Source organism: Streptococcus sp. sy018 (assembly GCF_007859185.1).
Lineage (GTDB): Bacteria > Bacillota > Bacilli > Lactobacillales > Streptococcaceae > Streptococcus.
Map to the genome: position 1 here is coordinate 1 of NZ_VOHN01000003.1, position 57,671 is coordinate 57,671.

Annotated in this window: 57 protein-coding genes, 2 tRNA genes and 1 rRNA gene (1 of these 60 running past the window's edge); 32 read left to right on the forward strand and 28 right to left on the reverse strand. The window is 36.5% G+C overall.

Annotation, left to right across the window (positions count from 1 at the left end):
• The 18 genes from FRX52_RS03315 to FRX52_RS03400 form a co-directional block, all read right to left on the reverse strand.
• A 16S ribosomal RNA gene (locus FRX52_RS03315) occupies positions 1–79 on the reverse strand; the annotation flags it as partial.
• Positions 80–334: 255 nt separating this feature from the next.
• On the reverse strand, positions 335–1,720 hold the full coding sequence (locus FRX52_RS03320; RefSeq protein ID WP_146538486.1) for an amino acid permease: 1,386 nt from the start codon (positions 1,718–1,720) through the stop codon (positions 335–337).
• A gap of 105 nt (positions 1,721–1,825) precedes the next feature.
• Positions 1,826–3,784, reverse strand: a complete 1,959-nt coding sequence (gene ftsH / locus FRX52_RS03325; protein WP_146538487.1) for an ATP-dependent zinc metalloprotease FtsH — start codon at positions 3,782–3,784, stop codon at positions 1,826–1,828.
• 23 nt (positions 3,785–3,807) lie between these two features.
• Positions 3,808–4,353 carry a hypoxanthine phosphoribosyltransferase gene (gene hpt, locus FRX52_RS03330; protein ID WP_146496132.1) on the reverse strand — a complete coding sequence of 182 codons (546 nt, stop codon included), beginning with the start codon at positions 4,351–4,353 and terminating at the stop codon, positions 3,808–3,810.
• Positions 4,353–5,621 carry a tRNA lysidine(34) synthetase TilS gene (gene tilS / locus FRX52_RS03335; protein ID WP_146538488.1) on the reverse strand — a complete coding sequence of 423 codons (1,269 nt, stop codon included), beginning with the start codon at positions 5,619–5,621 and terminating at the stop codon, positions 4,353–4,355. Before tilS ends, hpt begins: the two co-directional genes overlap by 1 nt.
• Positions 5,618–6,904: a serine hydrolase gene (locus FRX52_RS03340; protein ID WP_146538489.1), complete on the reverse strand. Its 1,287-nt coding sequence runs from the start codon at positions 6,902–6,904 to the stop codon at positions 5,618–5,620. The genes tilS and FRX52_RS03340 overlap by 4 nt, the downstream gene beginning before the upstream one ends.
• A gap of 16 nt (positions 6,905–6,920) precedes the next feature.
• Positions 6,921–7,028 (reverse strand): SP_0009 family protein, encoded by a 108-nt coding sequence (locus tag FRX52_RS03345; RefSeq protein WP_146461425.1) that lies wholly within the window; start codon positions 7,026–7,028, stop codon positions 6,921–6,923.
• Positions 7,029–7,032: 4 nt separating this feature from the next.
• Positions 7,033–7,404 carry a septum formation initiator family protein gene (locus FRX52_RS03350; protein WP_146461423.1) on the reverse strand — a complete coding sequence of 124 codons (372 nt, stop codon included), beginning with the start codon at positions 7,402–7,404 and terminating at the stop codon, positions 7,033–7,035.
• Entirely contained in the window at positions 7,391–7,663 is a 273-nt protein-coding gene (locus FRX52_RS03355) for an RNA-binding S4 domain-containing protein (protein ID WP_146538490.1), read from the reverse strand. Before FRX52_RS03355 ends, FRX52_RS03350 begins: the two co-directional genes overlap by 14 nt.
• Positions 7,664–7,689: 26 nt before the next feature.
• Entirely contained in the window at positions 7,690–9,207 is a 1,518-nt protein-coding gene (locus FRX52_RS03360; RefSeq protein WP_146538491.1) for an oligosaccharide flippase family protein, read from the reverse strand.
• Entirely contained in the window at positions 9,161–12,673 is a 3,513-nt protein-coding gene (gene mfd / locus FRX52_RS03365) for a transcription-repair coupling factor (RefSeq protein WP_146538492.1), read from the reverse strand. The genes FRX52_RS03360 and mfd overlap by 47 nt, the downstream gene beginning before the upstream one ends.
• Positions 12,666–13,235 (reverse strand): aminoacyl-tRNA hydrolase, encoded by a 570-nt coding sequence (gene pth, locus FRX52_RS03370; protein ID WP_146496144.1) that lies wholly within the window; start codon positions 13,233–13,235, stop codon positions 12,666–12,668. Before pth ends, mfd begins: the two co-directional genes overlap by 8 nt.
• A gap of 81 nt (positions 13,236–13,316) precedes the next feature.
• Positions 13,317–14,432 carry a redox-regulated ATPase YchF gene (gene ychF / locus FRX52_RS03375; RefSeq protein ID WP_146538493.1) on the reverse strand — a complete coding sequence of 372 codons (1,116 nt, stop codon included), beginning with the start codon at positions 14,430–14,432 and terminating at the stop codon, positions 13,317–13,319.
• A 93-nt stretch (positions 14,433–14,525) separates the two neighbouring features.
• Entirely contained in the window at positions 14,526–14,720 is a 195-nt protein-coding gene (locus FRX52_RS03380; protein WP_146538494.1) for a DUF951 domain-containing protein, read from the reverse strand.
• Positions 14,721–14,793: 73 nt separating this feature from the next.
• Positions 14,794–15,930 carry a DNA polymerase III subunit beta gene (gene dnaN, locus FRX52_RS03385; RefSeq protein ID WP_146538495.1) on the reverse strand — a complete coding sequence of 379 codons (1,137 nt, stop codon included), beginning with the start codon at positions 15,928–15,930 and terminating at the stop codon, positions 14,794–14,796.
• 154 nt (positions 15,931–16,084) lie between these two features.
• On the reverse strand, positions 16,085–17,461 hold the full coding sequence (gene dnaA / locus FRX52_RS03390; RefSeq protein ID WP_146538496.1) for a chromosomal replication initiator protein DnaA: 1,377 nt from the start codon (positions 17,459–17,461) through the stop codon (positions 16,085–16,087).
• Between the two features lie 221 nt (positions 17,462–17,682).
• Positions 17,683–18,459: a ParB/RepB/Spo0J family partition protein gene (locus tag FRX52_RS03395; RefSeq protein ID WP_146496153.1), complete on the reverse strand. Its 777-nt coding sequence runs from the start codon at positions 18,457–18,459 to the stop codon at positions 17,683–17,685.
• 78 nt (positions 18,460–18,537) lie between these two features.
• The gene (locus FRX52_RS03400) at positions 18,538–19,749 is read right to left on the reverse strand and encodes a S1C family serine protease (protein WP_261379144.1); all 1,212 of its coding nucleotides are present in this window, start codon (positions 19,747–19,749) and stop codon (positions 18,538–18,540) included.
• A gap of 205 nt (positions 19,750–19,954) precedes the next feature.
• Here FRX52_RS03400 and rlmH point away from each other — a divergent pair, with 205 nt between their 5' ends.
• Both rlmH and FRX52_RS03410 read left to right on the forward strand, forming a co-directional pair.
• The gene (gene rlmH / locus FRX52_RS03405; RefSeq protein WP_146538497.1) at positions 19,955–20,434 is read left to right on the forward strand and encodes a 23S rRNA (pseudouridine(1915)-N(3))-methyltransferase RlmH; all 480 of its coding nucleotides are present in this window, start codon (positions 19,955–19,957) and stop codon (positions 20,432–20,434) included.
• Between the two features lie 25 nt (positions 20,435–20,459).
• Positions 20,460–21,128, forward strand: a complete 669-nt coding sequence (locus FRX52_RS03410; protein WP_146538498.1) for a YoaK family protein — start codon at positions 20,460–20,462, stop codon at positions 21,126–21,128.
• Positions 21,129–21,145: 17 nt separating this feature from the next.
• On the opposite strand, the gene FRX52_RS03415 is transcribed toward FRX52_RS03410, so the two are convergent.
• Positions 21,146–21,219: transfer RNA gene (locus FRX52_RS03415), tRNA-Arg, on the reverse strand.
• A gap of 153 nt (positions 21,220–21,372) precedes the next feature.
• Here FRX52_RS03415 and FRX52_RS03420 point away from each other — a divergent pair.
• Positions 21,373–21,444: transfer RNA gene (locus FRX52_RS03420), tRNA-Glu, on the forward strand.
• 73 nt (positions 21,445–21,517) lie between these two features.
• Here FRX52_RS03420 and FRX52_RS03425 read toward each other — a convergent pair.
• The 3 genes from FRX52_RS03425 to FRX52_RS03435 all read right to left on the reverse strand — a co-directional run bounded on the left by FRX52_RS03425 (position 21,518) and on the right by FRX52_RS03435 (position 26,715).
• Complete coding sequence (locus FRX52_RS03425) at positions 21,518–24,100, reverse strand: YfhO family protein (RefSeq protein ID WP_146538499.1); 2,583 nt, start codon at positions 24,098–24,100, stop codon at positions 21,518–21,520.
• Positions 24,101–24,162: 62 nt separating this feature from the next.
• On the reverse strand, positions 24,163–25,782 hold the full coding sequence (locus tag FRX52_RS03430; protein WP_146496162.1) for an ATP-binding cassette domain-containing protein: 1,620 nt from the start codon (positions 25,780–25,782) through the stop codon (positions 24,163–24,165).
• A 63-nt stretch (positions 25,783–25,845) separates the two neighbouring features.
• A complete protein-coding gene (locus FRX52_RS03435) occupies positions 25,846–26,715 on the reverse strand; it encodes a YitT family protein (RefSeq protein ID WP_146538500.1) in 870 nt (289 codons plus the stop codon).
• Positions 26,716–26,822: 107 nt separating this feature from the next.
• On the opposite strand from FRX52_RS03435, the gene trpS reads away from it, so the two are divergent.
• The 3 genes from trpS to FRX52_RS03450 all read left to right on the forward strand — a co-directional run bounded on the left by trpS (position 26,823) and on the right by FRX52_RS03450 (position 30,318).
• Entirely contained in the window at positions 26,823–27,842 is a 1,020-nt protein-coding gene (gene trpS / locus FRX52_RS03440; RefSeq protein WP_146538501.1) for a tryptophan--tRNA ligase, read from the forward strand.
• Positions 27,843–27,913: 71 nt separating this feature from the next.
• Positions 27,914–29,395 carry an IMP dehydrogenase gene (gene guaB / locus FRX52_RS03445; protein ID WP_146538502.1) on the forward strand — a complete coding sequence of 494 codons (1,482 nt, stop codon included), beginning with the start codon at positions 27,914–27,916 and terminating at the stop codon, positions 29,393–29,395.
• A gap of 50 nt (positions 29,396–29,445) precedes the next feature.
• Positions 29,446–30,318, forward strand: coding sequence for a GRP family sugar transporter (locus tag FRX52_RS03450; RefSeq protein WP_146538503.1), 873 nt, complete (start codon positions 29,446–29,448; stop codon positions 30,316–30,318).
• An 18-nt stretch (positions 30,319–30,336) separates the two neighbouring features.
• On the opposite strand, the gene recF is transcribed toward FRX52_RS03450, so the two are convergent.
• A complete protein-coding gene (gene recF / locus FRX52_RS03455) occupies positions 30,337–31,434 on the reverse strand; it encodes a DNA replication/repair protein RecF (RefSeq protein WP_146538504.1) in 1,098 nt (365 codons plus the stop codon).
• 1 nt (position 31,435) lies between these two features.
• A complete protein-coding gene (gene yaaA / locus FRX52_RS03460) occupies positions 31,436–31,810 on the reverse strand; it encodes a S4 domain-containing protein YaaA (protein ID WP_146538607.1) in 375 nt (124 codons plus the stop codon).
• Positions 31,811–31,919: 109 nt separating this feature from the next.
• Here yaaA and yfmF point away from each other — a divergent pair, with 109 nt between their 5' ends.
• The 9 genes from yfmF to FRX52_RS03505 all read left to right on the forward strand — a co-directional run bounded on the left by yfmF (position 31,920) and on the right by FRX52_RS03505 (position 39,998).
• A complete protein-coding gene (gene yfmF / locus FRX52_RS03465; protein WP_146496174.1) occupies positions 31,920–33,161 on the forward strand; it encodes an EF-P 5-aminopentanol modification-associated protein YfmF in 1,242 nt (413 codons plus the stop codon).
• Between the two features lie 3 nt (positions 33,162–33,164).
• Positions 33,165–34,451, forward strand: a complete 1,287-nt coding sequence (yfmH, locus tag FRX52_RS03470; protein ID WP_146538505.1) for an EF-P 5-aminopentanol modification-associated protein YfmH — start codon at positions 33,165–33,167, stop codon at positions 34,449–34,451.
• A gap of 57 nt (positions 34,452–34,508) precedes the next feature.
• The gene (locus tag FRX52_RS03475; RefSeq protein WP_146538506.1) at positions 34,509–35,426 is read left to right on the forward strand and encodes a helix-turn-helix transcriptional regulator; all 918 of its coding nucleotides are present in this window, start codon (positions 34,509–34,511) and stop codon (positions 35,424–35,426) included.
• A 9-nt stretch (positions 35,427–35,435) separates the two neighbouring features.
• Positions 35,436–35,981 carry a CDP-diacylglycerol--glycerol-3-phosphate 3-phosphatidyltransferase gene (gene pgsA, locus FRX52_RS03480; RefSeq protein ID WP_146496178.1) on the forward strand — a complete coding sequence of 182 codons (546 nt, stop codon included), beginning with the start codon at positions 35,436–35,438 and terminating at the stop codon, positions 35,979–35,981.
• Positions 35,978–36,823 (forward strand): energy-coupling factor ABC transporter ATP-binding protein, encoded by an 846-nt coding sequence (locus tag FRX52_RS03485; protein WP_186603334.1) that lies wholly within the window; start codon positions 35,978–35,980, stop codon positions 36,821–36,823. Before pgsA ends, FRX52_RS03485 begins: the two co-directional genes overlap by 4 nt.
• Positions 36,799–37,641 carry an energy-coupling factor transporter ATPase gene (locus FRX52_RS03490; protein WP_146496180.1) on the forward strand — a complete coding sequence of 281 codons (843 nt, stop codon included), beginning with the start codon at positions 36,799–36,801 and terminating at the stop codon, positions 37,639–37,641. Before FRX52_RS03485 ends, FRX52_RS03490 begins: the two co-directional genes overlap by 25 nt.
• A complete protein-coding gene (locus FRX52_RS03495; protein ID WP_146538507.1) occupies positions 37,634–38,431 on the forward strand; it encodes an energy-coupling factor transporter transmembrane protein EcfT in 798 nt (265 codons plus the stop codon). The genes FRX52_RS03490 and FRX52_RS03495 overlap by 8 nt, the downstream gene beginning before the upstream one ends.
• A 134-nt stretch (positions 38,432–38,565) precedes the next feature.
• Positions 38,566–39,096, forward strand: a complete 531-nt coding sequence (locus FRX52_RS03500; RefSeq protein ID WP_146538508.1) for a LysM peptidoglycan-binding domain-containing protein — start codon at positions 38,566–38,568, stop codon at positions 39,094–39,096.
• Positions 39,097–39,230: 134 nt separating this feature from the next.
• On the forward strand, positions 39,231–39,998 hold the full coding sequence (locus FRX52_RS03505) for a transglycosylase SLT domain-containing protein (protein ID WP_398586895.1): 768 nt from the start codon (positions 39,231–39,233) through the stop codon (positions 39,996–39,998).
• Positions 39,999–40,259: 261 nt separating this feature from the next.
• Here the strand turns inward: FRX52_RS03505 and FRX52_RS05530 are convergent, their stop codons facing one another.
• Complete coding sequence (locus tag FRX52_RS05530; protein ID WP_261379145.1) at positions 40,260–40,628, reverse strand: histidine phosphatase family protein; 369 nt, start codon at positions 40,626–40,628, stop codon at positions 40,260–40,262.
• Positions 40,629–40,697: 69 nt separating this feature from the next.
• Here FRX52_RS05530 and FRX52_RS03515 point away from each other — a divergent pair, with 69 nt between their 5' ends.
• From FRX52_RS03515 to rpsD, 9 genes are all read left to right on the forward strand, one after another.
• Positions 40,698–42,410 carry a hypothetical protein gene (locus FRX52_RS03515; protein ID WP_261379146.1) on the forward strand — a complete coding sequence of 571 codons (1,713 nt, stop codon included), beginning with the start codon at positions 40,698–40,700 and terminating at the stop codon, positions 42,408–42,410.
• Positions 42,411–42,520: 110 nt separating this feature from the next.
• Positions 42,521–43,642 (forward strand): tRNA 2-thiouridine(34) synthase MnmA, encoded by a 1,122-nt coding sequence (mnmA, locus tag FRX52_RS03520; protein ID WP_146538510.1) that lies wholly within the window; start codon positions 42,521–42,523, stop codon positions 43,640–43,642.
• A 188-nt stretch (positions 43,643–43,830) separates the two neighbouring features.
• On the forward strand, positions 43,831–44,286 hold the full coding sequence (locus tag FRX52_RS03525) for an NUDIX hydrolase (RefSeq protein WP_146538511.1): 456 nt from the start codon (positions 43,831–43,833) through the stop codon (positions 44,284–44,286).
• A 102-nt stretch (positions 44,287–44,388) separates the two neighbouring features.
• Entirely contained in the window at positions 44,389–46,284 is a 1,896-nt protein-coding gene (gene mnmG / locus FRX52_RS03530; RefSeq protein ID WP_146538512.1) for a tRNA uridine-5-carboxymethylaminomethyl(34) synthesis enzyme MnmG, read from the forward strand.
• Between the two features lie 61 nt (positions 46,285–46,345).
• Positions 46,346–48,304: a DHH family phosphoesterase gene (locus tag FRX52_RS03535; protein WP_146496197.1), complete on the forward strand. Its 1,959-nt coding sequence runs from the start codon at positions 46,346–46,348 to the stop codon at positions 48,302–48,304.
• Position 48,305: 1 nt separating this feature from the next.
• Positions 48,306–48,758 (forward strand): 50S ribosomal protein L9, encoded by a 453-nt coding sequence (gene rplI / locus FRX52_RS03540; RefSeq protein WP_146496199.1) that lies wholly within the window; start codon positions 48,306–48,308, stop codon positions 48,756–48,758.
• Between the two features lie 36 nt (positions 48,759–48,794).
• The gene (dnaB, locus tag FRX52_RS03545; protein WP_146538513.1) at positions 48,795–50,156 is read left to right on the forward strand and encodes a replicative DNA helicase; all 1,362 of its coding nucleotides are present in this window, start codon (positions 48,795–48,797) and stop codon (positions 50,154–50,156) included.
• A 9-nt stretch (positions 50,157–50,165) separates the two neighbouring features.
• Entirely contained in the window at positions 50,166–50,447 is a 282-nt protein-coding gene (locus FRX52_RS03550) for a Veg family protein (protein WP_146496203.1), read from the forward strand.
• A gap of 191 nt (positions 50,448–50,638) precedes the next feature.
• Complete coding sequence (gene rpsD, locus FRX52_RS03555) at positions 50,639–51,250, forward strand: 30S ribosomal protein S4 (protein ID WP_146461366.1); 612 nt, start codon at positions 50,639–50,641, stop codon at positions 51,248–51,250.
• Positions 51,251–51,404: 154 nt separating this feature from the next.
• On the opposite strand, the gene FRX52_RS03560 is transcribed toward rpsD, so the two are convergent.
• The 3 genes from FRX52_RS03560 to FRX52_RS03570 all read right to left on the reverse strand — a co-directional run bounded on the left by FRX52_RS03560 (position 51,405) and on the right by FRX52_RS03570 (position 54,322).
• Positions 51,405–52,568: a site-specific integrase gene (locus tag FRX52_RS03560; protein WP_146538514.1), complete on the reverse strand. Its 1,164-nt coding sequence runs from the start codon at positions 52,566–52,568 to the stop codon at positions 51,405–51,407.
• Positions 52,569–52,736: 168 nt separating this feature from the next.
• Positions 52,737–53,591: a DNA damage-inducible protein D gene (gene dinD / locus FRX52_RS03565; RefSeq protein ID WP_146538515.1), complete on the reverse strand. Its 855-nt coding sequence runs from the start codon at positions 53,589–53,591 to the stop codon at positions 52,737–52,739.
• 203 nt (positions 53,592–53,794) lie between these two features.
• The gene (locus FRX52_RS03570) at positions 53,795–54,322 is read right to left on the reverse strand and encodes a helix-turn-helix transcriptional regulator (protein ID WP_146538516.1); all 528 of its coding nucleotides are present in this window, start codon (positions 54,320–54,322) and stop codon (positions 53,795–53,797) included.
• A 220-nt stretch (positions 54,323–54,542) separates the two neighbouring features.
• Between FRX52_RS03570 and FRX52_RS03575 the strand changes: the two genes are divergently transcribed.
• From FRX52_RS03575 to FRX52_RS03610, 8 genes are all read left to right on the forward strand, one after another.
• Positions 54,543–54,740 carry a helix-turn-helix transcriptional regulator gene (locus FRX52_RS03575; protein WP_146538517.1) on the forward strand — a complete coding sequence of 66 codons (198 nt, stop codon included), beginning with the start codon at positions 54,543–54,545 and terminating at the stop codon, positions 54,738–54,740.
• Between the two features lie 15 nt (positions 54,741–54,755).
• Positions 54,756–55,259, forward strand: coding sequence for a hypothetical protein (locus tag FRX52_RS03580; RefSeq protein ID WP_146538518.1), 504 nt, complete (start codon positions 54,756–54,758; stop codon positions 55,257–55,259).
• Positions 55,260–55,506: 247 nt separating this feature from the next.
• Entirely contained in the window at positions 55,507–55,737 is a 231-nt protein-coding gene (locus tag FRX52_RS03585) for a hypothetical protein (protein WP_146538519.1), read from the forward strand.
• Positions 55,730–55,930 carry a hypothetical protein gene (locus tag FRX52_RS03590; RefSeq protein ID WP_146538520.1) on the forward strand — a complete coding sequence of 67 codons (201 nt, stop codon included), beginning with the start codon at positions 55,730–55,732 and terminating at the stop codon, positions 55,928–55,930. Before FRX52_RS03585 ends, FRX52_RS03590 begins: the two co-directional genes overlap by 8 nt.
• Positions 55,931–56,282: 352 nt before the next feature.
• Positions 56,283–56,549, forward strand: coding sequence for a MerR family transcriptional regulator (locus FRX52_RS03600; RefSeq protein ID WP_146538521.1), 267 nt, complete (start codon positions 56,283–56,285; stop codon positions 56,547–56,549).
• 10 nt (positions 56,550–56,559) lie between these two features.
• Complete coding sequence (locus FRX52_RS05485; protein WP_186603335.1) at positions 56,560–56,706, forward strand: hypothetical protein; 147 nt, start codon at positions 56,560–56,562, stop codon at positions 56,704–56,706.
• 1 nt (position 56,707) lies between these two features.
• On the forward strand, positions 56,708–57,574 hold the full coding sequence (locus tag FRX52_RS03605) for a primase alpha helix C-terminal domain-containing protein (RefSeq protein ID WP_146538522.1): 867 nt from the start codon (positions 56,708–56,710) through the stop codon (positions 57,572–57,574).
• 19 nt (positions 57,575–57,593) lie between these two features.
• A protein-coding gene (locus FRX52_RS03610) for a DNA primase family protein (protein ID WP_146538523.1) crosses the window boundary here: on the forward strand, positions 57,594–57,671 show its start. Its footprint extends 1,422 nt past the window's final position; the window shows 78 of its 1,500 coding nt (coding positions 1–78); its start codon is at positions 57,594–57,596; its stop codon lies off the right edge, out of view.

Consider the following 57,671-nt stretch of genomic DNA (forward strand, 5'->3'; position numbering starts at 1 on the left):
CTAAACCTCAGCGTTCTACTTGCATGTATTAGGCACGCCGCCAGCGTTCGTCCTGAGCCAGGATCAAACTCTCATTTAAATTTGATGCTCAGTTTTCACTGACTTATTGTTTTATTAACAGGTTATTCTCATAACCCGCACTTGGTTCGTCTTATTCAGTTCTCAAAGGTCTTAACGTCACCTCTCAGGCGACAACTATTACATTCTATCAAACTATACACACACTGTCAACTACTTTACAAAAAAAAATTAAGTTTTTTTTAAAAAGTTTTTGATACCTTGAATTCTAGTATCATAATGATAAAAACTCTTAGATATTCTAAGAGTTTTTGGACTATTTATTCAAACTAGAATGTTTATAACCATAAAAAGCATAAATCAAGACACCGATTAAAGTCGTGATGAAAAAGACTTTCCAAGTATCAGCATCCATTTGACCAATCATAAACAGACAGATTAATAAAGATAGAATAGAAATTACTGGTGCTGCAGGAACACCAAATTCTCCATTCTTAGGAGCTCCTTTTTCTTTTCTCAGTTTCATTAACCCAATTGGTAACATAGCCATACACATTAGCGTCACTAGACTGGTTAAGTTAGCCAAAAGATTTAATGGGAAGAAGCCAGCCATCAAGGCTGCAATAAAACCTGATAAAATAGTGGCATTAGCTGGGACTTGACTTTTTTCACTAACATTACTAAATGATTTTGGTAAAAGCCCATCTTGACTGAGAGAAAAAAGTAAACGTGTCAGAGCAAATAAAAGTGAAATACAAACTGTAATTAAGGTAAGAATCGCAACAGTTGCAACATAATTTGCTGCCCATCCCATACCAACTTGACGAAGAGCAAAAGCGACTGCATCACCAACATTTAATTGAGTATAGTTGACCAAACCTGATAAAATAAGAGTTACTGTAGCATAGATGACTGCCACACTAGCAACTGCAATCGCAATGGCTCTAGGCATATTTTTTTGTGGATCCTTGGTTTCATCAATAGCCATCGGCATTGCCTCAAAACCTAAAAAGGCATAAAACATAGCTGCTGCACCAACCATAATTCCTGTTTCTCCACCAACCAATTGACCAAAGCCAAAAGGAGCAAAATTAGACCAGTTTTCAGGGTTGATTTTGAAAATACCTACTCCAATAAATAAAGCTAATGCTGAAAACTTCAAGACAACTAAAATATTGTTAAAACGCAAAGATTTTCTTGAATCAAGTAAAACAAGACCTGTGATTAAAACAACAACCAAAAGAGCTGCCAAGTCAACATATTGACCTTCGGCTGGATTTACCCCACTAAGAGCAGTTGGTAAATTGATGCCAACTTCTGATAAAAGGCCTTTTAGATAACTTCCCCAACCTGACGATACACCTGCTACAGCCGTTAGGAATTCGATACCAACAAACCAAGCAGCCATCCAAGCAGGAAATTCACCTAAAGTTGCATAAATATAACTATAAGCACCACCACCTTGTGGCACACGTGAAGCAAATTCTGCATAAATGAACGCGGACAAACCTACAGCAATAGCCGCAATCAAAATAGAAATAATGAGTGCAGGACCTGAAGTAGCGATAGCTGCTCCTGAACGAGTAAAGATACCAGTACCAACCATGGTTCCAATACCTAATAAAATCAAACTACCTAGGCTCAAGTGACGTTGTAAACTACTTGGCTTGCTATCACTTGATTTTATCCTAAAAATAGACATATAAGCCTCCTTTTTTTGAAAAATTATCTTATTTTATCATGAAAAATATAGCTTTGTAAATAGAAAAAACTGAGAAAATTCTCAGTTTTTTTCAGTAAAATACAATTAATCTGTTTCAGTCATTTGTTGTTTAACTTCATCATAAGATAAAGCATGTGGCACTTCATCATCTTTATTTTCTAAATCTGGCATTTTACCTGTTTCATAAAGTGACTTAATTTGTGCAGCATCCAAAGTTTCATATTTAAGTAAAGCTTCAGCAATCAATTGATGTGTTTCACGATTATTATTGATAATATCAGCAGCTTTTTGTCTTGCTTCATTGAGCAAGTCACGAACTTCTTCATCAATCAATAAAGCAGTAGCTTGCGAGTAGGTTTTTTCTGGACTTAATTGACCTGTTCTGATGGCATGACTACCTTCATACTGAACTGGACCAAGTTTTTCACTCATGCCATATTCTGTTACCATAGCACGCGCCATCTGGCTAGCTTGTTCAAAGTCATTTGAAGCACCTGTTGTTTGAACATTGAAAATAATTTCTTCTGCTACACGCCCACCCATAAGACCTGCTAATTGCTCTTTCATTTCTTCCTTAGAGTGTAACATCTGATCTTCTTTTGGAAGAGAAATCATATAACCGCCTGCACGACCACGAGGAACAATAGTGACCTTATGAACATCACGCGCACTTGATAATACCAAGCCAACAATAGTATGACCTGCTTCATGATAAGCCACTAACTGACGTTCTTTTTCTGAAACTTTTTTATCTTTCTTAGATGGCCCTGCAATGACACGATCTTCTGCTTCATCAATATCACTAGCATCAATCTTAGATTTATTACGACGGGCAGCGACCAAAGCTGCTTCATTCAGCACATTTTCTAAATCAGCACCAACAAATCCAGGAGTTTGTTCAGCAACTACTTTTAGGTCAACATCTTCAGCCAATGGTTTATTTTTGGCGTGAACGCGTAAAATAGCTTCACGTCCTTTAACATCTGGATAACCAACCAAAACTTTACGGTCAAAACGGCCTGGACGTAATAATGCCGAATCAAGAACATCACTACGATTGGTTGCTGCGATAACAATAATGCTCTCATTGCCATCAAAACCATCCATTTCAATCAGGAGTTGGTTGAGTGTTTGCTCACGTTCATCATTTCCTCCGCCGATACCTGTCCCACGACGACGACCAACAGCATCAATCTCATCAATGAAAATAATGGCTTTTTCAACTTTTTTAGCATCTTCAAAAAGGGAACGAACACGACTAGCACCGACACCGACAAACATTTCAACAAAATCTGAACCAGAAATGCTAAAGAATGGCACACCAGCTTCTCCGGCTACTGCCTTGGCTAACAATGTTTTACCTGTCCCTGGAGGCCCTTCAAGAAGAATACCGGCTGGAATACGCGCACCTAAATCGCGATATTTTTTAGGATTGCGTAAGAAATCAACAACCTCTACTAATTCTTGTTTTTCTTCTTCAGCTCCTGCTACATCAGAAAAACGGACCTTGACATTGTCCTTACTTTGAGTTTTAGCTCGATTTCTTCCGAAAGCCATCGCACCATTAGCACCACCACCTTGACGCATCATCATCATGAAGAAACCAACCATAACTAGAATGGGCAAATAACTAGCAATGATAGAAACCCAAGTTCCTGCTGAGCTTTCTTGTTTTACTGTAATCTCTGTACCAGCCGCCTTAGCTGCTGTTTCAATCGCTTGAACAGAAACTTCACTTGGCAACACCAAAGAGGTAAATCGACTAACCTTACTTGTACTAGTCCCTAAAAAATTACTAGTCGTTTCAACAGTTTGGTCAGTTTTATACTGACCACTAATTTCAATCACTGCTCCACTTGGTTGATAACTTAGATTTTTGATTTCACCTGATTCAATTTTTTTAATCAAGGTCGAATAATTAATCTGTTGAGTTTGAACTGAGCTACCTCGTAAATAATATTGTCCTGCTGTGATTAAAACAATCATCAGTAGGATATAAACAAAGGCGTTTCTGACCAGTCCATTATTTTGATTATTTTTCATATATAAACTATCACAAACCTCTTCTATTTTTGGTTGTAAACTTCCTCTTTTAAGACACCGACATAAGGAAGATTACGATAATTTTCGGCATAGTCTAAGCCAAAACCGACGATAAATTCATTTGGAACATCATAACAGACATAATCAGCTTCAATTTCTACTTGACGACCTTCTGGTTTATCAAATAAAGTAACAATTTGAACTGATTTGGCTTGACGATATTTAAACATATCACGCAAATATTTTAGGGTGCGACCTGTATCAATAATATCTTCCACAAAAATAATGTCACGTCCCTCTACATTGGTATCGACATCTTTAAGAATTTTTACTTCGCCACTACTTGTTGTTCCACCATGATAGCTAGATACCACCATGAAATCTACTTCAATATGCGTATCAATGTGCTTCATCAATTCTGCCATAAAAGGAACTGAACCTTTCAAGATACCGACCAATAACGGATTCTTACCAGCATAATCTTTAGTCAATTGCTGACCAAGTTCCTTTGTTTTAGCAATAATATCTTCTTCTGTATAAAGTACTTTTTTTATATCTTGTTCTAACATCAGTCGCTATCATCCTCATTTCCTATCAATATGATACCCTCAATTATATCATGTTTGGTCAACTTCCTCAAATAAGTTTTATTTTTAGTCAAGACAAAGATGATTTGGCCTTCTTGTTCCCCAATAATTGCTTGTTGACGTTCCATTGATGGAATTTTTTCATCAATAAACCAACGACGCAACTTCTTATGATAGTGGCCAAAATCAAGTTGATCACCTGCTTGGCGATAACGAAGTGTTATTGGACTTTTACTAATCAATGGAATTCCTGATTGACGAATAGGCGATAACCAGGTAAAACAACGACGACTAAAATGAACTTGATTCCCTTCTATCAAAATCTTTGGCTCATCAAAAGATACTGATTCTTTTTTTACAATCTGAAAAGTTTTTTGATCTTTTATCAACTGATAATCAGCTTTTAAATCATAAGCATAATTTTTTGAATTGCTTAGGTGATAAAGTAGCTGGTCAAACTGAGATTTTGACAATTCTAAATCTGGAAACTGGCTTAGATACTCTTGCAAAATAAAGTATTGAACTGGTTCAGTTTGATCTTGAAAAACTGCACAATCTGTTATTTCCAAATCTGATGTCAACTCACGCAAGGCTTCTAGCAAACGATTGGTTTCATGTGAAACATTCAGCAATTGTTGACGAAATTTAGGATTTTCTTGACTCAAAAGTGGTAGATACTGGTGTCGGACACGATTTCTAAAATAAAGCGGAGAATCATTAGAAACATCGTCAAAATGAAAAGGATTTGGTAAATCTAATTTACTAAAACTTAGAAATGGACGGATTAACTGACCATTCGCAAAATCTTGTACTTCCTTAATCCCAACTAAATGTCGTAAACGACTGCCTCTAATAAGACGCATGAAAATCGTTTCTGCTTGATCGTCTGCATGGTGAGCTGTGACTAAGGCTGTATAGCCTTCTTCTATCATAATTTTTTCAAAAAAACGATAGCGGTAATCACGCGCATTTTTTTCTGAAAAAACTCCTTGAAAAGTTTGGGTATAGATAGGAAAATGATGTTCTTTTGCCCACTGTTTCAAGTAATTCTCTTCTTCTATACTCTCAGCACGCTGGTTATGATTGATGTGAGCAAGTCCTAGTTCAATCCCTAACTCTTCTTGATAACTATGCAAAAAGTGAAGTAAATTCATGGAATCTACCCCACCTGAAATGGCAATCAATACCTTTTTATGTTCCTTGAAAAACTGTTTTTCTTGAACATAGGTCAATATTTTTTCATACATCATTTTAATATCTCATAGACATCATTAGCAATGGTAGTAATTTCATCATAACTAGATTTATCAGTAAAAATAGAAAGAATAAAAGGAGAGTCTGCATAGACAAGAGCAACATCATGTTTGTAATCATAAGCATCGCCGATTTTATGGGCAACACGAGCTGAAATATCTTTAGAAATGCGTTGGTTATCAAAATCTGTTTCCGATAAATAAGTTAAAATCTGACTATTTTGATAGTAAAGTTTCTCCATGATTTTTCCAGCCATTTTAGCAGACATTTGTTTTTCTGTCATGTTCCAAGAACCACCTGCTAAATTCTCGATAGTCGTTTGATAGGTTTTATCATACTGGTTAGCAACATAATAACCTAACAGATTACTGGCAACATTGTCTGAATTTTGGGAAACATATCTGGTTAACTCATCAATACTATAATCCTTATCGTCAGCAGTTAAACTCATCTTACTACTACCACTGACATCATAGGAGCCAGAAAATTGATTAACTTGTTCAATATAGGTTAACTTATCTGACAGAGCTAGAGAACCATTTGCTAATTGTTCTTCAACATAATAAAGAAGAGGTAATTTAGCAATACTAGCACTGTACATACGCTGGTCTGGATTGATACTAGCCGTAGCCTGAGTCGCGAGTTGCTTAACATAAATACCATAGTTAGATTTGTTATATTTTTGATTTAATAATTTTTGAACCTTATCTATTCTGGTATCAATTTCAGACAGGTCATCAGCTCTAACCCAGCCTTTATTTTCAATTTCTAAAAATACACCATGTTGTGTTCTTGCTCGGCTTATGACTGAAACTGGACTATAGGCTTCAATAACTGTATCTTTCGAAGTTACTCCTAAAACATAGGGAGCAGTATAGACTGTTGGCTTTTCTTTTGTCCAATAGGTTTGCGTAAAGTTCTCATTGTCAAAGACCACATCATCAAAAATCAGCCACTTACTAGCTGGCAGATAACTGCCGTCAGTCAATTCAAAAACAGGTATTGCCTGTTCATTGATGGTCAAACGTTTGATTGATAAGTTTTCATTTGGTTTAAGCCAACCTGCAGTCGTTTTCAACTGACTGTCAGTATAAGCGGGTGTTTCTTGAAAAAGATTAGGATTTTGTGGCACCTGTTCAAAATAACTATAGCGTGTGCCAACATCAGCAGAAAGTTGGTAACGCTGACCACTGGTCAAGAAGATACCCATCTCACCACTATCTAAACTCATTGGGCTGAAAAAAACTGGTAGAACAAACAGTAATAAAAGTTTTTTCACGCCCAACTCCTTTCTCTTAATTAACCTTTTCCTCACGCAAAGCTTGATTTTTTTCTGACAATTCTTCCAACTTATCGTCAGAGTAGGTTAAAAATTTTTCAATCGTTTCAATTAAATTATCCATAAGTCTATTTTGGTAATAAATCTGGCACAGGATAAATAATTTCTCCTGTTTGCGAATAGTAATACTTGGCTCTTGCGTATTTCTCAATATAAGATGAATCTTTGAGACGCTTGGCCAACAATTTTTGTGCATCTGTTTCAAGCACCAATGCTTGATAACGTTGTTCTAATTTTTCAATCTCTACTCTTCGTTTCTCTAACTTTTCATAAGTTGAAATCAAATTATAGGTCGGTAAAATGAACAAAAGCATCATACAAATCAGAATCCAACCCATAAAACGATGACGTTTACGCGTCTCCTCTTCTTCATAACGCTTACGTAAACTTTCATCGTTGACATAAGCATTATTCATCTGCAAAACATTAGGCTTGCTCATCTGATTCAATCCTTACTTCACTGACAATTTCATACATTTTTGCAGCGTCTTCTTTTTTGGTGCTATCTTTCATTTCTAAAACACGAACAGTTAATAGCTTGTTACCAAAACGAATGTCAATCTGATCATTGATCTTTAAGTCAGTTGATGACTTGGCTAAAATACCATTCACTTTAATTCGTCCCTTATCAGCTACTTCTTTTGCTACTGGACGACGTTTAATAATTCGGGATACCTTCAAATACTTATCTAATCTCATAACTCACCTCGTATTTTTTCATTCTATCATTTTTTTCTTAAAAATGGTAGAAAGGACCACAGCTCTTTCGGAAAAACCTGCCATTTACTTGCTAATAGGACAAATAAACCAACTCCACTAGCAGTTGACAAAATGATAGTTAAAAAAGTTATTAAACGACTTGATGAAGGCAGTACATTAGATAAAATCCAAACTAAAAGCCCCATCACGACTAAACTAAGATAATATTTATAAGAAAAGACAAACCTAAACGAAAACTCTTTCCGACTTATCCATAAATAAGCTAGTAAAACAATGCATAAACTCAAAACACTAGACCAACTGCTACCAACAAGACCAAAATAATGTGTTAATGGAGCAGTCAACAAGAGTTTTGCTACTAGACCGAGAACCAAACAACGAAGAGAGATGTGATGTTGCCCTATAATGAATTGATGATGATGAAAAAATTGTACTAAACTTGAAAGAAAAATCAAGATCATATAGACTTGCAACATAGTTAAACCTTTACGATCATTAAACAGAACTTGATTGATTAAGGGAAGTAAAATCAAGCAACCAACGGTCAAGATTAGACTCAAATAATAGATTAGGCTTAAAAAATGCTGACTAAGTTGCTTATAAGATTGACTATCTTCTTCATACAAACGACTGAATTTGGGTAAATAGCTAGTAAATAAAGCTATAAATACAATCAAACCAAATTGTAATAGGGGTTGCCCACGGTCATAAATTCCTTTTTGATACTCTGCTTGTATCGCGTCCATTCCAGAGGAAACTAGACTGTTTTTTAATAAAAAGGCATCAATCAATTGAAACAGTAAGAGATAAATGGCATATAAGGTAAAAACAAAACTAGAAAAAAACAATGGCTTTAATTGTGACCAAAATGTCATATTAAATGAACCAAATCTCATCCACTGAATTTTGATTGATAAACTCAAATAGATTAGAGAAAAGCAACTCGCAATCACATTTCCCCAAGCAGCAAAATTAGCTGTGCGATAGATATCCCATCCATAACCTAAATAGCACAAGGCTGCGACAATAATCACTAAAACACGAATAGTTTGTTCCAATACTTGACTAATAGCTGTTACTTTCATCTGACCTAGACCTTGATCAAAGCCGCGATAAATCGATAAAAAAGGAGTCAATAAAAGTAAGACAGATACAGCCAATAGGGCAGAACCTAGTTGATTAGCTCCCATAAGCTCAGCTAGTGTTTGATGACAGACACCTAATAACAGTGCCATTGACCAACAACAACTGATCAATAACCTAGTCAAATTTCCTAAAGAATTAAAATCTTTCTTTTGTAAGACACTAGACATAAAATTGGGAAAAGCCGTCAAAGCCAAGGTTGAAATAATGGCTAAAAAAGGATAGACCTGCTGGTAAGCATAGAAACCTCTATCCCCAACCAAATTTTGATAAGGGATACGATAACTAGCGGCTAAAATTTTTGATATGAAGCCACTAAGCCCAATAACTAAACTAGCCTTCTTGGCTTGATTGAGTTGTTTTTCTTGCTTTGATGTCACAACAAGCCTCCCCGAACTTTCCTAATTCCTCTAAAATCTCATAATCTTTTTTATTTCTAATGTCAAAAATCACTTCAATTTTGCCTTCATACTCGCTAATTCTAGCCTTCAACTTAGTTTTAGATAAGGCTTCAAAATAATCTTGTGTTAAGAAATAGGATTGAATGACTTTTTCAAAACGAACGGTCAACCGATCAAGTTGACGCTCAACTACTTCAACAAAAACTTGGTCTAACAGAGATTTTATTAAAGCAATTTCTAATAGATAAGCGACTGAATCTGGGTATTCACCAAAACGATCAATTAGTTCATCCTGTAAATTTTCATAATCCAAACGATTAACCAATTCACGAATGCGTTTGTAAACTTCAATCTTTTGACGCTCATCTGTAATATAATCCTGTGGAATATAGGCATCCATTTGAAGATTGAGCTCAGCATTACCTTTTTGACGAACCTTAACCTGTCCTTGCTTCTTAGCCAAAGCTTCTTCTAGAAGTTGTGAGTAGAGTTCAAAACCAACTGAGTCAATAAAACCACTTTGAGAAGCTCCCAAAAGATTTCCAGCTCCACGAATAGATAAATCTCGCATAGCAATCTTAAAGCCACTACCTAACTCTGTAAAACCTTTTATGGCCTCCAGACGTTTTTCAGAAACTTCGGTCAAAATCTTGTCTGGACGATACATGAGATAGGCATAGGCAATGCGATTGCTGCGACCAACTCTCCCTCTAAGTTGATACAAGGTTGACAAACCCATATAATCCGCATTTTCGATAAATAAGGTATTAACATTAGCGATGTCAACGCCTGTTTCAATAATCGTTGTCGCAACCAACACATCATAAGCTCCATCAATAAAGTCTAAGAGTGTATTTTCTAACTGAATTTCACTCATTTGACCATGAACAAAACCTATTGCGGCTTCAGGAATCAAGTCCTGTAATTCAGAAACTTTTTGTTCCAAAGTGTCAACTCGATTGTAAACGTAAAAGACTTGACCACCTCGATCAATTTCTCTTAACGTTGCTTCCCTAATCAAGCCAGGATTTGTCTCCATAACATAAGTTTGAACAGGATAACGATTAGTTGGAGGGGTTTCAATCACAGATAAATCTCGAATACCTAACATAGACATATGTAAAGTTCTTGGTATCGGAGTAGCTGTCAAGGTTAGCACATCAATCTTATTTTTTAATTCTTTTAATCTTTCTTTATGCTTGACACCGAAACGTTGCTCCTCATCAATGATCAACAAACCTAAATCAGAAAATTCTACATCCTTTGATAATAGACGATGAGTACCAATAATAATGTCAACTTGACCTTTACTTAACTTGACAAGTGTGTCAACTTGTTCTTTTTTTGTTTGAAAACGACTTAGTACACCAACTTCAACTGCAAAATTGCTAAAACGTTCTTTGAAGTTAACATAATGTTGTTGCGCTAAGACTGTTGTCGGCACTAAGACAGCAACTTGCTTGCCATCGTTAACTGCCTTAAAAGCTGCTCGCATGGCAACTTCTGTCTTACCAAAACCAACATCGCCAACCAATAGACGATCCATTGGACGATCCATTTCCATATCCTGTTTGATTTCTTTAATGGAACGCAATTGATCATCTGTTTCAGCGTAAGCAAAATCATTGTCAAAATCAATTTGACTAGTATCATCTGGCGAAAATGCAAAACCTTTTAATTGACTACGTTCAGCATAGAGTTGCAACAAATCATCCGCAATCTCTTCAACTTGTTTGACCACTTTTTGCTTAGTCTTTTTGAAGCGACCATCGTTTAATTTGTTAAGTTTCGGTTCTTTACCATCACTTGATAGGTATTTTGACAAACTGTCAATTTGATCAATGGGAACAGAAATCCTATCCTGATTTTGATATTGAATGGTTAAGTAATCCCTATGCACCCCACTGATTTCAATGGTTTCAAGACCAAGAAATTGACCGATACCATGGACATGGTGAACAACATAATCTCCTGTTTCTAATTCATTATAATCTTTTAGTCGTTCAGCATTACTCAAATGTTGACGGCGTATTTTACGTTTTATTTTTTTATGGAAAATTTCTTTTTCTGTCAATAAAGCAAGTTTCTCATCAGCAAAATAAAACCCCTGAGCTAGATTGCCTATTAGTAGTTGAATACTACCTTTTTCAATTCGCTGACTACTTGTAACCAACACCTCAACTTGATAATCTTGTAAAGTTGCTTGTAACTCTTGTAAACTTTTATCTGTATTTAGCTGTAAAATGACCGTTGCACCATTTTTTTGATAACGATTGAGTTCATCAACTAAAAGTGGTAATTGATGATAAAAATCTTGCATCGGATACTGGGTCAAATTGTAAATTTTTTGAAATCTGATGTTGCCTAATCCCTTATGAAAATTAGAAAAAAAGGTAGCTGGTTGATAGTGACGTAAATTTTGATAACTATTTGCCAAATAGGTTTGACTTGGTAAAGCCTTTCCTTCTTGTAAACGATCTGTCAAGTAATGAGCTATATCCAAATCTAACTTGGCATGACGATCAACCAGTTTCTGAAAATCATCAAAAAATATTGGAGTTTCTTTTGGTAAATAGTCTAATATAGTCCAAATCTTTTCATAAAAATAAGGTAAAAATTGTCTAAAATCTTCATGTCTTCTTCTTTGTTGACTAGCTAATAAAACTTGTTCCAAATAATCACTTAAAGGGGTTGACCGACTTGAATTTTCTAATATCTGGGCACAACGATCAAAATCGTCATCTAATAGAATCATCTCATCTGCTGGACTAATTAAAATTGTTTCTAAGTTTTCTAAAGATTTTTGACTTTGACTATCAAAAAGGCGAATGCCATCAATTTCATCACCAAAAAACTCAAGACGATAAGCTCGATCAGATTGACTATCATAAATATCAAAGATATCACCCCGTTGACTAAATTGTCCTAATTGACTAACTTGACTAACCTTTTCATAGCCTAAATTGATTAACTGTTGGCTCAATTCAATAGGGGCTAATTCCTGACCAAGTTTCAAACCAAGTAAACTTTGCTGATAAACCTTAGGATTTGGTAAAGGTAAGCGACAGGCTGCCAAACTAAGAATGACAATGCCTTCAGCAACAGGATCCAAAAGAAAATTCAATGTTTCTAAACGAGAACGTGACTTTTCTTGAGAACTAAGTAAAAATTCACCAAGTAAGGCATCATCCATAAAAAACTGATAGACGATGTCTTCACCTAGTAAATCTGAGAAATCACTGGCTAGTTGTTCTGATTCATGATGAGTTGCTGTCAAAATCACTAACTTAGAGCGATTTTTTTGCCAGTAAGCTGCCATGGCCAAGCTCTTACTCGAACCAGATAATCCCATAAGTAACTGTCGTTCCAAAGCAGTTCCCTGAGTTAGCCAATCTTCAATTTGTTTATTTTGAGTAAAGACATCTAATAATGTTTGGTTAGCCATTGTACTGTCTCATCGTCGCTTCAAAATCACGACTTGTCAAGTAATAGTTTACGGATTTGTCAACTTTGTCAAGCGTATTCTCTATTAAAATCAACTCCTCTTGTTCAAAATTTCCTAATACATGATTGATAACCGTCATCTTAGGTTTAGGACGACCTATGCCAATCTTAATGCGATCAAATTCTTGAGTATTTAATTGACTAATAATGCTTTTAATTCCATTATGACCGCCCGCAGAACCTTTGTTTCTAAAGCGAATCTTACCCACTTCTAAGTCTAAATCATCATAAATAACGATTAAATCTTCTACTGAAATATTATAATAAGTTAACAAAGCCCTAACTGCCAAACCGCTATTGTTCATATAAGTCAAAGGCTTAACAAAATACACTTTTTCCTGTTGGATAAAAGACCAACCAATCATCGCTTTAAAAATCTTATCCTCTGTAAAGTTGACGTCAAGTTCCTTTACAAGTCTGTCAATCGACATAAAGCCAATATTATGACGTGTTCCTTTATATTTTGAACCTGGGTTACCTAAACCCACAATCATTTTTACCATATTTTCTCCTTAAACAGTAAAAGGGAAGTGACCAAAGTATTTGATTAAACAAACAGCTTCTCTCACTTCCTCTTAATTGAATTAAACATTAAAACGGAATTCTATAATATCGCCGTCTTGGACAATATAGTCTTTTCCTTCTTCTCGTAAACGACCCGCTTCTTTAACAGCTTTTTCACTACCATAAGTCATTAAATCGTCATAAGACATGGTTACTGCTCTAATAAAACCTTTCTCAAAGTCAGAATGAATAATACCTGCAGCTTGCGGTGCTTTAATTCCACGTTTAAAAGTCCAAGCTCGCACTTCTTTTTCTCCCGCAGTAAAATAAGTTCCCAAACCAAGTAAATGATAGGCTGCTCGTGTCAATTTATCAACACCAGACTCTGTCAGGCCAATAGCTTCTAGAAATTCTTGCTTATCTTCATCATCAAGTTCTGAGATTTCTTCTTCTGCACGCGCTGAAATAACTACTACTTCTGCATTTTCAGTTGCTGCAAAGTCACGAATTGCTTGAACATAGGAAATTTCATCAGGAGCAGCAACCTTGTCTTCATCGACATTAGCCACATACAAAACTGGTTTAGTCGTCAATAAAAATAAACCCTTGACAACTTTCAATTCTTCATCTGTAAATTCTACTGTACGAGCTGATTTGCCATCTTCTAAAACTGGTTTAATTTTTTCTAAGACTGCAAATTCTGCAACTGATTCCTTATCTTTTTGCGTTCTAGCCATCTTCTCAACACGAGCATAGCGCTTATTGATACTTTCTAAATCAGCTAAAATCAGTTCTAAGTTAATTGTTTCAATATCAGCAATTGGATCAACAAAAGCTGACTCACGACCTTGTTCACGCATAACATTTTCATCGTCAAAAGCACGAACCACATGCACAATGGCATCTACTTCACGGATATTGGCCAAAAACTTATTGCCCAGTCCTTCACCTTTTGAAGCTCCCTTAACAATTCCTGCAATATCTGTAAATTCAAAGGTTGTTGGGACTGTTTTTTTAGGTGTAATCAACTCTGTCAACTTCTGTAAACGATGATCTGGTACTTCAACCATACCAACATTAGGATCGATTGTCGCAAAAGGATAATTGGCAGCTTCTGCTCCTGCCTTTGTAATTGCATTAAATAGAGTTGATTTACCGACGTTTGGTAAACCAACGATACCTGCTGTTAAAGCCATAGCTTATTTATCTCCATCTTAAAAACTTAATCATCACCATTGTACCAAAATTTACTTAAATAAGCTAGATGAAGCCTTGGTCTTTCTATTGGTTTAATCTAAAATTTTTTTCAAACGACGCTCAAAATCATATCGACTCATCATAAGCTCATGTTGGCAGTTTTGACAGTGTAATTTGATATCAGCTCCTAATCGTTTAATCAGCCAACAATTTGCTTTTTTACCAGTTTGTTTGATAAGACAAGCATGCGGTTTTTTCATCTCTACTAAGCTTCCCAACTCATACATGGTTACTTTCCTCTCTGAATCAATACTTAACACAATTATAACAAAAAAGAACTTCACAAGGAAGTTCTTTATTCTAATTAGTACGTACTGGTGTAATCAGTTGAACAAAATTTTCACTAGCATCGCCAGGCGTTAAAGTAAATGGACGAACTGGAGAAATAAAACGAATTCTAACTGTTTCACTCTTTAGAGCTTTCAAGGCTTCAATCAAATAGGTTGGATTAAAGCTAATCGTTAAATCATTCCCTGCTAATTCTTCTGTTTCAATTTGTTCATTCACCTTACCTACCTCAGGAGAATTAACATGAGCAGTAACTTGACCTTGTTTAATCTCTAATTTAACCGTACCATTTTGACTAGCATTAGATACCAAGAAGGCACGTTCCATTGCTGAACGTAAACTTGCAACCTGACAAACCATTTCCGTTTCAAAACTTGATACCAATAAACGATCCGTATCTGGATAAGCTCCTTCAAGTAAACGAGTGTAGAAGCTAATATTTTCACTTCTAAAGAGCATTTGGTTGGTTGAGAAGAAAACCTCAACTGTTTCAATATCGTCTGTAAAAACAGCTGACAATTCTCTTAGTGACTTGCTAGGTAAAACAACATCGAAATGATCTCCAGCTTTATCTAAATTTAATTGACGCTGACTCATTCGATGAGAATCTGTTGCCACTGCTTTAAAGGCTGTCTCATTTTGTAAAACAAAGTGCACCCCTGTCAAGATAGGACGACTTTCTTGAGTACTCGCTGCAAAAGCTGTTTCAGCAATTAAGTTTTTTAATAATTTCGTATTAAAAACTAAAGGATTTTGTGTTGTCATTTCTTGTAAGCGTGGGTACTGATCAACATCTTTTCCTTTAAGTGTAATTTCTGATTTTCCACTTCTAATTACCACTTGATGATGCTCAATCTCTTCTAAATCTAAAGTAACATCTGGCAAACTAGAAATAATATTGATGAAGAAATTAGCTTCCAACAAAATACTACCTGGTGAGCTGATTAAAAGCCCAGAATTTTGATTATCTTGACTGATAAAATGCTCAATTGAAATTTGTCCATTTGAACCAGTTAAGGTAATACCTTCTTGACTGATTTCTAATTTCAAACTTGATAAAATCGGAATGGCATTTTTAGAAGAAATTGCACGTTTTGTGATATTTAAAGATTGAAGAAAGAAAGCCTTATTTATAGAAAATTTGATCATGAGAACTCCTTTATTTATATAATAATAAATTTAGTAGTAGTAGTAGGTCTTGTGGATAAGGTGGAAAAATATCCCAAAGTAAAGTTTATCAAGGGATTAGACTTGTTCACAACTTGTGGATAACTTACCATAATTGTTTATCTTTTCCACAAGACTATTTTAATTTATTTTTGATGGTGTTGATTTCAATACTTAGACTTTCATCCTGGGTCATCATATTTTTAATCTTGTTGTAAGCATGAAGAACAGTAGAGTGGTCACGTCCTCCAAATTCTTTACCAATTTTGGTCGTACTATTGTCAGTTAGTTCACGCGATAAATAAATAGCAACTTGTCTAGCTAGGGCTAGATTTTGTGGTCGTTTAGTCGATTTAATTTCCTTGACAGTGACACCATAAAATTTACCAACTTCTTCTTGGATGGTTTCAATTGGAATGACATTGATTTTTGGAGCCTCTGTTGTCCGTGAGCGGATAGCTTTTGCAACCAGCTCAACGGTAATCACTTTTGCTTTTTCAAGATTAGCAGCCAGGTGGATATTTTTTAAGGCGCCTTCTAGATCACGGACGTTAGAATCAACAAGATTTGCCAGATATTCAATCGCATCTTTTTCAAAGTTAAAATCATATTGCTGGATTTTATCTTCAATGATGGCAACACGCGTTTCAAAATCAGGCGGTGTGATATGAACAGTCAAATCCCAAGCAAAACGTGTAACCAAGCGATCTGGCAAAGATTCTAGGCTTTTTGGAGCACGGTCACTCGTTAAGATAATTTGTTTTTTCTTATCATGTAAAGTATTGAAGATATTGAAAAATTCTTCTTGCGTGCTTTCTTTATTGGCTAAGAATTGTACATCGTCAATTAAAAGCACATCAAGATTACGGAATTTTTCACGAAAGTCATCCATTGTTCCCAGACGCGTTGCCGTAACAAATTCATTGACAAAGTTCTCAGTTGTAATATAAAGGATTCGTGCTAATGGTTCATCATTTTGTATAGCATTACCAACGGCATTAAGCAGATGGGTTTTTCCTAAACCTGGTCCTCCCCAAATAAATAAAGGATTGTAGTTGATGCCTGGCTTATCTGTAGTTGCCAAACAGGCTGAAACGGCCCACTCATTACCTTTTCCTTGAATAAAGTTACTAAAATGATAACTACCATTTAGATTTGATGGAAAAGAAGAAAGTGGTTTTGTTGGTACAGTTTGTGTCACAAAGTCAGTTGGTGACTGGCTACTGAGTTCTTCTTCTTCAATAGGTTTTGGCTTGCCAATCACATAGGTGGTTTTAATTTCTTGATCAAAAATTTCTAAACCAGTTACCTTAATCAGATTTTCAATTAGATTTTCAGCACTGGTTTCCCAAAAAAGTTGTTGTATATCGGAATTAAGTTGAATAGAAGCGATATTTTCTTTAATATGTAGTAATTTAGCAGGTTTAATGTAAAATTGATAAGCATTCTGTCCTAGTCTTGATTCGGCTAAGCTTAAAAAACGTTGCCAAAATTGTTGTTCTTGTGGTGTCATAAAAGCTCCTTTCTAGTTTAATTGGTATTCTTATTCTATCATAAGCAGACTAATTTGCCAACAAAATAAAAAGTTTTCCACAAGCTGTGAATAAAAGTTAACATTGTTCAAAAGGGTTTTTCCACAAGTTGTGGAAAAACCCTTTTAGCTTGTTATAAAAGGAAAAATCAGGAGGATAAGTTGTTGAAAAGTCTGTTTTATAGAACGTTTAAATTAACAATTTATTTTAGTTTGTTGATAAGTTTTTGAAATTCTTCCTCTGATGAGAAACTTAAAGTAATGTGACCTGTATCTTTTTTTCCTTCGATTAAAATTTTAACAGGTAAACCAAGGGAGCGACTGATTTCAAGTTCGTAATCATTCAGAAATAAGTCTTTTACTTTTTTCTGAGTTTTTTTTGTCTTAGTTTTGCCTTGTAATAATTGTTCTAATTGTCGAACACTGAGATTTTGAGCTTTGATTTGCTCTAAATACATCTCTTGTTCTTCTGCTGCTAGACCAACGAGTAAACGCGCGTGACCTGCAGAAAGTTGCTCAAATTCAAGAGCTTCTTGTAAAGGTTTTGTTAGTTGCAAAAGACGGATACTATTAGAAATATAGGGACGTGATTTACCAATATTTTGAGCTAATTCTTCTTGGGTCATCTGATTTTGAGATAAAATTTGTTGATAGGCCTTAGCTTCTTCTATTGGATTAAGATTGGAACGTTGTAAATTTTCGATAATTGCTTGGGTCATGCTTTCTTGATTAGAAATTTCTTTAATTAGAGCTGGTATCTCTATCAATCCAGCTAATTTTGCTGCCCTAAATCGACGTTCCCCAGCAATAAGTTCATAGCCAAAAATATCAGATTTTCTAACGATGATTGGTTGGATGAGACCATGTTCCTTGATTGAAACACTTAATTCTTTTAATTCTTCAGGGTTAAAATGTAGCCGTGGCTGATAAGGATTTGGTGTGATATCAGTTAGTTTAATTTTGGTGAATTGTTCAGTCATGTCAACTTCCTTGTCAATAAAAATACCTTTACACTATTGTAAAGGTATGATTTCTTATTGTCAATTCTTCTGTCAATTTTATTGACGTGATAAATCTTGTGTACTTTTCGTTAATTTAATCGTTTCTGTCATCTTTTTCGTTCCTCTATAGAAACTAATCGTCATGTCATCACCTATTTTATGCTTGTAAAGTAAACTTTGTAAGTCACTTGTATCATTGACTTCTTGTCCATCAATTTCTGTAATCACGTCATATTTTTCTAATTTTCCATTAGATGGCATATCTGTTTGAACAGCTGCAACAACAATACCAGAAGTGACCTCGTTAGGAATTTTTAGCTGACTAATAGCAGTGGTAGAAAGTTGATTAAGATTAACCATTGAAATACCAAGAGCAGGACGATTAACTGAACCATTATCTTCTAATTGTTTAATGATTTCAACGACATCATTTGATGGGATAGCAAAGCCCATGCCTTCTACAGATAAGTTAGCGTTTAATCTGCTAGTGGCAATTTTACTTGAGTTAATACCGATAACTTGACCTTGAATATTGACTAGGGCTCCACCAGAGTTTCCAGGGTTAATGGCAGCATCAGTTTGAATGGCATTGGTTGAAATGGTTTGACCATTTTCATCCGTAGAAGTGACAGTTCGACTAAGACTAGAAACAATTCCTTGAGTGACAGAATTGGCATATTCACTACCCAGAGGACTACCAATAGCGATAGCTGTTTCTCCTACTGTTAAAGCAGATGAATCAGCAAATTCTGCGACATTTTTAACCTTTTCAGAAGAAATACGAACAACAGCTAAATCAGAATAAGTATCTGAACCGATTAACTTACCAGCAACCTTTGTGCCATCGGCTAAGAGAATTTCAATTTTTTCAGCCCCGTTGATGACGTGGTTATTGGTTACAAGATAGGCATATTTACCATCTTTTTTATAAATAACGCCAGAACCTTCCCCATAGACTTGTAAATCAGATTCTTCATCAAGACGCTCATCAGTAGCTTCTATGCCGCCAAATAGACTAGCTAGACTAGAACCAGCTGAGTTTTTCTGATAGTTGATGACAGAAACAACGGCATCTTGAACGACTTTAACTGCCTTACTGGTTGAGGTTTCGTTTTGATAAGTCACTTGGCTAGTTTTAACCTGACTAGTAGCTATTAGATTATTTTGGTTCATCATTAGCATGGCCATCCAACCACCAACAAATCCGACTAGAAGAATAAAACCAGTTTTAATCAATTTTTTGAAGATAGATGTTTTATTAGTTTCCACAGTATTCTCCTTTTATTTTTATCCTTATTATAGCAAATTTAACTTAAGTTTAACTTAATTATCAACAAGAACTTATACACAAGTTGTGGATAAGTTTTGAAATCAGTTAACTTCTTTGCTATTAACTAGGTTTTACTCAATCAATTTTAAGTTTTAAATTGTGGATAAGTTTGTTGAAAAAATAGACTTGTGCTATACTAGATTTATGAAAGTCAAAATTATTTCAGTAGGAAAACTTAAAGAAAAATACCTTAAAGACGGTATTGCAGAATATACCAAACGGTTGGGACGATTTACTAAGCTAGATTTGATTGAATTAGCTGATGAAAAAACACCTGATAGGGCAAGCCTAGCTGAAAATCAACAAATTATGGCGAAAGAGGCCGAGCGAATTCTAAGTAAAATTTCTGAACGTGAATTTGTCATTGCTCTAGCTATTGAAGGTCAGCAATTATCCTCTGAAAATTTCAGTAAGTTTTTGGCTGATACGACGCTTAAAGGTTTTTCAGACATCACTTTTGTCATTGGTGGGAGTCTAGGTTTAGCACAGCAAGTTAAATCACGGGCTAATTTTTTGATGAGCTTTGGTCAATTTACCTTACCTCACCAACTGATGCGTTTGGTTTTGTTAGAACAAGTTTATCGCGCTTTTATGATTCAACAAGGAAGTCCCTATCATAAGTAGTTTCACGTGAAACAAGGAAGAAAAAATGTCAAAAAAACATTATCGTATTTTTGAAGGTTTACGTTTTGCTAGTTGTTTAACCTTTATCAGTGGCTATATGAATGCCTTTACCTTGGTTACTCAAGGAGGTCGATTTGCAGGTATCCAATCAGGTAACGTGGTTTTTTTAGCTTACCATCTAGCTAAAGGCGCTTTTGCAACTTCACTTCTTTTTCTAGTGCCAATTGTTTTCTTTATGCTAGGTCAAGCCTTGACTTATTTAGCACGATCCTATTGCGTCAAAAGAAAGCTACCTTGGCATTTATCTGGTAGTTTAATGATGACAAGTTTAGTTTTTTTTGCCATTATTTTAAATCCTATCATAGGGCACTCTTTAACTATTGCGATTTTGTCCTTAGCAGCTTCAGTGCAAATTGAAACGTTCAGACATCTTAGAGGGGCACCCTATGCTAATGTGATGATGACAGGTAATGTTAAGAATTCAGCTTATTTAGTTATCAAGGGGTGGATGGAAAAAGACATGATGTTATTTAAACAAGGTTGCTATATCTTTATTACCATTATTAGTTTTGGTTTAGGGGTTTTATTATCAACCAGTTTATCTGTTCAATTTGGAGAATCTGCCCTCATTTTCTTATTGTTGCCAATGTTTTATATCAATTATCAATTATGGAAAGAAAAACAGTCTAGCTAAGCTAGACTGTTTTGATATGATTCCAGCAGGATTTGAACCTGCGACCGTTCGCTTAGAAGGCGAATGCTCTATCCAGCTGAGCTATGGAACCTTAATACATTTTATTTTATCAAAATAGTAGTTAATTTGTCAATCTTTAATCTGATTTTGATTATTTGACAAAAAATCTTATTTTTTTTGAAAAAAGACTAGACAAACCAAATTTTTCTGCTATAATAATAAGAGTAATAAGTCATTACAAAATGGTCCGTTGGTCAAGGGGTTAAGACACCGCCTTTTCACGGCGGTAACACGGGTTCGAATCCCGTACGGACTGTTCTAACAACTGCTTAGCAGTTGTTTTTATTTTAATCATTAAAAAACTTCTGAGATTCACTCAGAAGTTTTTCTTATTTTTTTGATTGACGTTGATAAATATAATAACCAGTCATTCCCAAAATGCCAATTAAGGATAACCCAATTCCTAAGATAAATCCTTGTGGAATGAAGCTAAGGGTAACATTACCACTTCCTGCTGGAACATCAACAACCATGAAACCATTTTGTGCTCGTCTAATCGGTAGTTGATGACCATTTTGCTTAGCTGTCCATCCCTTATCGTAAGGGATGGTAAAGAGAATTGAACTTTTCTTGTCTGTTGAGTAAAAAGCAGTGACTTGATTTTGTGTTGTGCTAACTTGAATCGTTCGCTGATTGATGGTGTTCATCGCTTCTTGGTAGTTAGTCAAGTTAATCGCATAAAAATTAGGTGCAGTAAAGTTGACTTCTTGTTCTTTTCCAAACTTAAAAGTAATACGATGTGTTCCTGCTTCTAAATATGCTCCTAGATTAAATAAGCTGTAAACATTTGATATGGTATAGTTATAATCAGTTCCATCAATATTTATCTGGAAATTTTTGGTGTCTTTATTATTGAATGTTAAATTAGGAACACTAACATAAACTTGACGGTTAGCTGGTATTTGGACAGTATAGCTAACACTAGTAATTCCTTCAGCATTAGGTTTTACGGTGACTTGTTTATCAAGAATAGTCGCCCCAGCTTCCATATTAGCATTTAATTTAGTAAAGTAATTAAGAGAAAGACCCGAAATTTGATTGAGTAATTTAGATTGATTGTCAAGTGTGTTTACAGTAATGTCAATATCCTTGTAAACTCCGTTAGTTAGCAGACCAAGTTGGCTAGCATATTGATTCTGATAGAGTTTCATACCTGTATCTTCAAAAACTTGTTCAAAACCAAATTTATTTGGCATCTTTTGACTAAAATTATATTTAATGCCAAGCAAGCTATCCATGATAATTGTATTGTTTTGATAACGTAAATTTAAGTTGGTTCCTGTAGATTTGAAACCTAGTCTATCTAATAAACTACTAGATGATCGATTACGAATTGATGAAAATTGTGATAGGCCATAATAATTAAATTTCATACTATCGTTACCAGTCTGAGGATAGAGACGTTCCATACGGAAAAAAGTATTTGAATTGTCTTTAGCATATTTGACAATCTTGTTAATTTCTTTAAGATTTTTAGAATAGGATTCTTTGGTTGGAAAGACCCATTCTTCTCTTAGACCACTAACTTGGTAGTAGGTGTTGATACTTGTTTCGCCAATAGTAAAGATTAGCGTAAATATTGTAAACACTAAAAAACTAATTTGCTTTTGAGCGTGAGAAATCAAAATAGTGGCATAAGCAAGCATAAAAATAGCGGTTAAGATGAACTGGTTAAATTCTAGAAAATCATATCTTTTCGTAAAAAATCCTGTGGCAATAAAGCCTAGACTAAGAAAAATTAAGGTTGGTAAAAACTGTTTCCAATTTAATTCTGATAGGTGATTTAGACTCTCTCCTGCTAGCAGAATAATTAAAAAAGATAATAACCAAGCATAACGATGTAAAAACATATTTGGAGCATGCATCCCTTGCCACATTAAATCAAGTGGTTGGAAGTAGAAACTCACAATTAAAAAGAGAAAGAGTAGGGCATAAGCTAGTCTGATTTGCCATTTGATTGACGAGATTGTAAAGTATGTCAAGGCTAGAATAAGTGGTAGTAAACCAACATAAATCATAGGAATGGCACCAAACTTCGTCGTATCATAGGCTCCAATGAAGTTTTTTGCAAATAAATCAAGATACCAAGCGCCTTCTGTAAAGAGTTTAGTGATTTCAGTAAACTTTTCACCATGAGCTTTAAGGTCAAGATAGGTTGGCAAAAGCATGATTGAGCTAGATAGACCAGCTAAGATTGACACGATGGTAAATGATTTAAAGTTTTGTAAAATCTTTTTCCATCCAGAAGTTTTGGTTTGCTGAACTATAAAATAAAGGGTTAAGAAGATAGCTGTCATAAATCCAAAATAATAGTTTTGGATAAAAAGAGTTGTCAACGTGAGATAGTAAAGAAGATAGCCTGATTGATTGAGTAATTGGTGTAAACCTAGGATAATCAGAGGGACTAGGATAAAGACATCTAGCCACATGTTAATTTCTAATTGGCTAGTAGCAAAACTCATCAGACTGTAAGAAACAGACAAGACAAGGATTAGAGGCAACTTGACATTACTGTAAAGTTTTTTCAAACTATAAGCACTAGACAGTCCAATTAAGCCAAATTTAACCAAGGTTACAAGGTAGATGGCATCAGGCATATTAGTATTATTAAAGAAATAAAAGATAGGTGAGAGAAAACTTCCTAGATAATAACTAATTAGTGCGTAGAAGTTTAGTCCTAAACCACTGGTAAAGGTATAAAATAGGCTGCCTTGCCCATGAAGGATATTTTTTAGCGTCTCAGCAAAGACAACATATTGATGAAAACCGTCACTGGCTAAGATAGTGCGATCAGCACCCCAAGAGATACCTTGACTAAGTAAACTAATAAAGATAATGATAAGTGGTAGTAAAAAAGCAGATAGATAGAAAAGGTAGTTTGTTTTTTCTCTTTTTTTGTGAATATTAAACATAGATTTTCCTTTTTAATAATGAAAAAGTGTGATTAAGAAAAAGAGTTGGGTAGCCAACTCTCTTATTTCCAAAGTTCTTGGACTTTTTCTTGGACTTCCTTGTTTTCAAGAAATTCATCGTAGGTTTCATCAATTCGGTCAATGACCCCATTTTTTGAAATCACAATAATGTGATTAGCTAGGGTTTGAATAAATTCATGGTCATGACTGGCAAAAATGATACTTTCTTTGAAATCTTTAAGTCCATCGTTAAGACTTGAGATAGATTCGAGATCCAAGTGATTAGTCGGGTCATCAAGTACTAGGACATTTGATTTAAGGAGCATGAGTTTAGATAACATCACACGAACTTTCTCTCCTCCTGACAGGACATTAACGGATTTATTAACATCATCGCCAGAGAAGAGCATACGACCTAAGAAGCCACGAAGGAAGGTATTATCGTCTTCTTCTTTGCTAGCGAACTGACGCAGCCATTCAAGAATGGTTTCACCACTGGCAAAATCACGAGAATTATCTTTTGGTAGATAACTACGGCTAGTTGTCACACCCCATTTAATGGTTCCTTCATAGTCAATATCACCCATTAGGGCACGAATTAGGGCAGTTGTTTGAATATCGTTTTGCCCAATCAAGGCAGTCTTGTCACCTGGACGTAGGATAAAGCTGATATTGTCTAAGATAACTTCACCGTCAATGGTCACTTTCAAATCTTCAACGGTCAAAAGGTCATTACCAATCTCACGCTCAGCTTTGAAGTTGATAAATGGATACTTGCGACTTGACGGAACAATTTCTTCAAGTTCAATCTTATCAAGCATTTTTTTACGAGAAGTTGCTTGTTTTGATTTAGAAGCGTTGGCAGAGAAACGAGCAACGAATTCTTGTAATTCCTTGATTTTTTCTTCAGCTTTAGCATTGCGGTCAGCTTGTAAGCGAGCAGCCAGTTCAGATGATTCTTTCCAAAAATCATAGTTACCAACAAAGAGTTTGATTTTACCGAAATCAAGGTCAGCCATGTGCGTACAAACTTTGTTTAGGAAGTGACGGTCATGGGAAACAACGATAACCGTATTTTCAAAGTCAATTAGGAAATCTTCCAACCAGTTAATTGATTGAATATCCAAACCGTTGGTTGGCTCGTCAAGTAAAAGAACGTCTGGTTTACCAAACAATGCCTTGGCTAAGAGAACTTTTACCTTATCTCCATTAGCCAACTCACTCATGGTTTGATAGTGCAAGTCCTCAGCAATATTAAGGTTTTGTAGGAGTTGTGCAGCTTCACTTTCGGCTTCCCAACCGCCAAGTTCTGCAAATTCTCCTTCTAACTCGGCTGCACGGACACCATCTTCATCAGAAAAATCTTCTTTCATGTAGATAGCATCTTTTTCTTTCATGATGTCGTAGAGTGTTTGGTTACCCATAATAACCACATCAATCACGCGCTCTTCTTCATAGTCAAAATGATTCTGACGAAGGACAGAAAGACGCTCATCTGGACCAAGGGAAATATGACCTGTACTTGGTTCAATATCACCAGCCAAAATCTTTAGAAAAGTTGATTTTCCAGCACCATTAGCACCAATTAGGCCATAGGTATTACCAGCTGTAAATTTGATATTAACATCGTCAAAAAGTTTACGATCACTGAAACGCAGTGACACGTCTGAAACTGTTAGCAATTTGATTACCTCATTTTTTTGATTAGTTCCATTTTACAGGAAAATAGGGAGATTTTCAAGTTTTCACATTGGTAGAAGAATATCTTCTTCCTTTAGATAATGCTTGGTCATACTAAAGCCACGCCCAAAAACTTGACTGGCTGGCATGACAACAATAAAAGCTGTTTTATCAATGGCTAAAATATGTTTTTGTAAGGCAGGAAATTCATAACTTGAAATAGTGGTCATTAGCATGGTTTTCTGAACAGTAGAATAGCCCCCTTGAATGGGAATGATGGTGACACCTCGATCAGTAACTGTGGTGATATGTGTTTGGATGGCTGTATTGTTTTCGGAAATAATCATGACAGTTTTAGATGTGTTAAATCCAATTTCCATTTTGCCAATGATATAGCTGATGACGATAAGAGCGAGAGTTGAATACATGACTTGATCAGGAGAAAAGGTAATTAGACCCATTAAAACGCTGATGCCATCAATGATAATGACAGCAGCGCTTAATGAGAGTAGCGTATATTTATGTAAGATTTGAGTAATGATTCCTGTTCCACCAGTTGATGAATTTCCTCTAAAAACTAAACCTAGTCCAAAACCAACGATAACACCACCAAAGATAGCAGCTAAGAGTGGATTTTTGGTGATAGTTGGTAAGTCAGCCGTTAATCGAATGGCAAAAGGATACATTAAAGATCCGAAAATTGTCTTGATAAAGACGGATTTTCCTAATAAAAAATAGCACATCAAGAGTAGCGGAATGTTACTAAACATGAGAAAAACTGATGGGCTCAGTCCAAAGAGTTGTTTGAAAACAACAGATAGGCCAATCATGCCCCCAGAAGCGATATGATTGTCTAAAAACATGGTATTAAAACCACTAGCAGCAATGAATGAACCAAGAGTCACCAAGACTAAATTTTTCAGAGTTTGTTTCATGATTTTCTCCTCGCTTAATTTTCCCTTGTTATTATGCCCCAAGCGACTATCTGCTGTCAAGATATGTGGTATAATCTAATGAGGAATAAAAAATAAGGGAGTTTGGTATGAAACCAATTATTTTAACCGGTGATCGACCGACTGGTCAGCTTCATATTGGTCACTATGTAGGTAGTTTGAAAAATCGTGTTTTGTTACAGAATCAAGATAAATATGACATGTTTGTCTTTTTAGCCGATCAGCAAGCCCTAACTGACTATGCTAAAAATCCACAAAAAGTACGTGAGTCAATTGGTCAAGTGGCCTTGGACTACTTGTCTATTGGACTCGATCCCAAAAAAGCTACGATATTTATTCAAAGTCAAATTCCAGAATTGGCTGAATTAACTATGTATTATATGAATTTGGTGTCGTTGGCTCGGTTAGAGCGAAATCCAACAGTTAAGACAGAAATTGCACAAAAAGGCTTTGGTGAGTCGATTCCAACTGGATTTTTGGTTTATCCTATTGCTCAAGCGGCTGATATTACAGCTTTTAAGGCTAATTTTGTTCCTGTGGGAACCGATCAAAAACCGATGATTGAGCAAACACGAGAAATTGTTCGTAGTTTTAATCATACCTATCAAACAGATATTTTGGTTGAGCCTGAAGGCATTTATCCTGAAAATGAAGCAGCAGGTCGCTTACCTGGTTTAGATGGCAATGCTAAAATGTCTAAATCGCTAAATAATGGTATCTTCCTAGCAGATGATATGGATACAGTACAGAAAAAAGTTATGAGCATGTACACAGACCCTAATCATATTCGAGTGGAAGATCCAGGTCAGATTGAAGGCAACATGGTCTTTCATTATTTAGACGTATTTGGTCGCAAAGAAGATGCTGACACCATAGCTGAAATGAAAGAACACTATCAACGTGGTGGTTTGGGTGATGTTAAGACTAAACGTTACCTACTAGAAATTTTAGAGCGTGAATTAGCCCCTATTCGTGAGCGACGTTTAGAGTATGCTAAGGATATGGGTGAAGTTTACAATATGTTAGAAAAAGGCAGTCAAGTGGCTCGACAAAAAGCTGCTCAAACGCTCTCAGAGGTTAAGGCTGCTATGGGCATCAATTATTTTTAATTGCCTAATGACTTAACCTACAAAACTTGCTATAATAATAAAAATACATTTGAAAAGAGGAAGCTACTGTCATGTCAAATTGGGACACCAAGTTTTTGAAAAAAGGATTTACATTTGACGATGTCTTATTGATTCCAGCTGAGAGTCATGTTCTACCAAATGAAATCAATCTTCAAACTAAGCTAGCTGATAATTTAGTATTGAATATTCCAATTATCACAGCGGCTATGGATACCGTAACGGATAGTAAAATGGCCATTGCGATTGCCCGTGCGGGTGGCTTAGGCGTTATTCACAAAAACATGTCAATTCAAGAACAGGCTGAAGAAGTTCGTAAGGTTAAACGTTCAGAAAATGGTGTCATTATCGATCCATTTTTCCTAACACCAAATCATACGATTGCAGAAGCTGATGAACTAATGGGACGTTACCGAATTAGTGGTGTACCCGTCGTTGAGACACTGGAAAATCGCAAATTGGTAGGTATTTTAACTAACCGTGATTTACGTTTTATCACGGATTACAATCAACCGATTTCCATGCATATGACTAGTCAAAACTTGGTTACTGCACCAGTTGGGACTGATTTGGAAACAGCAGAGCGTATCTTGCAAGAACATCGGATTGAAAAACTTCCTTTGGTTGATGCAGAAGGCTGCCTGTCAGGTTTGATTACAATTAAAGATATTGAAAAAGTCATTGAATTTCCTCATGCCGCAAAAGATCAATTTGGTCGTTTATTGGTTGCAGGAGCAGTGGGTGTTACATCGGATACTTTTGAGCGTGCTGAAGCTCTTTTTGAGGCAGGTGCGGATGCTATTGTCATAGATACAGCTCATGGTCATTCAGCAGGAGTATTGCGTAAGATTGCAGAAATTCGTGCAATTTTCCCAGATAAAACATTGATTGCTGGTAATGTGGCAACTGCTGAAGGAACAAAAGCTTTGTATGAGGCAGGTGTGGATGTTGTTAAGGTGGGCATTGGTCCGGGGTCAATCTGTACCACTCGTGTCGTTGCAGGTGTCGGCGTACCGCAAGTAACAGCCATTTATGATGCTGCAGGAGTGGCGCGTGAGTATGGTAAAACCATTATAGCTGATGGTGGGATTAAATACTCAGGCGATATTGTTAAAGCTTTAGCAGCAGGTGGTCATGCTGTAATGTTGGGTTCTATGTTTGCTGGAACTGATGAAGCACCAGGTGAAACAGAAATCTTCCAAGGACGTAAATTCAAAACCTATCGTGGCATGGGTTCAATTGCAGCGATGAAAAAAGGGTCAAGTGATCGTTACTTCCAAGGAGCAGTCAATGAAGCTAATAAGTTGGTTCCAGAGGGAATTGAAGGTCGTGTAGCTTATAAAGGTGCGGTTGCCGATATTGTTTTCCAAATGCTAGGTGGCATTCGTTCAGGGATGGGTTACGTTGGTGCAGGTGATTTAGCAGCATTACATGACAAGGCACAATTTGTTGAAATGAGTGGTGCAGGTTTAATTGAAAGTCATCCACATGATGTTCAAATTACGAATGAAGCACCAAATTATTCAATGAGATAAGAAAAGAACTGATTTACCCAGTTCTTTTAATACTGTAAAGGAGAAAATTAATGATAGGAATTTTATATGCTTTAGTTCCCATGGTAGCGTGGGGAAGTCTTGGTTTTATTAGTAACAAAATAGGTGGTAATGCAAATCAGCAAACCTTTGGTGTAACCTTGGGAGCAGTACTATTTGCAACGACGGTTTATTTGGTTGTTAGACCAGATTTGACCTGGTCAACATGGTTGTTTGGTATTATAGGGGGGATTCTTTGGGCAATTGGTCAAAATGGACAATTTAAGTCTATGCAATATATGGGCGTATCTGTTGCTAATCCCTTGTCAAGTGGTAGTCAATTAGTTGTTGGTAGTTTGATTGGAGTTCTTGCTTTCCAAGAATGGACAAAACCGATTCAGTATAGTTTAGGAATGATTGCTATGATTTTCTTACTAGTTGGTTTTTACTTTTCGAGTAAGCAAGATCCAGATAAAGAAGTTCTTGATAATAGTCAGCCTCGTGATTTTAAAAAAGGCTTCCAAGCTCTAACGACTTCAACTTTGGGTTATGTTTCTTACACAGTCTTTTTTAACAACATTGTCAATCTGGATCCAATTTCAGCCATTCTTCCAATGTCTTTTGGTATGGTATTTGGGGCAGCCATGTTCATGAAGTTTCAAGTTAATTTTGAACCAGTAGTTTTGAAAAATGCCTTGGTAGGTATCTTATGGAGTTTTGGTAATATTTTTATGCTTTTTGCGGCTGCAGAAGCAGGTTTAGCGATTGCTTTTTCATTCTCTCAACTAGGTGCAGTTATTGCTATTATTGGTGGTATTCTCGTTTTAGGGGAGAAAAAGACCAAGAAAGAGATGAAATGGGTTCTAATCGGTATCAGTTGCTTTATTATTGGTGCAGTCTTGTTAGGTGTTGTAAAATCATACTAAAAGAAGTTGACAGTGTTGTCAACTTCTTTTGTTTTGAATATTACCAGCATGAATATCAAAAATCGTCATATCTTCTGGCAAATGGCTGAGATGGTCTAGGCTAGTAGTGGTAATAAAGGTTTGAACATCCTTATCAATGCCTTCTAATAATTTTGTTTGACGATAATTATCTAATTCACTCATCACATCATCTAATAATAAAATAGGAAAATCGCCAGTTACTTTTTTAATTAAATTGATTTCAGCCATTTTTAAGGATAAAATCAAGCTTCTATGCTGTCCTTGACTACCAAAACTAGCAGGCATGTCATTGATAAAAAATTGCAAGTCATCACGATGAGGACCAAGACCAGTATTTTTTTTGAATAAATCTCTCTCTCTAGAATCAAGTAATTCTTGTCTAAAACAATCTTCTAAATGATTGACATGATCAAATTTGAAACTTGATTGGTAGCTGATAGTCAACCTTTCTAAATCATTTGAAATTAAAGTATGATGTTTGTTGGCTTCTTGTTCTAATTGTTTGGTAAAATCTAGTCTTTGTTTGATGACTCGACTACCAAAGTGAACTAGTTGGTCATCCAAAACTGCTAAAAAATCCCTGTCGATCTGTTTAGTCGTTTTAAGGTAACTATTTCTTTGTTTAAGCACATGATTATATTGTGCCAAGTCTGCCAGATAAATTGGTTTAATTTGTCCCAAATCAATATCTAAAAATTTACGTCTTAGGCTAGGGGAACCTTTAACCAGTTGTAAATCTTCTGGAGCAAAGAGAACAATAGTCATCGTACCGATATAGCTAGACAATCTATCCTGTTTAAGATGATTGACTTTGATAGTGCGTCCCTTACTAGAAAGTTGAATATCAAGATTTACAGATGATGTCAACTTCTGTAAATCTCCCGTCAACTTTACAGTGTCGCAATTAAAACAAATCAAATCTTTATCTGATCTCGTTCGATGACTACGGGTTAAGGCTAAAAAATAAATAGCTTCTAAAAAATTAGTTTTTCCCTGAGCATTTTGACCAAGAAAGATGTTTAAGTGGGGAGAAAATTGAACCTGACAATCTTGATAATTCCTAAAATTCTTTAATGTTAAGTTTTGCAACCACATGTTAAGTACCTGGGAAACGGACAGGTTTCTTTTTATTTCGACTTGTTTTTTTAACTGGTTTGCTTATTTTTTGAGTTTGGTTTTTATTTAAGTTTTTAACTAATTCTGCAACCCTCTTTTTTTCTTCTTGTTCAGCCTTATATTGTTCTTTTTCTGATTGACTAGGCTCAACCATGATAATTTTAATGTTTTGTTGGGGAAGATCGATAATATCACCAAGACGAATTTTTTTACCTCGACGTTTTTCATCCTCTCCATTAAACAAAACAGTGTGCTCTGCTAAGAATGCTTTAATTGCACCACCTGTTTGAATAATTCCTTGCTCTTTTAAAAGAGCTTGTAATGTAATATAGTCACTAAATAATTTGTAATTGATCATATTTTACCTCTCATTTAATATTATAACACGTTTCGTCATTTTTAGTGGGCGAGGAAGGGATAAAATGGTATAATGAAAAACGATACTATTCAATTGGAGAAGGACAATGGAAATTGTAAAAGGTGTTAACCTGCATGTCGTTCAGACTAAAAAATTTAAGACGAATCATATTACCTTTCGCTTCTCCACTCCTTTGAAGCGACAAACACTTGCCCGTCGTGCCTTGATAGCCCAACTACTTGAAACCGCCAATGCTAAGTATCCTAATTTGCAAGTTTTTAGACAACAGTTGGCACATCTTTATGGAGCAACTTTGTCAACTAAGGTGTCAACTAAAGGCAAGGTTCATGTACTAGATATTGATATTAATTTTGTTTCAGATCCCTATAGTATGGGAGAAGAAATTTTAGTAGAAATATTTGATTTTTTATTTCACATTCTTTTTAATCCATTGGTTTCTGTTGTTCAATATCAACAAAAATTTTTTAATCGTGAAAAGGCCAACTTACTTCATGCGATTAGTTTAGACATGGAAGACTCTTTTATTTACAGTGATTATCAAGCAAAACATCTATTTTTTGAAGACGATTTATTAGCTCTGCCAAGCTATGCAGATTTGGATTTGGTTGAAGAAGAAAATTCTTACACAGTTTATCAAGAATTTCAAAAAATGCTTCAAGAAGATCAAATTGATATTTTTGTGGTCGGTGATGTTGATGCTTATCGAATTGTTCAGCTGGTTCATCAATATCCTTTAGAAGAACGTCAAGTCAGCTTGGATTATTTTTATGATCAACCTTATACTAATGTTGTCAAGCAAAAAGTAGAGCAAAGTCATAATCAACAATCTGTTTTACAACTTGTTTACAATCTCGATATAAATAATCAAGAAAAGTTTCAGGACTTTAGCTTACTTGTGTTGAATGGCATGTTTGGTTCATTCTCAAATTCTCGACTATTTACAGAAGTTAGGGAAAAAGAAGGTTTATCTTACCATATTGGCAGCTTTACAGATAGATTTACAAAAACTTTACAGGTTTACGCAGGGATTGATGCTAAGGATAGAGAGATAACCTTGCGTTTGATTCAAAAACAACTAAACGACTTTAAAAGAGCTCGTTTTTCTATCAATCTTTTGGAACAGACTAAGACTTTATTGCGAAATAATTTGATATTGTTGGAAGATCACCAAAAAACTTTAGTCGATTTATTTTATCATCAGCGTTATTGTGGTAGTCAACCTTTGGAAACAATTTTAGATGAACTTGATAAAATTAGTAAAGAAGATGTGGTGGCTCTGGCTAATCAGATTAAGTTACAAGCCATTTATTTTTTAGAAGGGAGCTAGTGATTGTCAGCGCTCAATAAACTTAATCATCCTAGAATTGCTCAAGAACTTTACACCTATACTTTTAATAATGGTTTTATGATCTACCTATTACCAAAAGAAGATTTTAAGGAAGTTACAGGTGTTTTAAGTCTTAATTTTGGCTCTATTGACAACCAATTGACCTTGTCTAATGGTCAGGAAAAAAGTTATCCAGTAGGAGTAGCTCATTTTTTAGAACATAAATTATTTGAGTTAGCTGATGGTAAAGATGGGGCTCTTGAATTTGTAAAATTGGGTTCGGAGGTCAATGCCTTTACTAGTTTTGAACAAACAAGCTACTACTTTACTGCCAAAGATCAGATTGGTCAGAATATTGATTTACTTTTTCAGTTGATTTCAAGTCTAACAATTACAGCAGAATCAGTTGAGAAAGAAAAAGCAATTATCGCACAAGAAATTGACATGTATCAAGATGATACGGATTACTTGCTTTACTCAGGCGCTTTACAAAATCTTTACCCAGAAACGAGTTTGGCAGAAGATATTGCTGGACGTAAAGAAGAAATCAAAACCTTGTCAATTAAAGATTTACAGGAAAACTATGCTCATTTTTACCAACCACAAAATATGTCTTTGGTTTTGGTAGGTGACTTTGATGTCAACGAGGTTTACAATGACATTGACAAGAGTCAGAAACGTCATTTTAGCAACATGGGAAGGTCAGATAGTTGTCGAACACCATTGACTAAGACCCAAGTTATTCCGAAACGCACAGTAAGTGTACCAGATATTAGTAAGCCTAAATTAGTTTTGGGGATTCGAAGTAGCTATAATAGTCAATCTCTCTTGAAACAAAAATTAGCTTTGCAACTCTTTTTTGCCATGTTATTTGGTTGGATGTCAAAAAGCTATCAAGATTGGTATGAAGCAGGTAAAATTGATGATTCTTTTGATTTTGAGATTGAGCTAGGTTCTCGTTTTGCCTTTGTTCTTCTTTTCTTAGATACAGAAGAGCCAATCGCCATGGCTCGCTTATTAAAGCAAAAATTGAGTAAGGCAGGGCAAATGATGGATTTGACTGAAAAACATTTTAATTTGGTCAAGCGAGAGTTATATGGTGAATTTTTACGCAGTTTGGACGATGTGTCGCACTTGGCTAGCCAATTTTCAAGTTATGTTGCAGATGGTTCTAACTATTTGACTATGGCTGATTTGCTAGAGCAGTTGACTTTAGCAGACGTTGTTACTATTGGCAGAGAATTTCTCAAAGAAGCGGAGATGACAGAATTTACGATTTCTCCCCAGTAGTGCAAAAGAAGATATTTTGATATAATTTACTAGTATAGATGATTGAGGAGAACAAGTATGAGAGAAGCAAGTATTGGAGAGTTGTTACGGCAAGCCCGAACAAAAAAAGGATATGATTTAGAACAAATAGCAGAGCTGTCTAAGGTTCCTCGTCACTATCTTTTGGCCATGGAGATGGATCAGTTTAAGTTACTGCCACAAGAATCGGTTAATTCATTTATTGAGCAGTATGCTGAAGTTGTTGATCTGGATGGTGTGTCTTTAATTCATGGCTATCGTAACATGAAACTAAGTCAACAGAAACCAAAAGAAAAAGTAGATTTTTCTGAGAAAGACAACAAAACTACCTCCCCTAAGATTCAATCAGAGCCAGTTAAAACAAGTTCTATTAGGGAACTAGAGAAGACAACAAATTTTGTGCAAACAAGAGGAAGTCGTCATAAAGAAGAAAAGAAGTCTTATCTTCCTTTTTTGATTTTAGTAGCACTTTCTTTAGCCATTGTCGGTTTTGTGGCGTATGTTAGTTGGAACCAAATGCAAAATAATTTGACGTCATCTAGTCAGCCGTCTTATTCGATGGTTCCATCATCTTCTAGTGACTCAGAAAGTAGTGTTTCTACTAGTCAAGAAGAATCCTCAAGCACTACTCCTCAACCGAGTTTGACAACTACTGGTGGAGAAGATAACTTGGAAGTAGCCTTGAGTAATCCAAGTTCAGAAGTTGTGATTAGTTTTCAACTTGTAGAAGGGGAAGAGAGCTGGGTTGCTGCTTACACCGATCAACTAGGAGAGCAAGGTGCTTTATTAACAACTGATAATTCAGAATATCAGGTAAGTTTGCCACAAGATGCGACTTCAATTGTTTTGACTTTAGGCAATGCTCAAGGGTTAGCAGTAACAATCGATGGGCAAAAACTTGATTTGTCGGCTTTAACGTCTAGTTTAAGCTATGTGACATTGACAATACAAGAATAAAAGGTTTTTATGTTTAGTAAAAAAGAAAATATTCCTAATCTCTTAACGCTTTTGCGAATTATCTTAATCCCTGTTTTTCTAATCTTGACTTCTTTACCTAATCAAGCTAATTATCATACTTGGGGGGCTATTATTTTTGCATTTGCTAGTCTGACAGATTATTTAGATGGTTATTTAGCTCGTAAATGGCAGGTAGTTACTAATTTTGGTAAGTTTGCTGATCCTTTAGCTGATAAAATCTTGGTCATGAGTGCTTTTATCATGTTAGTGGGCTTAGATTTGGCACCAGCTTGGTTGAGTGCTGTAATTATTTGTCGTGAATTAGCAGTAACAGGTCTTCGTTTGCTTTTAGTTGAAACAGGTGGAGAAGTCCTGGCTGCTGCTATGCCAGGAAAGATTAAAACAACCACTCAAATGTTATCTATTATCTTTTTATTATTGGGTTGGTCTGTGTTAGGGACTGTCCTACTTTATGTTGCCTTGTTTTTTACGATTTATTCAGGTTATGATTATTTTAAAGGAGCTAGCTTCTTATTTAAAGGTACCTTCAAATGAGTCGAATCATAATTGATGTTAACAAACTTAATTTTAAATACGATAGTGATGATCAGAATTATCTTTTAAAAGAGTTATCGTTTCACGTGAAACAAGGAGAATGGTTGTCTATTATTGGTCATAATGGTTCTGGTAAGTCAACGACAGTTAGATTATTAGACGGTCTTTTATCAGCAGAAAGTGGTCAGATTTATATTTCTGGTCAAGAATTGACTGAGAAAAATTTATGGCAGATTCGTCGTCAAATTGGTATGGTATTTCAAAATCCCGATAATCAATTTGTTGGTGCAACTGTGGAAGATGACATTGCTTTTGGTTTAGAAAATCAAGGACTCAGTAAAGACGAAATGGAAAATCGAATCACTGAAGCTCTCGCAATGGTTGGAATGTCAGCATTTAGAGACAAAGAACCAGCAAGGTTGTCAGGGGGTCAGAAACAGCGTGTTGCCATTGCTGGTGTGATTGCTATGCGACCTGACATTATGATTTTAGATGAGGCAACCAGTATGTTGGATCCAAATGGGCGTCGTGAAGTCATGTCTTTGATTAAAAAGGTTCGTGACACTTATGGTTTAACGGTGATTTCCATTACGCATGATTTGGATGAAGTGAATCTAAGCGATCGTGTTTTAGTGATGAAAAAAGGTCAAGTGGAGCTTGATCTTAGTCCGAGAGAACTTTTTTCAGAAGAAAATAGAAATCTATTAGATCTAGGTCTGGATCAACCATTTAGTTCTCGATTGCAGATGTCCTTGATTGAGGCAGGTGTCTTATCTGATTTTGATTATATGACAGAAGAAGAATTAGGAGATAGATTATGGGAATTAGCCTCAAGCAAGTAGATTTTACCTATCAAGTGGGGACGCCTTTAGAAGAGCGAGCCCTTTTTGATGTAACAGCAGAGATTAAAGCAGGTAGCTATACTGCTTTTATTGGTCATACAGGCTCTGGTAAATCAACGTTAATGCAATTGTTAAACGGTCTAAATCTACCAACAGAAGGAACGGTATTCGTTGAAAAAGTAGCTATTACCAAACAGGCTAAGCCTGCCAATATACGCTCTCTTAGACAAAAAGTGGGCTTGGTTTTTCAATTTCCAGAAAGTCAGTTATTTGAAGAAACGGTTTTAAAAGATGTGGCTTTTGGTCCACAAAATTTTGGTGTTGATCAAGTTACAGCAGAAACGATTGCGAAAGAAAAATTAGCCCTAGTAGGCATTTCAGCAGACCTTTTTGAAAAAAATCCATTTCACCTATCAGGCGGTCAAATGAGAAGGGTTGCGATTGCAGGGATCTTGGCTATGAATCCTAACGTTTTGGTTTTAGATGAACCAACAGCTGGCCTTGATCCAAAAGGACGCAAAGAATTGATGACGCTGTTTCAAGAACTACATCAGTCTGGCTTAACCATTGTTTTGGTCACACATGTTATGGATGATGTTGCTGATTATGCTGATTTTGTCTATGTGCTAGAAAAAGGAAAATTAGTTTTAGAAGGAACACCTAAGGATGTCTTTCAATCAGTTGAATTTCTAGAAGAAAAACAGTTAGGTGTGCCTAAAGTTACTCAGTTTGCTAAGACCTTATCAGATAGAGGGATGAACTTAGAACATTTACCGATTACGATTGAAGAGTTTGTGGAGATGATGAAGTATGGATAAATTTATTTTAGGACGTTATATTCCTGGTCAGTCTCTTGTTCATCGTTTAGATCCACGAAGTAAATTATTGGCGATGTTTATTTATCTTTTGATTATCTTTTGGGCTAATAATTTACTTACTAACTTAATTTTAGCTGGGGCAACTCTTTTGATGATCTTAGCGTCAGGGATTAAACTATCTTTCTTTTTTAATGGTTTGAAACCTATGTTTGCCTTGATTCTTTTTACGACGGTTTTTCAACTCTTTTTTACAAGAGGTGGAACGGTCTTCCTTGATTGGGGTTTGATTAAGATTAGTGATTATAGTTTGGCACAAGCTGGTTTAATTTTTATGCGTTTCATTTTGATTACTTGCGTGTCCACTTTATTGACGCTGACAACACCACCACTGAGTCTAGCAGATGCGGTTGAATCACTACTTAGTCCACTCAAGCGATTTAAAGTCCCTGTTCATGAAATTGGGTTAATTCTTTCTTTAAGTTTACGTTTTGTACCAACCTTAATGGACGATGCCACTCGAATTATGACAGCTCAAAAAGCAAGAGGAGTGGACTTTGGCGAAGGAAATCTATTACAACGTATTCGCTCAACCGTTCCTATCTTAATTCCTCTTTTTGCTTCTAGTTTTAAGCGAGCAGACGCTTTGGCCTTGGCCATGGAAGCTAGAGGTTACCAAGGTGGAGAAGGTCGTAGTAAGTATCGTGTCTTAAAATGGCAACAAGCAGATAGTATTTTAATCTTAGGTCTGTTGATGTTAGCTGTGCTATTATTTTTACTAAAAACTAATTAAAGAACGCCTTAAAAGGCGTTTTTTTAGTCTTGTGGCAATCTTTTTGTAATATTTTTAACGAGAAACTAATTTATTAGTAATATAAGGCAGGTAAGATGAAGGTGTCAAGAAAAAGAAAGCGAGTAAATAAACAAATGACAAAAACTAAACGATTAAAACATAAAGTAGCAGGTCTTGTTCTTTTAGCTAGTTTGAGTGTGCCAACTCTGGTTAGTGCAGATACTTATACGGTTAAATCTGGTGATACTTTGTCTAGTCTTGCTGTTGATTTTCAAACAAGTTTAGATAATTTGCTGTCCTTAAATCAACTAAGTAATCCTAATGTTTTGACAGTTGGTCAAGAATTAACGATTAAACGTGACAACACTCAATCATCAACGGCAGTTGCAGATGTTGCTCAAAATGATACTGCAACAACAAGTTCGACATCAACTTTGAGTGAAGCAGATTTGACGGCAAAGGAATGGATTGCCCAAAAAGAGTCAAGTGGTAGTTACACTGCTCAAAATGGTCAATATTATGGGCGTTACCAACTTACCTTGTCTTATCTAAATGGTGACTTGTCGCCTGAAAATCAAGAACGTGTGGCTGATAATTATGTGACGCAACGTTATGGTTCTTGGTCAGCAGCTAAAGCATTTTGGTTGGCTAATGGGTGGTATTAGTCAAAAATAGCTCAATTTTGACGATTTTACCTTAAATTAACATATTCTTGTAATATTTTTAATGAAATATCTATCAAAAAGTAATATTTTATCGGTAAGATAAGAGCAGATAATGAAAGAGAAGGTACATAGTTATGTCATATCGTAGCAAGAAACCAAGAAAACTTGGTGTTGCTAAACAGGCGGTTTTAGGAATTTTAGCCCTCTTAGTTACCACTATTTTGATTTTGACTGGTAAACAAGTGTTGACAGCTTCGTCTATGGCTGAAAAAACAACAACGTCATCAAGTCAAACATCATCAGCAAGTAGTTCATCAATTAAGGTTGATTTGATGTCATCAAAAAAAGATACGGCGTCATCTTCAACAGAAAATAAAAATGACTCAACATCAAGTTCATCTAGTACAGAGGAAGTATCAGAGTCTAGTGTTACTGAGTCAAGTTCAGTAATGATAGAGTCAACTTCAGTAGATCAAGCTCAAGCCTCATCTCAAGTTTTGGCTGATGCAGGAACAGTGGCAGTAGAAGAAACAGTTCCAGCTGAATATGTAGATTATTCAACGGCTTATTATACTGGAGAACAAGTGGCCTATGAGGCGACTGCACCAGTTTATAATACTAACAGTAATTATGCTGCCTTAGCTAATGGTAATACGGCAGGTGCTGTCGGTAGTGAAGCTGCTGCTCAAATGGCTGCAGCGACAGGTGTTTCTCAAGCAACTTGGGAATATATCATCGCGCGTGAGTCAAATGGTGACCCTAATGCCTATAATCCGTCAGGAGCGTCAGGTCTTTTCCAAACAATTCCAGGTTGGGGTTCGACAGCAACTGTCCAAGATCAGATTAACGCAGCAATCAATGCCTATAATGCTCAAGGCTTAGCAGCTTGGGGTATGCAATAAAATAAAAACCTAGCAATTAAGCTAGGTTTTTTGTTGATTTTTAATTGGATAGCTGATTTCCTCCCCTGTAAAAAGGTTGTAAAGGATAAGGCTTGACGCAAGCTTGTCTTCAAACTTGATTTTTAAGATAAAGGGCATAAGATTTTTAATGTCTTGAAAATACTGATAATCAAATCTAGGATGATAATGTTTTATAACTGTCGAAATTGCTGTTCCATGTGAACCGATAACAATTGTTTTAGCATTGGAATGATGTAAAGTTTATGTCAAGCCAGCTAGCATACGTTTTTGTACTTGTGCGAGTGATTCACCGTCAGAATAACGATAGGAAAAATCTTGCCATTGTTTTTGAGAAAAGTCATCAAAATCTTCAATCCAATGATCTGTAATTTTACGTTCACGAAAACGTTCATCACAAATAATCTCTAGACGTTTTTGTTTGGTAAGGCCAAGAACGGTTTCGTAAGCACGTTTATAAGGACTAGATAGGATGAGATCAATTTTATGGTAGTAGAAAAACTCATCAATTAGTTGACAATCTTGTAAACCTTTTTGACTTAAAGAGCGACTGTCATCTTTATTGGTAAAATCAGGTTGTGCATGTCTAACTAGATAGATTGTTTGATTCATTAGATAACCTCCTTGATTTATTTTAGCACATTTAAGTCAAAATAAGTCCAGTATGCTATAATAAAAACTATGTTTACACAAGAGAAATTGCAAAAATATCTACCTCTTGCTCTGATTGGTTTAGTCAGTTTGGGATTGATTTTACCCCAGTGGCTTGGGCAAGATGTGATTTTAGGTTCAGATTCTATTTTTCATTATAATCGTTTTTATGATGCGGCAATGCAGATTAAAAATGGTAATATTAGTTATTTTATTTCCATTTATGGCTTTCAGCAATCAGGACGAATTGTCAATGCCCTTTACGGCCCTTTCTTTGCTTATTTCCAAGGTCTATTGGTTCTAATCAGTAAAAATTGGTTTGGCTATCAGCTACTATCTCGTTTTGTGCTTCATCTTTTTGCTGGCTTATCCATGTTTTCCCTATTACGAGCAGCAAAAATTCGCTTGCCAATCTCCCTGAGTTTAGCCATTTTTTACTTAACAACTTTTTCTGTTCAATACTGGTCTATTCGTCAAGGATTTTCAAGTTGGGGAGCGGCATTGATGCCCTATTGTTTAATTCCTATCATACAGTTGATTTTTGAACAGAAAGTCAATAGTGTACGTATGGCTCTTGCCGTAGCTTTGATGTTACAAGTCCATGTTCTCAGTGCCTTGTTTTTAGTTTTAATCTATATTCCCTTTTACCTTTACTCCTTTGTCAAGTCTGCGGCTAAACTAGCTTTAATTTGGCAAACGTTTTTGGCAGTTGTTTTAGCTATTTTTTTAACGCTCAATATCTGGGCGGCCTTGATCTTTTTAAGACAAGATAATAAACTGTTGGACCCGTTTATCAATCCTTTAATGCAACAAAATACGATTGATGGAACAGCGACTTACTGGCTAAATCGTCCTAGTTTTCTACTAGTTTTATTCATCATTCATATTTTCCTAACCCTTCTTCATTGGCGAAAAATTACTGGTTGGGAAAAGGTGGCTTTTGTAACCTATCTTGGCTTCTTATTATTGTCAACTAGCTTTTTCCCTTGGCAATATTTACTTGACAGTGGTGTCAAGTTTGCTGAATTGATTCAATTTCCATTTCGCTTTTTTATCCCAGCAACAGTGTTATTACTACTTCTGGTTGGTCGATTGTTAAATAACTTGACAAAGTCAACGAAGTTGTTGACACTGGCTTTGTCAATAGGACTTGTTTTTTCGATGTTTCAAGTGAGCCAGTTTGCCTTAAAAAAAGTTGAAAGTGCTGATAAGGGGCAGTATGTTCTCAAAAACAGCAAACATGTTTACCTATTTGAAGATTACCAAGCTACACGTTCTAGCTTGTTTGATTCTGATAAATCAAAACTATTGCAAGCTGTTCAAAAGGCGACGCCTGACTATCTACCAATTTACAATGATTTGACAGGAAAAAACACCTATGTTTTATACGCTCATCAACTGATTTTGCCAAATGTTAGTATTGAGAAAACCTTGGTGAATAATCAGTTGACATTAACTTGGTCATCTCGTCAAGATCAGTTAGAAGCTTTACCGGTGGTTAAATATGAAAGAACTAAGTTATTTCTCAATGGTAAAGAGTTGAGTAAAGGAGATTATCAACTATCTGAATTGGGGGCAGTGACGGTACAGGCGAAAAAAGGTCTAAATCAACTGATGGTTACTTATCAAGAACCAAAGCTATTTACTATTAGTTTATGGCTGACGATTGGGACTTGGTTAATAACTTTAGTTTTCCTTTATTTTCCGTTCATAAAATTGACTTCTAAGGGGCAACTGATATAATAAGAAATGGAGTAAACTAGCTCGTTATCATGAACGACAATGTTTGCTCCTCTTACTATATGAAAGACGACCTTCAAATCGTTTTTTCAACGAAAAGATGGGAGAAAAAGATGAGTGATAACTCAAAAATTCGTGTTGTTGTTGGCATGAGTGGTGGGGTTGATTCCTCGGTCACAGCCTTGCTTTTAAAAGAACAAGGCTACGATGTCATCGGTGTCTTTATGAAAAACTGGGATGACACAGATGAGTTTGGAGTCTGTACTGCCACAGAGGACTATAAGGATGTCGCTGCTGTTGCCGACCAGATTGGCATTCCCTATTATTCTGTCAATTTTGAAAAGGAATACTGGGATCGTGTTTTTGAATACTTTTTAGCAGAATATCGAGCTGGCCGCACGCCAAATCCTGATGTCATGTGTAATAAGGAAATCAAATTCAAAGCCTTTTTAGACTATGCTCTTTCTTTAGGAGCTGATTATGTAGCGACTGGGCATTATGCTCAAGTTGTTCGAGATGAAGACGGTCTTGTTCGTATGCTACGAGGGGCTGATAATGGTAAGGATCAAACCTACTTTTTAAGTCAATTATCACAAGAACAGCTACAAAAGACCATGTTTCCACTAGGGCATTTACAAAAGTCAGAAGTGCGTGCCTTGGCTGAAAAAGCAGAATTAGCAACAGCCAAGAAAAAAGATTCGACAGGCATTTGCTTTATCGGTGAGAAAAATTTCAAGGAGTTTTTAAGTAACTACCTACCTGCTCAAAAAGGTCGTATGATGACAGTTGATGGTCGTGATATGGGCGAACATGCTGGTCTGATGTATTATACTATTGGTCAACGTGGAGGTCTTGGTATCGGTGGTCAACATGGTGGCGACAATCAACCGTGGTTTGTTGTTGGTAAGGATTTGTCACAAAATATTCTCTATGTTGGACAAGGTTTCTATCATGAATCACTCATGTCAACTAGCTTGACAGCTAGTCAAGTTCACTTTACACGAGATATACCTGAAGAATTCACGCTTGAATGTACAGCCAAATTCCGCTATCGTCAACCAGATAGTCAAGTGACTGTCAAGGTTACAGGAGATAAGGCAGAAGTGATTTTTGCAGAACCACAACGTGCAATTACACCAGGTCAGGCTGTTGTGTTCTATGATGGTCAGGAATGTCTAGGTGGTGGCATTATTGACCTGGCTTTCAAAGATGGCAAGGTGTGTCAATATATTTAGTTGACAAGATTGTCAATTTTGATTTCATAGAAAATGTGATTAGCTAGTCTTGACCATTGTCTAACAGGATAAAATCTGCTAAACTAAATTTAACAATAACGATGATGGTCAAAGCTCATGGGAATTGGACGTTTTTGACGTACAGTTTTCAAGGGATTTGGCCATTTTTTGCAATAAAAGGAGAGTAGATGGATTTTCGTACAGTAGTGGACAAGCAGTCATTTGGTGTGCGTGCAACAGGGTTGTTAGTCAAAGATGAAAAGCTCTTACTTGTCAAGTCACCTGAGGGCAAGTATTGTACCTTAGGAGGTGCTATTCAAGTTGGTGAAACAACAGAGGCTGCTATTCGACGGGAAATTCTAGAAGAAATTGGAATTGAAGTAGAAGTTGGTCCGTTGGCTTTTGTTGTAGAAAATCAATTTGAGCTAGGCAGTCAAGCTTATCATCAAATTGAATTTCATTATTTGCTTACCCCCTTGTCTGAACCAAGTCTTTATATGAAAGAAGGGCAATCCATTCGCCAGTGTGAGTGGGTAGATTTTTCAGACTTGGAGAAACTTGATCTTAGTCCTAAATTTTTGAAAAAAGAATTAGTAAATTGGCAAGGACAAGTTAAACAGATTATTGATAATGACTCTCAATAAAGCTGTTTATTAAGGAAGATGTTATCATTTTTTCAAGCTGTTTTAGACATTGCAGCGCGCAGTAATTGTAGTAGTTACAAGAAATTTTAGAAAAGAGAAGACATGACTCAATTTATTGAAAACTATGATGTGATTGTGATTGGTGCAGGTCATGCTGGGGTAGAAGCCAGCTTGGCAGCGGCTCGTATGGGCTGTCAAACCTTACTTGCGACCATTAACCTAGATATGTTGGCTTTTATGCCGTGTAATCCGTCTATTGGTGGTTCAGCCAAGGGAATTGTGGTACGTGAGATTGATGCCCTTGGTGGAGAAATGGGTAAGAATATTGACAAGACCTATATTCAAATGAAGATGCTAAATACAGGTAAAGGTCCTGCAGTTCGTGCACTTCGTGCTCAAGCAGATAAAGTACTTTATGCCAATGAGATGAAAAAAACGGTTGAAAATCAAGAAAACCTAACCCTACGTCAGACCATGATTGATGATATTTTAGTAGAAGATGGTCAGGTTGTGGGTGTGGTTACGGCAACTGGTCAATCTTATGGTGCTAAAACGGTTGTTGTGACAACTGGTACGGCTTTGCGTGGCGAAATTATCATTGGAGATTTGAAATATTCGTCAGGGCCAAATAATAGTCTAGCTTCTGTGACCTTGGCAGATAATTTGAAAAATTTAGGTTTGGAAATTGGACGTTTTAAGACAGGAACTCCTCCACGTGTTAAGGCGTCGTCAATCAATTATGAGGTGACTGAGATTCAACCTGGAGATGAAAAACCTAATCACTTCTCATTTTTGTCTAAAGACCAAGACTATTTACAAGATCAAATCCCTTGTTGGTTGACCTACACCAATGCTGATAGCCATGCCATTATCAATGCTAACCTACATCGTGCTCCGATGTTTTCAGGGATTGTTCAAGGTGTTGGGCCACGTTATTGCCCGTCAATTGAAGATAAGATTGTCCGTTTTGCAGATAAAGAGCGTCATCAACTCTTTTTGGAGCCAGAAGGTCGTAATACAGAAGAAGTTTATGTACAAGGTTTGTCAACCAGTTTGCCAGAAGATGTTCAGCGTGACTTGCTCCATTCTATTAAAGGTTTAGAACAGGCTGAGATGATGCGAACTGGTTATGCGATTGAGTATGATATTGTCTTGCCTCATCAACTGCGTGCGACCTTAGAAACCAAACTGATTTCAGGTTTATTTACAGCTGGTCAGACCAATGGCACATCAGGTTATGAAGAGGCTGCAGGCCAAGGCTTGATTGCCGGTATCAATGCAGCCCTAAAAGTCCAAGGTAAGCCAGAATTGATTTTGAAACGTAGTGATGCTTACATCGGGGTGATGATTGATGATTTGGTGACCAAGGGAACTTTGGAACCTTATCGATTGTTGACCAGTCGAGCAGAGTATCGTTTGATTTTACGTCATGATAATGCAGATATGCGCCTAACCGAAATTGGACGTCAAGTAGGTTTGGTCGATGATGAACGTTACCAAGTCTTTGAGATTAAAAAAGCTCAGTTTGAGAATGAACTTAAACGCTTGGATAGTATCAAATTAAAGCCTGTTAAAGAAACCAATGAACGAGTGACTGCTCTAGGATTTAAACCTTTAACCGATGCGATGACAGCCAAAGAATTTATGCGCCGACCAGAAATTAGCTATGAAACAGTGGTTGATTTTGTTGGTCCAGCAGCAGAAGATTTGGATAGTAAAGTGATTGAGCTTTTAGAAACTGAAATCAAGTATGAAGGCTATATCAACAAAGCATTGGATCAAGTGGCGAAGATGAAGCGAATGGAAGAAAAACGCATTCCAGCGACGATTGATTGGGATGATATTGATTCGATTGCCACAGAAGCTAGACAGAAGTTTAAGAAAATCAATCCTGAAACGATTGGCCAAGCTAGTCGGATTTCAGGCGTCAATCCAGCAGACATTTCAATTCTTATGGTCTATTTGGAAGGAAATAAAAAAGCCAGTCGTAAGGGCTAGATTTTCAAGACTTTTTTTCTCCTATCTTTTATGGTATAATAACCATTTAAGAGGTTTATAAATGAGAATATTTCGTTTAACAAAATTTCAACTTCTGATGATTGGCTGTATCTTATTTGGCTTATTGGCCATTTGTGTTCGCCTAACCCAATCAGAAATTGTTTTACTGACAGCTATCTTTTTAGCTATTGGTTTCTTGATTGGTCTGTTATTTTATCAAAAACAATCCTATCATCTAACTGATTTGGAACAAATCTCCCTTTTGAATGAGCAAACAGAAGAAAGTCTTAAACGACTTTTGGACCAGATGCCAGTAGGGGTGATTCGTTTTGATGAAATAAGTAAGGAAATTTCATGGTTTAATCCTTATACGGAATTAGTCTTCACCACTGATTCTGGTCAGGTAGATACTTTGGCTATGGAAACCTTTGTCATCAATAGCTTGAATCATCCTAGCAATTCAACCTTTAGTCTGTCAGGGAAAGATTATACGGTTTACTGGGACAAAGAAATCCTCTATTTTTTCAATGTCACCGTATCAGAACAAGCTCGTCAGCGCTTGGATTTTCAATCAGTTATTGGGTTGATTTCTGTGGATAATTATGATGAAGTAACGGATGATTTGTCAGATGCTCAGGTTTCTCAAATCAATAGTTTTGTGGCTGATTTTATTGCCAAATTTGTTCAAGAACGTCAGATGTTTTATCGTCGTTTGGCGAGTGACCGTTTTCTCTTTTTTACCGATTATCAAATGTTACAAGAGTTGATAGCGAATAAGTTTGATATTTTGGAAGAGTTTCGTAAGGCCGCTAAAGAAAAAGAGCTGTCTCTGACCTTGAGTATTGGTGCTTCCTACGGTAGAGGGGACTATGATCAAATTGGTAGTCTAGCTAATCAGAACTTAAATATGGCTCTGATGCGTGGGGGCGATCAGGCAGTTGTTAAAGAAAATGCTGAACATCAAAAAGTCATGTATTTTGGTGGTGGAACAGCGTCAACGATTAAGCGTTCACGAACACGGACACGAGCAATGATGACAGCGATTTCTGATAAGATTCGTATGGCAGATCAGGTCTTTGTGGTTGGTCATAAGAAACTAGATTTAGATGCTTTGGGTGCTTCAGTTGGGATGCAGCATTTTGCTGCTAGTCTGTTAGATAAAGCCTATGTCGTTTATGATCCTAATCACCTTAGTGAAGACATTAAACGTTCGCTTTCTCAATTAGAAAATGAAGACTATCAAGCCATTTTGACGATTGAAGAAGCTATGGATCTAGTCACAGATCAGTCCTTGTTAATCATGGTTGATCATTCAAAACTTTCTTTGACCTTGTCAAGGGAGCTTTACGATCAGTTTACAGAAGTGATTGTGATTGACCATCATCGTCGTGATCAGGACTTCCCCAAAAATGCGATTTTGACTTTTGTTGAGAGTGGTGCAAGCAGTGCTTGTGAATTAGTCACTGAATTGATTCAATTCCAAGGGGCTAAAAAACGTTTGAGTAAGGTAAAAGCTAGTTTGATAATGGCAGGTATCATGCTTGATACCAAGAATTTTTCTAATCGTGTGACCAGTCGAACCTTTGATGTCGCTAGTTATTTGAGAAATATCGGAAGTGATAATAGTGTCATTCAAGCGATTTCGGCTACTGATTTTGATGAGTATCGTCTGGTCAATAAGTTGATTCTAAGAGGCGAGCGGCTCTACGATAATATCATTGTGGCAAATGGGACAGACTATATCACTTATACCAATGTCATCGCTAGTAAGGCAGCAGATACGCTGTTGACCATGTCAGGGATTGACGCCAGCTTTACAGTTGTGAAAACAGCTGACAACCAAGTGGCAATTTCTGCTCGTAGTCGCAATCAAGTCAATGTTCAACGTATTATGGAAGATATGGGTGGCGGTGGCCATTTCAATCTGGCAGCTTGTCAGTTACAAGATATGACTGTCACGCAAGCCTATAATTTATTGATTACTACTATTAGAAAACATTGTTATACAAAGGAGAATTAAGATGAAAGTTGTATTTTTACAAGATGTTAAGGGTAAAGGGAAAAAAGGTGAAGTTAAAGAAGTACCTACAGGGTACGCTCAAAACTTCTTGATTAAGAAAAATTTGGCTAAAGAAGCAACAAGCCAAGCCCTGGGTGAATTACGTGGTAAGCAAAAATCTGAGGCAAAAGCTCAAGCAGAACAGTTGGCTGAAGCTAAAGCTATTAAGGAGCAATTAGCTCAGGAAAATCTTGTTGTGAAATTTGTTGAAAAAGTTGGTCCAGATGGTCGCACATTTGGCTCAATTACAGCGAAGAAAATTGCTGAAGAATTAGACAAGCAACATGGCATTAAGGTTGACAAGCGTCACATCCAATTGGAGCAACCATTGCGTGCCTTGGGCTTAATTGAAGTGCCAGTTAAGCTACATAAAGAAGTGGACGGCTTAATTCAACTAAGTGTCAAGCAAGCGTAAAATAAGTTGACAATCCTGTCAAGATAGGAGGTAAAGATGTCTGATGTACAAGAATTACGGCTTCAACCACAAGATTTAGTTGCAGAACAGTCTGTCTTAGGAGCGATTTTTATCTCACCAGACAAGCTGGTAACTGTCCGTGAATATCTTGACCCAGATGATTTTTACAAGTATGCCAATCGAGTTGTGTTTCAAGCCATGGTCACTCTCAATGATCGTAATGAGGCTATTGATGCAACAACGATTCGAAATATCTTGGATCGACAAGGAGATTTGGCTAATGTGGGTGGTGTTTCTTATCTAGCCGAGTTGGTCAATAGTGTACCAACCAGTGCTAATGTGGAATACTATGCACGTTTAGTTGCTGAAAAAGCACAGCTTCGTCAGTTGATTAGTAGATTGACAGAAACGGTCAATTTGGCCTATGAGGGAACTCAAGATTCAGATGAGTTAATCGCTAAGGCAGAAAAGCAGTTACTGGAAATCAATGAGCGTTCGCATGCCAATGGCTTTCAAAAGATTTCTGATGTGCTTAAACTCAACTATGAAAACTTAGAAATCCGTTCACGTCAAACGTCAGATGTGACAGGTTTGCCGACAGGATTTCGTGAATTGGATCGCATGACAACAGGTTTACATCCTGATCAGTTGGTTATTTTGGCAGCTCGACCAGCAGTCGGAAAGACAGCGTTTGTGCTTAATATTGCTCAAAATGTTGGGACAAAACAAGGGCGTGCAGTGGCGATCTTCTCTCTGGAAATGGGAGCAGAAAGTCTAGTGGATCGGATGTTGGCAGCTGAGGGTCTGGTAGATTCTCACCATTTACGGACAGGTAAACTAACTGATCAAGAGTGGCAGAGTTTGACGATTGCTCAGGGTACTTTGGCAGAGGCACCGATTTTTATCGATGACACACCAGGGATTAAAATTACAGAGATTAGAGCGAGAAGTCGTAAACTTGATAAGGAAGTTGAAGGTGGTTTGGGCCTTATCGTCATTGATTATTTGCAGTTAATCACAGGAACAAGACCAGAAAATCGTCAACAAGAGGTATCAGAGATTTCTCGGCAACTCAAAATCTTGGCCAAAGAGTTGCGAGTGCCAGTCATTGCGCTCAGTCAGCTTTCTCGTGGGGTTGAACAACGTCAAGACAAGCGTCCAATTCTATCTGATATTCGTGAATCAGGGTCTATCGAGCAAGATGCAGATATCGTTGCCTTTCTTTACCGTGAAGATTACTATGATCGTGGCGATAAAGAAGATGAACAGGCCTTGACTGACAATACCATTGAAGTTATTTTAGAAAAAAATCGTAGTGGGGCACGTGGAACGGTCAAATTGATGTTCCAAAAAGAGTACAATAAATTCTCAACCATTGCCCATTTTGAAGAAAGTTAGGAGAAATAGATGAGTAGTGATGCTTTTGCTGATGTGGCAAAGATGAAAAAAATCAAAGAAGATATTAAAAACCATGAAGGGCAATTAGTTGAAATGACCTTGGAGCATGGTCGTAAACGTGAAAAAACAAAAGTTGGACGTTTGACAGAAGTGTATCAATCTCTCTTTATTGTTGAATACACAGACGCAGCTTCTATGCCAGGAACTCCAGAAAATACTTATGTTGAATCTTACACTTATTCGGATATTTTGACTGAGAAAACTTTGATTCGTTATTTAGATAAAGAGTAACTAGGGCTTTACAAGTCCTAGTTTTTTTGTTATACTGAATCTTATGTGAAATAGCAGCAATAAGAATATGGAGCTCGTCAACAGTTAGTTGTTAAATTAGTAACCTTTGCTGTTTGGGCGAAGATTAACTGCACGAATCAGGATTCTTTTAAGACTATTTCCATAATAAATTTTTTATGGAGGACATTTCAATGTCACGTTATACAGGACCATCATGGAAACAAGCTCGTCGCTTGGGTCTTTCACTTACAGGTACAGGTAAAGAATTGGCACGTCGTAACTATGTGCCAGGTCAACATGGACCAAACAACCGTTCTAAACTTTCTGAGTACGGTTTGCAATTAGCTGAGAAACAAAAACTTCGTTTCTCTTACGGAATGAACGAAAAACAATTCCGTAACTTGTTCGTTCAAGCTTCAAAAGTTAAAGGTGGAACACTTGGTTTCAACTTTATGCTTCTTCTTGAGCGTCGTCTTGACAACGTTGTTTACCGTCTAGGTCTTGCAACAACTCGTCGTCAAGCACGTCAATTCGTTAACCATGGTCATATCTTGGTTGATGGTAAACGTGTAGATATCCCATCATACCGTGTTGAAGTTGGTCAAGTGATTTCAGTTCGTGAAAAATCAATTAAAGTACCAGCGATTCTTGAAGCGGTTGAAGCAACACTTGGTCGTCCAGCTTTCGTATCATTTGATGCTGAAAAATTAGAAGGTTCATTGACTCGTTTGCCAGAGCGTGATGAGATCAACCCAGAAATCAACGAAGCTCTTGTCGTTGAATTCTACAACAAAATGTTGTAATATCTTATTGGATAAGATAGGCTATAAAGCCTTAATAATAGGCACTTTGGGGCGTAATCCCAAGGTGCTTTTTTATTTTTACTACTCTTTTTGTTACCCTTTACTGAAATATGTTATAGTAAGAGGGTGACTTTAGAAAAGCCCCCTTTATTTTTTATAAATTATTGATAGCTGTTTCAAAGATTGAAACAGCTTTTTTTGCCCCCTCTTGGGTAGCGTGAACGTAAGTGTTTAAGGTCATAGAAATATTGGAATGACCTAATCTATATTGTAGATCTTTAGATTCTATACCAGCATAGAGCATCAGAGTTGCGTGAGTGTGGCGGAAACCGTGGAAACTGACATCAGGAACGCCGGCAGCCTTAAAATGCGTTTGTAACCTTTTCCTTATTATACAGGCGTAAGCGTACTTTGTCGTAAATGTGGTAAAGACAATTGTTTCAGTCCGACCAAGTTGCCAAGCTTCTATCTGTTGCCGTTTTTTATATTGTTTTAGTAATAAGACGGTAGCCTTGTCAATCTCAATATTCCTTAGGCCAGCTTTTGACTTAGGTGGGTTTGTTTCCTGGTATCTGTTAAGGGTCTTAGATATGCTGATAGTGCCGTTATTTAGATCAATATCAGACCATTCTAACGCTAAGGCTTCCCCTATACGGCATCCAGTAGCTAGCAAGGTTTTATATAGCACGTAATCAAACAAGTTTTGATAGTTAGATAAATCAAGATTATCAAGGTAAGCTAAGAATTGTTTTAATTCTTGCTTGTTGAAAAATTTAATTTTCTGCTCTTTGTTTTGCTGCCTACGTGGGATAATAACATCACGGGCTGGGTTATACTGGATAATTTGCATTGTCACGCCGTACTGAAGAATGCGGCGGTTGATATTGTTGAGAAAGCTATAGTTAGCATAAGCCCCTTTTATCCCTTTATTGGCTCTATCAGCCCATTTGTTGATCTGTTGCTGAATAATTGGGGTTGTGAGCTTATCTAGTTTATATTTACCAAAAGCTGGTAAAATATGAAGTCTGACGATGCCTTCCATAGATTGCCGAGAGTTTGGCTTGACTGTGTTTTTGTAACTATCCCACCAAAGATTAACTAACTCATGATAGCTAGTAACGGTTGGCTTTTCTTTGACTGTGTAGCCATTCTTGGCAAAAGTATTGAGTGCGTCTCTTGCTTTGACTTTTATCCCTGTTTTGGTTTTGGCCGTGACAGTAGTCCGTCGTTTTTGTCCTGTGACTTTATCGACGCCTAGGTAAACACTAGCCCGATAAACGATTTGACCATTTTTCTTTTTAACTTCTGTAATTTTCATGATAAAAATACCTTTCTAAACATCAGCAGGCAAGCCGTTATTAAAGGGATTTTAGATTATTAGTTCTATATCATGCCAGGGCTTACGAGAAGGCCCTTATTTTCCGTTTGTTTTGGGTAAGTCGGTAATTATATGGTTACGTTTTAAAGTGGTGCTACGACTATTTTTTTACATATCATCAAATAGCGAAAGTTGGTTATTATCAGGCTGTTTTTCAAGTTCTTTCTGTTTCTTTTTCAAGTCTTGAATGCTTTCATGAGGAGTAGGGAGGTTTTCAGGCATTGTATTGCCTAAGTCTCTCATTGTCTGCCTAACAGTACGGCCGACAGCAAAATGCGTTTTATTAGCATTTTCAGCTCCTTGGATATTTTCACGGCGTAGTTTTTCGTCTGTTTGTGTGGCACGGAATAGGTTTGCTGCTAACTCAATGCTACCCATATAGTCGAGAATATGCTCCTTGTCTGTAAGTTCTTTTTTATCGTGTATATCTTGCATTGTCATACCGCCATAAAGTCCAATGTAACCAGCATTATGAAATTCACCGAAGTTTGTAACTCCAGCATTTCCAGCAGCTTGAGAAAGCGATTTGTTATGGCGCTTAATTTCATCACGAATAGCTATACGTTTTTGATCTTCAGTTAGTCGATTAAAGTCATCTTGTAATTCTTGTTGGCGGGTTTTAATTGCAAAATAAGATTGACCCAGTGCAATGACTTCTTTTCTAGGATCACCATTTTGGACAATCAAATAGCAGGCATAACGAGAGAGTTTTATATCTGCTATTTCACGCGCTCCAAAATTAAGCTGTACAGTTTTGTTGACGTCAACAAAATTGGCAACCACGCGCTTTCCAGAGTTTTCACAAGCTAATTTAGCTTTGTCAATAACTTGGTTAAAGTTACGCCATTCAGTGTATTCTAAAACGATTTGTAGTTCACGAGCGTACCAAAACTCTACACCGTTTTCATCTATGCGTTTGATATTTTCAAAAGTTAATTCATCATGATGTTGTAAATCGTTCATATTTTTTCCTTTCTAATTTTTAGGACCTTAACGAGTTCTAGGTTTATACAAGGTCAGCGGACTTGCTGAAGCACGAGGAAAGCACGCGCTCTACAAGCGGACCTATACAAGTCCGTTTTTTTCTTTTGGATTTGTGGTAGGTATGAACAATTATGAACGTATTCCGCCTATATAGCCAGGGTGGTGGCGCGTGGGTTAGCACGTTAAAACTCCCATTTCTTTTCTTCTTGCTGTGGATTTTTAACCTTTTCAGCCATTTCAGTGATCAGATTATTTATTATTTTCTTGTCTGTTTTTGGCAAAATGCCATAGTTTAGTAGCATTTCTTCTTCAGGGGTATACACGAGTGAATTAACAGCTGACAGAAAAGAAACCAAAATAGAAAAATCAGGGTCATCATAGGAACCTGTTACATATTGACGTTCTAGTTCTTCTAACATATTATCCCCTAAAATTGCAGATATACGAGCTTTGACTAAAATATACGGGTCATTAGGGTCTTGTTTATGAAGTTGATAACTAGCTTCTTGGCTATCCCTATACTCGCTATATCCCAACAAATATCCAACACTCACACCGAAATAGTCAGCGAGCGCCTGAGCTTTGTCGGGTTTGATTTGGCGCTCGCCTTTTTCCCAGTATATATAAGTTCGCTTTGTGACGTCTGTTATATCGGCTAACTCTTGTTGAGTTAGTCCTTTTTCTTGTCTAAGTTCTTTTAACCTATTCATATAATCAACACCTTTCACTATGATTATATCATGATTTTTTAAGAGATGAACAAAAAATACAACTTTCCCTAAAAAAAGTGTTGACAATGAACAAAAAGTACAATATAATAAAAAACATCAACGGGAGTTGAACAAAAATTACACCAAACAAACCTAACACCTTTCAATCAATCTATTCAGGTTTATTTGGGACTTTATCAAAGAAGAAGGAGTAAACGAGATGAAAAATAATTTTCGTGTCTTGCTAGCTAAGCGACGCAAGAAAGTTTCAGACGTACATAAGGCGACCGGTATATCTAAAACATCATTAACAGCTTTGTATTATGAGCGTACGAAAAAACCAGATATCGAGACCTTACAAAAGGTTTCAGAGTATCTAGGTGTGACGATTGATGAACTACTGACAGTTGAAAACTAGAAAGACAGGCAAGCGATGAATAGAAAAGGGAAGAAAACAAAATCAATTACTTTTGCGACCATTGTTGACAGATGGAAAGAATTGGAAGGTAAACATCTAAGCGAAATCTCAAACATTTTGGGTTATCAGAATAAAGAAACATGCCGATTAGGACTTTATAAATTTAGAAATCAGGGCAAGATTGATTTTACTATTGAAGACAGCCACTATTACAACTTTAAGCTAACTGATAAAAGGACGATACAAGTTTTACAAACGCAAGAAGATACTCAAGAACTGATACGGCTGAGAACATGGCTAGCAGTATCTAACGCTTACCGTTTGACTGATTTAATCGATGCTAAGAGCTTGAAACCTAAAGAAGAGCTAGAGGCTATTAAAGAATTAGGCAGAATTGAGCGAGGTTTGACCAGTCCGGCTGCAGTTGACTTCGCTAAGCAGATTGAAGAACAGCTAGGCGTGGTTAATATCTGGCAGGAGGTAGAAGAATTAGATCATGAAGACAAAGAAAACCGCTAGAGTAAGGCTAGCAGTCTTGAGTAACAAAAAAAAGGCTTGAATAGCGACCAAACTTTCAAGCCTTAGTAACACAAATTCCATAAAACCGCAGGCAAGCCGTTATTAAAGGGATTTTTGTGTAAATAGAAGATACCTTGATTATATCATGATTTGGGTATCTTGACAAGATTAAAACACGCTAACCATCGCCAATATAATTTAGCGTAACCATCAAAGTATAGTAAAAGACAGAAAGAACAAGAACATAATGAAAAAAGCAGAGTATTATGACAAAACTTATCGTCAAGCATTCTATGAAGGAGAAGAAAGAAACTTTGAAGAATATATCTTAATCCGAAATTGTGGTCATTTTTATATGACAACTATGGCAAAAGCTGGTGTTAAAGCAGTTTTAGATAAAGCTTTTTATCACTGTTTCAAAATAGGAGTAATTGAAGGGATTAGACAAGAACGAAAACGGAGAAAACGCCATGATTGAAGAACTAAACTTGACATCAATGCAGCAGATTTTATTATTGCTTGCCTTATTGGTTCTATGGGTTAAGCTGATACGTTTTCAGCCTGCACAGGAAGACGAAGATAGTGAATTAGGCGACCATTTGGAAGAAATACCCACAGACAACCTAAAAGCTCGCTATGGAGCTATTAGACGCATTAGAATACATTACTAAAAAAGGAGATGTTATGCCAAAGATGACAGAAACAGAAAAACGTGTCTTAAAACTGATACCAGTCGGCAGAAATAATGCTAGAGAGTGCCGTTATATTGCTAAACTCGTGAACCTTGGTATGCGACAAGTGAAAGAGATTATTAGTAAATTGATTGTTAAATATGGTGTGCCAATATTAGGGGGCGCGTCAAGGGTTTGTCCGTGGCTATTATATCCCAGTCAACGACACAGAACGCTTAGAAGGTATCAGAGAATTAAAAGCACAGTATAACAGCGAAGGTAAGCGACTAGATGCCTTGATTGAAGCTGATTTGACTAGCTATAAGGACTACTTGAAAGGAGAATAAGGGCTATGCGTTTATTATCGACTGAAACCGAACGTGAATTGTTAGAGCGATTTGAACAGCACCTAGAACAACGGCTTGAATTGGCCAAGCAATTTGAGGACGGTTGGGATTTGGTTTCAAGAGCTGAAGTAATGAAGAAGCTAGGGGTAAGTACGACAACTTTGAGTAGTTGGGAAAAAATCGGATTGAAGCAGTACCGGCCACCGCTTGAAAGCACCCATAAGGTCTATTATCGTAAGACTGACATTTATAATTTTTTAGCAGTAGATTAGGAGGTGAAAAATGGGTAGGTATAACATGCACCCCGCACAAGGTGGCGGACATTATCACGATGAAAAAGTTTGTAAGAACAGACAGCCAACACTTGAAGACATTAAAAGACGGCAACAGTTGAAGAAATTGAAAAAGAAACGAAGAAAGGGGCGATAATGTGGGAATTTATGAAGCGCGTGGTTTTAGTGCGTGGGTCTATCCATATAAGGGAAATCTTGAACCTTTTGAGTATATCGCACAGTTTAAGCCTTTAGTCGTCCCAAAAGAAGCAGACGTTGATGAGTATAAACGAACACAAGCCCCGTACTGTTTGAGTGGCAAAGTGACATCAGAGAAAAACGGGAGCTATAAGCGAAATAATGCTAGTCTTGTTTATCGTGATTTGATTTTTCTTGATTATGATGAGATTGTAGGGACGGCTGATAACTTTATAGAAACAGTGGCTGCTGCCTTATTTGGGTATTCTTATATCATCTATCCAACTATTAAACACACAATGGACAAGCCCCGTTATAGGCTTGTGGTAAAACCAAATAATGTGATGAATGAAACAAGTTATAAACAAGTTGTGACTGAAATAGCTGAAAAAATAGGTTTACCTTATGACATAACAAGCCTGACTTGGTCACAAATACAAGGGTTACCTGTGACAACAGAAAACCCGAAAGAGTATCAAAAAATCATTGTCCGAGGGGTAGATTATCCAGTGCCACAGGGAGAACATCACAAAGCACGCGCACCAGAGCGACATGATCATTCTTTTCCTAGACAGAAACATCATCAATCAATCACAATGCGAGTGGTTAACGTCTTATTAAATGGTTTTGGAGATGAAGGCGGACGTAATGTGGCGGTTACTCGTTTTGTGGGGTTACTCTTTAATAAATGGGTGGATTGTGATTTAGAAACAGCTTATGAACTGACTAAGATAGCTAACAATGTGACAGCTAACCCTTTACCTATCGAAGAACTTGATAGAACCTTTACCAGTATTGCGAAAGCGGAGTTTAGAAAGCGAGGATAATATCATAGAACTAGAAGAATTGAAAAATTTAGAAAGTGAAATCATAGAAGCGCGTGAGCAGGAACGACCCCCGCAGACGATGAAAGAATTGAAAAGT

Excerpts from the sequence above, each read along its gene's own strand:
- FRX52_RS03320 (WP_146538486.1), bottom strand. The coding sequence starts at position 1,720 with ATGTCTATTTTTAGGATAAAATCAAGTGATAGCAAGCCAAGTAGTTTA.
- ftsH (WP_146538487.1), bottom strand. The coding sequence starts at position 3,784 with ATGAAAAATAATCAAAATAATGGACTGGTCAGAAACGCCTTTGTTTAT.
- hpt (WP_146496132.1), bottom strand. The coding sequence starts at position 4,353 with ATGTTAGAACAAGATATAAAAAAAGTACTTTATACAGAAGAAGATATT.
- tilS (WP_146538488.1), bottom strand. The coding sequence starts at position 5,621 with ATGATGTATGAAAAAATATTGACCTATGTTCAAGAAAAACAGTTTTTC.
- FRX52_RS03345 (WP_146461425.1), bottom strand. The coding sequence starts at position 7,028 with ATGGATAATTTAATTGAAACGATTGAAAAATTTTTAACCTACTCTGAC.
- FRX52_RS03350 (WP_146461423.1), bottom strand. The coding sequence starts at position 7,404 with ATGAGCAAGCCTAATGTTTTGCAGATGAATAATGCTTATGTCAACGAT.
- FRX52_RS03355 (WP_146538490.1), bottom strand. The coding sequence starts at position 7,663 with ATGAGATTAGATAAGTATTTGAAGGTATCCCGAATTATTAAACGTCGT.
- mfd (WP_146538492.1), bottom strand. The coding sequence starts at position 12,673 with ATGGCTAACCAAACATTATTAGATGTCTTTACTCAAAATAAACAAATT.
- pth (WP_146496144.1), bottom strand. The coding sequence starts at position 13,235 with ATGGTAAAAATGATTGTGGGTTTAGGTAACCCAGGTTCAAAATATAAA.
- ychF (WP_146538493.1), bottom strand. The coding sequence starts at position 14,432 with ATGGCTTTAACAGCAGGTATCGTTGGTTTACCAAACGTCGGTAAATCA.
- FRX52_RS03380 (WP_146538494.1), bottom strand. The coding sequence starts at position 14,720 with ATGTATGAGTTGGGAAGCTTAGTAGAGATGAAAAAACCGCATGCTTGT.
- dnaN (WP_146538495.1), bottom strand. The coding sequence starts at position 15,930 with ATGATCAAATTTTCTATAAATAAGGCTTTCTTTCTTCAATCTTTAAAT.
- dnaA (WP_146538496.1), bottom strand. The coding sequence starts at position 17,461 with ATGACACCACAAGAACAACAATTTTGGCAACGTTTTTTAAGCTTAGCC.
- FRX52_RS03395 (WP_146496153.1), bottom strand. The coding sequence starts at position 18,459 with ATGACTGAACAATTCACCAAAATTAAACTAACTGATATCACACCAAAT.
- rlmH (WP_146538497.1), top strand. The coding sequence starts at position 19,955 with ATGAAAGTCAAAATTATTTCAGTAGGAAAACTTAAAGAAAAATACCTT.
- FRX52_RS03410 (WP_146538498.1), top strand. The coding sequence starts at position 20,460 with ATGTCAAAAAAACATTATCGTATTTTTGAAGGTTTACGTTTTGCTAGT.
- FRX52_RS03425 (WP_146538499.1), bottom strand. The coding sequence starts at position 24,100 with ATGTTTAATATTCACAAAAAAAGAGAAAAAACAAACTACCTTTTCTAT.
- FRX52_RS03435 (WP_146538500.1), bottom strand. The coding sequence starts at position 26,715 with ATGAAACAAACTCTGAAAAATTTAGTCTTGGTGACTCTTGGTTCATTC.
- trpS (WP_146538501.1), top strand. The coding sequence starts at position 26,823 with ATGAAACCAATTATTTTAACCGGTGATCGACCGACTGGTCAGCTTCAT.
- guaB (WP_146538502.1), top strand. The coding sequence starts at position 27,914 with ATGTCAAATTGGGACACCAAGTTTTTGAAAAAAGGATTTACATTTGAC.
- FRX52_RS03450 (WP_146538503.1), top strand. The coding sequence starts at position 29,446 with ATGATAGGAATTTTATATGCTTTAGTTCCCATGGTAGCGTGGGGAAGT.
- recF (WP_146538504.1), bottom strand. The coding sequence starts at position 31,434 with ATGTGGTTGCAAAACTTAACATTAAAGAATTTTAGGAATTATCAAGAT.
- yfmF (WP_146496174.1), top strand. The coding sequence starts at position 31,920 with ATGGAAATTGTAAAAGGTGTTAACCTGCATGTCGTTCAGACTAAAAAA.
- FRX52_RS03475 (WP_146538506.1), top strand. The coding sequence starts at position 34,509 with ATGAGAGAAGCAAGTATTGGAGAGTTGTTACGGCAAGCCCGAACAAAA.
- pgsA (WP_146496178.1), top strand. The coding sequence starts at position 35,436 with ATGTTTAGTAAAAAAGAAAATATTCCTAATCTCTTAACGCTTTTGCGA.
- FRX52_RS03485 (WP_186603334.1), top strand. The coding sequence starts at position 35,978 with ATGAGTCGAATCATAATTGATGTTAACAAACTTAATTTTAAATACGAT.
- FRX52_RS03490 (WP_146496180.1), top strand. The coding sequence starts at position 36,799 with ATGGGAATTAGCCTCAAGCAAGTAGATTTTACCTATCAAGTGGGGACG.
- FRX52_RS03495 (WP_146538507.1), top strand. The coding sequence starts at position 37,634 with ATGGATAAATTTATTTTAGGACGTTATATTCCTGGTCAGTCTCTTGTT.
- FRX52_RS03500 (WP_146538508.1), top strand. The coding sequence starts at position 38,566 with ATGACAAAAACTAAACGATTAAAACATAAAGTAGCAGGTCTTGTTCTT.
- FRX52_RS03505 (WP_398586895.1), top strand. The coding sequence starts at position 39,231 with ATGTCATATCGTAGCAAGAAACCAAGAAAACTTGGTGTTGCTAAACAG.
- FRX52_RS05530 (WP_261379145.1), bottom strand. The coding sequence starts at position 40,628 with ATGAATCAAACAATCTATCTAGTTAGACATGCACAACCTGATTTTACC.
- FRX52_RS03515 (WP_261379146.1), top strand. The coding sequence starts at position 40,698 with ATGTTTACACAAGAGAAATTGCAAAAATATCTACCTCTTGCTCTGATT.
- mnmA (WP_146538510.1), top strand. The coding sequence starts at position 42,521 with ATGAGTGATAACTCAAAAATTCGTGTTGTTGTTGGCATGAGTGGTGGG.
- FRX52_RS03525 (WP_146538511.1), top strand. The coding sequence starts at position 43,831 with ATGGATTTTCGTACAGTAGTGGACAAGCAGTCATTTGGTGTGCGTGCA.
- mnmG (WP_146538512.1), top strand. The coding sequence starts at position 44,389 with ATGACTCAATTTATTGAAAACTATGATGTGATTGTGATTGGTGCAGGT.
- FRX52_RS03535 (WP_146496197.1), top strand. The coding sequence starts at position 46,346 with ATGAGAATATTTCGTTTAACAAAATTTCAACTTCTGATGATTGGCTGT.
- rplI (WP_146496199.1), top strand. The coding sequence starts at position 48,306 with ATGAAAGTTGTATTTTTACAAGATGTTAAGGGTAAAGGGAAAAAAGGT.
- dnaB (WP_146538513.1), top strand. The coding sequence starts at position 48,795 with ATGTCTGATGTACAAGAATTACGGCTTCAACCACAAGATTTAGTTGCA.
- FRX52_RS03550 (WP_146496203.1), top strand. The coding sequence starts at position 50,166 with ATGAGTAGTGATGCTTTTGCTGATGTGGCAAAGATGAAAAAAATCAAA.
- rpsD (WP_146461366.1), top strand. The coding sequence starts at position 50,639 with ATGTCACGTTATACAGGACCATCATGGAAACAAGCTCGTCGCTTGGGT.
- FRX52_RS03560 (WP_146538514.1), bottom strand. The coding sequence starts at position 52,568 with ATGAAAATTACAGAAGTTAAAAAGAAAAATGGTCAAATCGTTTATCGG.
- dinD (WP_146538515.1), bottom strand. The coding sequence starts at position 53,591 with ATGAACGATTTACAACATCATGATGAATTAACTTTTGAAAATATCAAA.
- FRX52_RS03570 (WP_146538516.1), bottom strand. The coding sequence starts at position 54,322 with ATGAATAGGTTAAAAGAACTTAGACAAGAAAAAGGACTAACTCAACAA.
- FRX52_RS03575 (WP_146538517.1), top strand. The coding sequence starts at position 54,543 with ATGAAAAATAATTTTCGTGTCTTGCTAGCTAAGCGACGCAAGAAAGTT.
- FRX52_RS03580 (WP_146538518.1), top strand. The coding sequence starts at position 54,756 with ATGAATAGAAAAGGGAAGAAAACAAAATCAATTACTTTTGCGACCATT.
- FRX52_RS03585 (WP_146538519.1), top strand. The coding sequence starts at position 55,507 with ATGAAAAAAGCAGAGTATTATGACAAAACTTATCGTCAAGCATTCTAT.
- FRX52_RS03590 (WP_146538520.1), top strand. The coding sequence starts at position 55,730 with ATGATTGAAGAACTAAACTTGACATCAATGCAGCAGATTTTATTATTG.
- FRX52_RS03600 (WP_146538521.1), top strand. The coding sequence starts at position 56,283 with ATGCGTTTATTATCGACTGAAACCGAACGTGAATTGTTAGAGCGATTT.
- FRX52_RS05485 (WP_186603335.1), top strand. The coding sequence starts at position 56,560 with ATGGGTAGGTATAACATGCACCCCGCACAAGGTGGCGGACATTATCAC.